The sequence below is a fragment of the Solirubrobacter ginsenosidimutans genome, from assembly GCF_027587205.1.
Genome location: NZ_JAPDOD010000003.1, coordinates 286,765 through 344,435, shown reverse-complemented (window position 1 = coordinate 344,435; position 57,671 = coordinate 286,765). Strand labels below are relative to the sequence as shown.

Sequence of the window (57,671 nt, the reverse complement as noted above, 5' to 3'; positions counted from 1 at the left end):
GCGCGCAGGCAGGTCGCGAAGGTGGCGAGCTCGTCCGACGGCGAGCCGTTGTCGGCGACCGCGGGGATGGTGATCGTCGCGGCGACCGCGGTGGCGGCGATGATGGTGAGGAATCGCTTCATGGCCCCGACTCCACCGCGTGGCGTTGACGCGCCGCGGTACCAAAGATGAACATCCGTGGAAAACGCGTCCCCTGAGGGCGTCCGGGGCGGCGATGACTGGCCGCGAGTCCAGGAGGACTCACGCCGTATCGCGATCACGCTTTCGCGACAACGTGCGCCTCCCAGCTCGCGCGAACTTGCGAGACCAGCCCGCAAGCCCCTCACGGACACCAACCCGAACGTCTACGTCGCCGACGCCACCCCGTAACCACTCGCTCCCCGGGGAGCGACGACCGCCCGATCCCCACCCTGGCCCCCGGCGCCATGCGCACAACGGTGCGGTGGCGGCGACCGCTCCCGGCCGCCCCGCGGCGCCCGTCGGGTCCGCCCGGGGCATGCTGACGCTGGGAGCGTTGGGCGTGGTGTTCGGTGACATCGGGACCAGCCCGCTGTACACGATGCAGGCCGTATTCGCCAGCGGCAGGGTGTCCGCGAGCGCCGCGGATGTCTACGGCGTGGTGTCGCTGGTCGTGTGGACGCTGACCCTGGTCGTCTCGCTGAAGTACGTGACGTTCGTGATGCGGGCGGACAGCGACGGCGAGGGCGGCATGATGGCGTTGATCGCGCGTGTCCATGGCCTCGGCCTGACGGGTCGGTGGTCTCGGGCCGTCCTCGTCGCAGCCGGGCTGTTCGGCGTCTCGCTGTTCCTGGGCGACGGAATGATCACGCCGGCCATCTCGGTGCTCTCAGCGGTCGAGGGCGTCGAGATCGCCGCGCCGGGACTCAAGTCGGCGGTGATGCCGATCGCGCTCGTGATCCTCACGGCGTTGTTCGCCGTCCAGCGGTTCGGGACGTCGATGCTGGGGCGCTGCTTCGGGCCGGTGATGGCCACGTGGTTCTCGGTGCTCGGCCTCCTCGGGGCGCTCCAGCTGGCCGCACACCCGGCGATCCTGCGGGCGGTCTCGCCGACCTATGCCCTGGAGTTCCTCGCCCGCCGTCCGGGCATCGCGTTCATCGCGCTCGGCGCGGTGGTGCTGGCCGTGACCGGCGCGGAGGCGCTGTATGCCGACATGGGCCACTTCGGCCGCCCGGCGATCCGCCGCGCCTGGTTCTGGCTGGTCTTTCCCGCCTTGTCGCTGAACTACCTGGGCCAGGGGTCACTGATCCTGCAGACGCCGGGGGCGGTTGCGAGCCCGTTCTACCTGTTGGCGCCGCACTGGGGCCGAACACCGCTGGTGGTGCTGGCCACGGCGGCGACGGTCATCGCGTCACAAGCGCTGATCTCCGGCACGTTCTCGCTGGCGCGTGAGGCCTACCACCTCGGGTATCTGCCGCGCTTGTCGATCGTGCACACCTCAGACGATCAGATCGGCCAGGTCTACGTACCCGCGATCAACACGCTGCTGTTCGTAGCGGTGGTCGGCATCGTGCTCGGCTTCGGCTCCGCTCAGCACCTCGCTTCGGCCTACGGCCTCGCCGTGACCGGGACGTTCGTCATCACCAGCGTCCTGTTCCTCGTGATCGCACGGCGCTCCTTGGGCTGGACGGCGAGACGAACCGCCGCGGTCGCCGCGGTGCTCCTGACCGTCGACGTCACGCTCTTTGCCGCCAACCTTCACAAGCTCATCGCCGGCGGGTGGCTGCCGCTGTCGATCGGTCTCGGAGCGTTCGCGGTCATGACGACCTGGCACCGCGGCGTGGCGATCCTGAACGCCAATCGCGCCCGCGACACCGGCCCGCTGCAGGCGTACGTGGACGCCTTGGCGACGCTGCAGCCACCGTTGCTGCGCCTGCGAGGCACGGCGGTCTTCCTGAGCGCCGACAAGGCCGCCGCGCCGCTGGCGTTCCGCGAGCACGTCGAACACCTCCACGCCCTCCACGAGGTGGTCGTCATCCTCGCGGTCGTCACCGAGCAGCGCGCACACGTGCCCATCGCCGAGCGCATCGTCGTCGACAGTCTCGGTCGCCCCGACGATCACATCGTGCGCCTCACGGCCCGCTACGGATTCAAGGATCGCGTCGACGTCCCGGCGTGCCTGTGCGTCGCCGCCGGTCACGGACTGGTCGACGACGTGGCCAACCCGCTGTACTTCGTGTCGAGAACGAGCCTGAAGCGCACGCCGGCTCCGGGAATGCGCCAATGGCGCAAGCGCCTCTTCGTGCTCACGGCCAGGAACGCCGCTGACCCGGTGGAGTACTTCGCACTCCCCGACGATCGCGTCGTCATCCTGGGCGCCCGTACAAGCGTCTGAGACCCCGCAGGACGACAGCCTTACCCTGTGGGCCGGGATCTCCCCCGGAACTTCATTGTGCTCGAGGATGTGGAGTGCGCTCTACCGACGTTGTGATCATCGGCGCAGGTGCCGCCGGTCTGATGTGTGCCCTGACCGCCGCCGCACGCGGACGCCAGGTGCTGCTCGTCGACCACGCCAACAAGGCGGGCAAGAAGATCCTCATGTCCGGCGGCGGCCGCTGCAACTTCACCAACATGTGGACGGACCCGGCGAACTTCGCCTCGCAGAACCCGCACTTCTGTAAGTCGGCCCTGGCGCGGTACACCCCGTGGGACTTCATCGCCATGGTCGACGAGCACGGCGTGCCCTACCACGAGAAGAAGCTGGGCCAGCTGTTCTGCGACAACAAGTCCAAGGACATCCTCAAGATGCTCTTGGAAGAGTGCGAGCTGGCCGGCGTCGACCTGCGCCTGGACACCGCGGTGCGGCAGATCGAAAAGACCGAGGCCGGATACCTGCTGAGCACGGATATCGGGCACGTCGCCACGTTGGCACTGGTGATCGCCACCGGCGGCCTGTCCGTTCCGACGCTGGGCGCCACCGGCTTCGGCTACGAGATCGCTCGCCAGTTCGGCCACAACGTGCTCTCCACCCGCGCCGGCCTGGTGCCGTTCACCAGCTCCGGCCAGCTCAAGGAGTTGTGCACCGAGCTGTCCGGCACGTCGGTGGACTGCGTGGTCAGCTGCAACGGCGAGAGCTTCCGCGAGAACATCCTGTTCACCCACCGCGGCCTCAGCGGCCCGGCCATCCTGCAGATCTCCTCGTTCTGGCACCCCGGGGATGCCGTGGAAATCAACCTGCTGCCCGACCGCAACGCCCTGGAGTGGCTGCAAAGCCAGCAGGCCGCGCGCCCCAACAGCGAGCTGAAGACCCTGCTCGGCGAGGTGTTCACCAAGAAGATGGCGGCCCTTCTGGCCGAACACTGGTTCGTTTCAAAGCCGATGAAGCAGTACACCCCGGCGGAGCTGCGCAACATCGCCGACACGCTCGGCGCCTGGCAAGTGGTGCCGGCCGGCACCGAGGGCTACCGCACCGCCGAGGTCACCCTCGGCGGCGTCGACACCCGCGAAGTGTCGTCCAAGACCATGGAGTCGCTGAAAAGCCGGGGCCTGTACTTCATCGGCGAGGTGCTGGACGTCAGCGGCCACTTGGGCGGTTTCAACTTCCAGTGGGCGTGGGCGTCGGGCTACGCGGCGGCGCAGTTCGTGTGAGTTCGGCAGGCCATCAGTAGCGGATCGGTCCCGTCACATTGACCCAGATGTCGTTCCAGTCGCGGTCGCCCTTGGCCGCGATGACGGTGTCCAGGAACCGCTGCGCGTTGTCCTTCGTGAGCAGCGTGGTGCCGAAGTAGAACTCGCGGTGCTCGCGCGGTAGCGACGCCACGTCGAGCTCGCCGGACTTCGCGTGCCAGGCGATCGCCAGGCCGCGGCCGCCCTGCTCGACGGCGTCGATACCGGCGGTGCCCACCATGTCGCCGGCGAGCACCGCGCGCACGGCCTGCTCGACCCCGGCGATGCCGACCACGCCGACCTTGTCGACCCGTCCCTTGGCCTTGACCGCCTCGAGGGCGCCGAGGGCCATGCCGTCGTCCGCCGCCCAGATCCCTTTGAGGTCGGGATGGGAGGCGAGCATCGACTCGGCGACCCTCTGCGCCTTCGCCGGTTCCCAGTCGGCGTTGTCCTGCTGGACCACCTCGACTCCCGGGTGGTCGTCGAGCACCTGCTTGAGCCCGCGCAGCCGGCCCTTCGAGGACGTGTTGCCGAGCAGGCCGAGGATGGCGCCGATCTTGCCGTGCCCGTCCATCCACTGCACAAGGGCCTCGGCGACCTGTTTGCCCATCTCCACGTCGTCGGCCGACATGTGCGAGACCCAGTATTTGAAGTTCCAGGGATGCAGGTTGTCGGCCTTGTTCCAGCTCGTGACGAAGTAGCACCGCGAGCTCTCGCACAAGCGCGCGATCGACAGGGCGTCGCTGGCCTCGTTGGGATCGACGTTGAAGATGACGTTGCCCTTCCCGGCGCGGGCGATGAGCGCGCGCATGTCCCGCAGTTGCTTGGCGCTGTCGCCCTCGCTGAGCAAGGTCTGGATCCGGTCGGCGGCGTCGACGGATGCCGCGAAGTCCTCGCCGCCCTGCTTCCACAGAGCGTGATACGGGTTCGAGAGGCTGCGGATCGACGTGCCGAGCAACACCTCCGCCATGGGGTCGGCGCCGATCTCGACCGCCGGCTGCGCTTCGCCGCCACATGCGGCGAGCACGGTCGGCATCGCCCCAGCCAGGCCAATGCCAAGTGCGCCGTGACCCAGGCGCTGCAGGAAGCCCCGGCGGTCGAGGCTGCACGACGAATCTCTCGGGCCGCCGATCTCACTCATCGCACTCCCTCTATGAACGCATCGCTGTCCGCCGGCGTCAAGTGCACGCCTTGCCGCCGGCTTTGCGACGGAGGAGAATCCAGCCGCATCAAGTCAGGTCTGGCCATGCAGCCGCGACACATCGCACGAGTAGCGCTGTTCCTCGCGCTGACCGTCGTGGGTTCCATCATCGCCCGCGTGCTCGCCGAGCGCGACGTGCGACGCGACTCCGACCGTCGCGCCGAGGTCGCCGCTGTGCAGATCCATGGCCGCATCGCCCAGGCCGCAGCCCTTACCGAGAGTCTGCGCCGGTTCATGCTGGATGCGAGGAGTACCGGCGTCACGAGCGACCAATTCGCGAGAAACGCACTGCGGTGGCTGGGCTCGGCGCGTCTCCCCGCCGCCGCGTGGGTCGAGCGGGTCCCCGATACGGAGCGTGCGGCGTACGAGCGACGGATCGGGCAGTCCATCGTGACGGCCGACGTGCGCTACGGCGTGGTGCCCGTCGGGTCGCGCTCCTCCTATCTGCCGGCGACGCTGGTCACGGGCTTTCCTCCGATGGCCCTGCCCGGGATCGATCTGAGCGGCGCGTCCGGGCTTGCCGCGGCACTCAGTCGGGCAACCCGCCTCAACGGCGTGGTCGCGACCCCGATGGCATCCTCGAGAACCGGCACCAGCGGGCTCTTTCTCGTCGCGCCGGCGCCCAATCTCGCCGGGAAGGTCCTCCGCCCGGGGTACGCCGTGACCTTCGTCTCGGCCTCCGGACTGCGTGCGGCAGCCACAGGCGTCCCGGCGGTGCAGGTCACGACCGCGGGCCAGGTCGAAGAGCACGGCGATACGTCCGCCAAGTCCTTTACGGCAGCAGGTCAGCGATTCACCGTCGTCGTGCCGCGGGAGGCGGTCCAGGGTGCTGCGGCGGTCCTGCCGTGGGTCATCCTCGCCGGCGGCCTGCTCGTCGTCGCCCTCGGCGGTGCGCTCGCGCTCAACGCGGCGCGACGAGCCAGAGCGCAGGAGGAGCTTGACCGGATCTTCACGATGTCACAGGATCTGATCGCGGTCGCCGACTTCGACGGACGGTTCACGCGTGTCAACCCGGCCGCCGAGGAGATTCTCGGCTACACGGAGGAAGAGCTCCTCGCGCGCCCGTACATCGACCTCGTCCATCCGGCCGATCGGGACAGCACCGCGACGGAAGCCGACACCATTGCTCAGGGCAAGCCGACGGCGTCGTTCGAGAACCGGTACGTCCGCAAGGACGGCTCGGTCAGGGTGCTCAACTGGACGACGACGCCAGATGTCGAGCAGCGCTTGATGTACACCGTCGCTCGCGACGTGACCGAGCGCCGCGAGGCCGAGGCAGAGGTCAAGCGACTCGCAGACGAGCAGGCGGCACTGCGCCGGGTGGCAACCCTCGTCGCACGCGAGGCGTCCCATGCCGAGCTCTTCACCGCGATCGCGGCGGAGTGCGCGCAGCTGTTCGGCACCGAGGACATCGGGATGGTGCGCTACGAGGGCGGCCGCCACCAGGTCGTGATGGCCAGCTCGGGGACGTTCAAGGTCGCCTTTCCGGCCGGCTCACGCCAGCCGCTGGGTGGCGACAATGCCGCCTCGCTCGTCTTCCGGACAGGGCGGTCGGCCCGGATCGACGACTACGCAAAGGCGACCGGCCCGATCGCGGACGCCATCCGCCCTGCCGGCCTCCGCTGTGCCGTGGCCGCGCCCATCATGGTGGAAGGCCGGCTCTGGGGGGCGATGATCACAGGGACGAGCGGGGAGGAGCCCTTGCCGTTGGAGACGGAATCCCGCATCGGCCAGTTCACCGAGCTGATGGCCACGGCGATCGCCAACGCCGAGGCCCGGGCCGAGGTGACGCGCTTGGTCGACGAGCAGGCGGCGCTGCGGCGCGTCGCCACGCTGGTCGCGCAGGGCGTCGCTCCGAACGCGGTCTTCGACGCCGTGACCGGGGAGGTCGCGGGGCTCTTGGGAGCCTCGGCGGTATCGCTGGCGCGGGATGACGGCGATCGGCTCACGGTCGTCGCTCAACACGGTGTCGCCCAGTCGACGCCGATGAGCACGGGACGAACCACGCGCCCGGTCGATCTCGCCGAGGCGAACGGCGACATCGCACGCCGAGCCGGCATGGAATCGGTGGTCGCGGCGCCCATCGTCGTGGACGGCCGTACGTGGGGCGCCCTGGTCGCGCTGTGGGCGGTTCGCGAGGCGGCACGCGACGACACCGAGGAGCGGCTGGCCAGGTTCGCCGAGCTGCTCGCCACCGCGATCGCCAACGCTGACAACCGCGACCAGCTCACCGCCTCGCGCGCCCGCGTGCTCACCGCGGGCGACGATGCACGCAGGCGCGTCGTGCGCGACCTGCACGACGGTGCCCAGCAGCGGCTCATCGAGACGGTGCTGACGCTGAAGCTCGCTCAGCAGGCGCTGCGCGAGACCCCGCGCGAGGCGGAGACGTACGTGGCGGACGCATTGAGCTCCGCGGAGCGCGCCACAGCCGAGCTGCGCGAACTGGCGCACGGGATCCTGCCCACGGTGCTGACCCGCGGCGGGCTGGACGCCGGCGTTCGCGCGTTCGTCTCGAGACTCGACCTCCCCGTCGATATCCACGTCTCGAGCGAGCGGCTGCCTCGGGAAATCGAGGCCAGCGCGTACTTCATCGTCGCCGAGGCGCTCACCAACGTGGTCAAGCACGCCCGCGCCAGCCACGCCGATGTCACGGTGTCCGTCGAGGGCGGGATGCTCCATGTCGCCGTTCGCGACGACGGCATCGGAGGCGCCGATCCAGGTGGTCACGGCCTGGTGGGGATCGCCGACCGAGTGACGGCGCTCGGGGGGCGGCTCGAGCTCGAGCGTCCGGCCGGCGGCGGCACGCTGCTCACAGCCGAGCTGCCACTGTCCACCGGATAGGACTCGATCGCTACTGCTTCAGGTCGAGCCAGGCCACGTGAGCTTCGGTCAGCTCGACCCCGAGCCCCTGCACCGAGGACCGGGTCTCAGCAATCGACCGCGGCCCGAAGAGCGGGAAGGTCGGGAAGGGCTGACTCAGGACGAAGGCCAGAGCGATCGCGGTGGCCGGCACCCCGAGCTCGGCCCCGAGCTTCTCCGCCCGGCGCAGTCGCTCGAAGTTTGCGTCGCTGTAGTAGCACCGGACCAGGTCCGGGTCGCTGCGGTCGTCCGGGTTGGCGGGGCGGGCGAAGAAGCCGCGGGCCTGCGACGACCATGGGAGCAGCGGAATCTGCGCCTCGGTCAGCCACTGCTTGGACGCCGCGTCGGTGACGTGCCGGCAGCCGGTCCACGGCACGTCGTACGCCTCGGCCAGGCCGAAGTGGTTGCTGAGCACGGCCAGCCCCTGTCTCCCGTTGGCCCGCGCGTAGGCGTTGGCCTCCTCGAAGCGCTCCCGGGTCCAGTTCGAGACGCCGATGACCTTGATCCGCCCGGCGCGATGCTGCTGATCGAGCACGTCGACGAACTCGCCGACCGGGATATCCGGGTTGTCCCGGTGCATCATGTAGATGTCGGCATACTCGGACTGCTGGCGTTCCAGCGATTCCATCAGCTGTGAGACCAGCGACTCGGGGTCGCAATGCGGCGTGTGGGCGCCCTTGACGATCACGACGACGTCCTCGCGAACGCCGCGGTTGGCCATCCATTGCCCGAACAGCCGTTCATATCGCCCGCCGCCGTAGACATAGCCGGTGTCGAACGCGTTCCCGCCCAGGCTGTAGAAGTGGTCGAAGATCGCCGAGGCGTGCGGCAGATCGGGCTGGTTGTCGCACCCCATCACCAGCCGGGACAGCTTCTTGTCCAGTCCGGCGATCGTGCCGTACAACATCGGTGGCGTCGCCGATCCAGGCTGGGACGTGTTGAACCTCAACGGCTCACCGGAAACCGTCGGAAGGTTCGCGTCGTCGGCCTCGAACGGATACACCAGGCCGATCTCAGCTCGCCACTTGTCCAGCGCGCGGGCATTGCCCAGGCTGTCGTCCAGACGCATCTCGTTCGGACCGGCCGCCGGGTTCTCGGCGCAGGCGCGGGCCAGGCCGTCGGCCTCAAGGGCGTACGGGAACGCACCGGGATAGCTCCGGACCTGCGGCTCCTGGCCGACCGAGGTGACGGTCACCTCCGGGTCGGAGGACAGCGTCCACGGGTCGGCGATGTGGATCATGCCCGCGCTGCCGTAGATGGTGACGGTGTTGGCGTCCTGCAGACGTACTCCGGCTCGAACTGAGGCCGTAACGCCGTCAGGGAACGTGAGCCGGCCGACGGTCCACTCGTCCACCCCGGTGGCGCCGATGACGCCGTCGGCGGAGACCTCGGTCGGCTCCACGAACGGCTTGCCCGCCGCTGCGCCCGCGATCGCGCGGGCGTAGGAGACCGGATAGCCGCCGACATCGAGGATGCCGCCGCCGGCGGTCTCAGGATCGAAGAGCCGCCCCTCGACGCTCCCGCTGTGGAACGCGAAGCTGGCATCGATGTGCACCAGGTCCCCGATCACGCGCTCGGCGACGAGTCTCAGCACGTCCCGTGTCTGCGGATGGAAGCGGTACATGTACGCCTCGACCAGGCAGCGACCCGCCTCGCGGGCGACGTCGACCATGGTCATCACCTGCCCGTGGTTGGGCGCCAACGGCTTCTCGCACAACACGTGCTTGCCCGCGCGCAGTGCACGGACGGTCAGGGCGGCGTGGGTCGTGTGCACGGTCGAGACGTAGACCGCATCGATGGCCGCGGAATCCAGAACGGCGTCATAGGTCCCGATCACCGCATCGGCACCCAGCCCGTACTCATTGGCGAAGGCGCGGGCGCGATCAGGATCCGAGCTGCCGACGCCTGCGAGCGTGCCGCTCTCGCTGTGCGGGAGCTGGGCGGCAAAGCGCCGGGCGATATTGCCCGGACCAAGCACGGCCCAGCGGACCGGACGGGTTACCGGCGAATCATCCATGCGGTCAGGCACCATGCGCAGCTCCTCGTGCGCGGCGCTCCGCCCTCAGCGGTCCTCGATCGCCTGGCGGAAGCCCGCACCGAGGAGCTCGAGCTTGGGGAAGAACCCGCTCGCTCCGGCGCTCTCCGCGACGGCGACGTTGGCAATGTCTGAGTCCGAGGACATCACGAGCACTCGGATCGGCCATTCCAGCGCGAGCAGCCGACGCGTCAGGTCGAATCCGTCCCCGTCGGGCAGGCCGATGTCGACGATCACAGTGTCAGGACGCACCTCATGCGCGCGGAGCATGGCCTCGCCGACGCCGCCTGCCTCGCCCACGACGTTGTGCCCCCAGGATTCGACGATCCTGATCGCTATGCGGCGGAACGAGGCGTCATCGTCAACCACGAGGACCGAGCAGCCCATACCCACATCATTCCAGCGTTGGCGGCATCCGGGCGCCATCCCCGAAATCGGCGCCTACATGAACGGCAGCGGAAGCGTGGCGATCAGGGCGGTTCCGCCGCCCCGCGGGCTCTTGAGCTCGAACCGCCCGCCCAGCGTCGTCACGCGGTCCTCGAGGCCGACGAGTCCGTGGCCGGACGCGTCGGCGCCGCCGATGCCGTCGTCGCGGACCTCGATCCGCAGAACGCCGCCCTCGGCCGCCACGCGGACCTCGGCACGGGACGCCCGCGCGTGCTTGGAGACGTTCGTGAGCGCCTCGACGACGATGAAGTACGCGCTCGCCTCGATCTCGGCGGGGTAGCGCGCAGCGGGCACATCGACGTCGACGGGGAGATCGAGCCGTGTCACCACCCCCGTGAGGCCCGCCTTCAGCCCGAAATTGGTCAGGACCCTGGGCAGGACGCCGTGCGCGAGCTCACGCAGCCCCTCGACCCCCTGCTGCAGCTGTTCGAGCGCATCCGCGACCAGCGAGTCCCGCTCGGGATCTGTGGAAGGCGCCCTGGCCCGGGCGAGCTCGAGCGTGAGGATGGCTTCGATGAGGCGCTGCTGCGCGCCGTCGTGCAGGTCGCGCACGACGCGGCGGCGGGCTTCGTCGGCGGCGATCAGCACGCGCGCCCGCGACGCGGTCAGCTGATCGTGGCTGTCGGCGTTGGCGATGGCGGTGTCGAGCAGCTCCGCGAACTGCGACAGCCGCGGCTCGGGATCGGCCTCCGGCGGCTGACCGCCGCGCCAATACGGGACGATCAGCCCCCAGGCCCTGCCGCCGATCGTGACGGGAGCTTCGACGGCGGCACGCGCACCCAGCAGCTCGGCGAAGCCGGGGACGCGGCCGATCCGGGAGCCGAGCGGCAGCTCGCCGGCCGCCGGGCCGTGGTGGGCCACCATCGTGATCTCATCGCCGTCCGCGTAGCGGCACAGCATCACCCCGTCGGCACCCAAGAGCGCCGCGGTCTCGGCCGTGACCGCATCGAAGACAGCGGCGGGTGCGGCGCCGTGGGCCACGAGCGTCGCCACTCGCCGCAGCGCCGCCTGCTCGTCCGCCAGCGTGCGAAGGTCATCGTGCATCTGCGCCTTTGAGATGGCGGTCGCGACCAGCTCGGTGAAGGCCGCCAACCGGCTCTCGACCTCGTGCGCCGAGGCGTCGGAGAGCACGAGCCGGCTGGTGAGGATGCCGGCGTGCGCGGGCCGCGCCTCGCGCGACGACCGCAGCGCGACGGCGATCATCCCCCACACGCGCCCGTCGACCATGATCGGCACGGCGACTTCGGCCGCGGCCGCGGAGGAGCGTTCGTTCTCGTCGCGCCGCGCCGGACGGCCGGTCTCGAAGACGGTCGCCGCGAGGCCGGGGCGGTCCAGCGACGCGCGGCTGCCCACCGGCAGGTCCGCGTCGTCGCGCGAGGCGACCACGATCGACGTCGTCCCGGATTCGAAGCGCACGACCCAGACGGCGGCCACGTCCAGGACACGCGCCACCTCATCGGCGACCGCCGAGAACAGCTCCGCGGGGCCGGCGCCCTCGGCGACCAGGGTCGCGACCCGCCGCAGCGCGGCCTGCTCCGCCGCCAGCCTGCGCGTGCGCCGGCGCGACTCCGCGTTGGCGATGGCGAGCCCGAGCAGGTCGGTGAAGTCCTGCAGCCGGTCCTCGGTGCCCGCGGGGAGGGGTCCGGTGCCGCGCATCGCCACGCAGCCGATGCCCCAGATCCGGCCGGCGGCCAGAATCGGCACACCGATGGCGGACCCGAGCCCCGACTCGCGTATCCCCACCGCCAACCGGCTCGACGGCTCGGAGTATTCGTCGATTCGCGTCGGCCGCCCCGTCTCATAGACCAGCGCGGACAGGTTCGGGCCGTCGTGCGGCCAGCGGCTGCCGACCGGGAAGCGCGGAGCGTCGACGGACGCGACCACGGTCATCGCGTCGCCCGCCTCGTAGCGACCGACGAACATCGCCGACGCCCCGAGCACACGCGTCGCCTCCGCCATGATCGCCGCCAGCAACTCGGCGGCCGGCAACTCCTCGGCCACCAGCGTCGCGATGCGGCTCAGCGAGGTCCGATGGTCGGCGAGCCTCGCCAGGCGATCCTGTGAGGCGGCGCCGGAGATCACGCCCGCGACGAGCTCGGTGAACGCGGCAAGGCGGTCCGGCGCCCGCACCGGCAGCAGCTCGCCCCCTTGCGGGCTGACCCCGATACCGCCCCAGATCCCGCCGTCGACGCGGATCGGGACGCCACACATTGAGAGCACGCCGAGCTCGCGTACCCGCCGCGCGATCGTGCTCTCGAGCCCGGAATGGTCGTCGACGCGCACCGGCCGCCCGATCTCGAGGATCGTCGCCGCCATGCTGGGTCCGTCCAGCGGCCAGCGGCTGCCCGCGGAGAACGGCGGGAAGTTCACCGAAGCGAGGACGGAGATCTCCGCGACCGGCTCATAGCGGAAGAGCCAGCCGCGTGGAAGCTCGAGCACGGTCGTGATCTCGCGCACCACCGCCCCGAACAGATCAGCGGCCGGCGCCTTCGCGGTCGCGAGCGCGGCGATCCGGCGGAGCGCGGCATGCTGGGCAGCCGGTAGGTCGCCGTTGGTCACCTTTCCGGCTCGCGTCGCGCCGGGGCCGGTCCGGTCGACTCGCGGACGATCAGGCGGGTCGGCAACTCGAGCTGCGGTCCCCTGGACTGCCGGCCACCCAGCTGGCGGACGATCAGGCCGACCCCCGCGCGGCCGATCTCCGCCATGGGCTGCCGGATGGTGGTCAGCGCGGGTGTGGTCGCGGCGGCCAACGGAAAATCGTCGAATCCGACGATCGAGACGTCCTCGGGAACGCGAAGCCCACGCTCGCGCGCCGCTCGCAGGGCGCCGCAGGCGATCGGATCGTTGCAGCCGAAGATGGCGGTCGGCGGGTCGGCGACGTCGAGCAACTGGGCCGCACCCGCCGCGCCGGGCCCGATCTCGAAATCCGCCTCGACCCACAGATCCGGGTCCAGCGTCAGCCCGGCGTCGGCCAGCGCCTCGCGGCAACCCGCGGCTCGTTCCACGGACGCCGCGTAGCCAGGCGGTCCGGAAATCACCCCGATCCGGCGGTGCCCGAGCGCCAGCAGATGCTCGATCGCGTGATACGCGCCCCGCCGATACGCGGCCGCCACCGAGGGAATCCGGTCGCCGACGGGCACCCGGGGATCGACGACCGCCAGCGGATACCCGTTCGGCACCGCGCGCTCGAGCTCTGCTCCCGATGCCTCCGGCAGGATCAGGATGGCGCCGTCGGTCGACGCAGCGAGCTCTTCGAGGAGCTCCAGCTCGCGGGCGTGCTCGTGCTGCGTCGAGGCGATCGAGAGCAGCAGCCCGTGCTCGTGGGCCGCATCGGTCACGCAGGCGAGCACGAGCCCGAAGTAGAGGTCGAAGGCAACCGGCACCAGCACCGCGACGACGCCGCTGCGTGAGGTCGGCGAGCCCATGCGTCGAGCTAGACCCGACCTCGAACCACGTGCGATACGACGCAGGGCACGCACAAAGATTATCCCTCTCATCAGGCGGCTCTAAAGAGCGGCCTTATCTGCCGATGACACGAGGAGCACCTGTCCGCACCCGCCTCACTCAAGGGACCCCATGCAGAGACTCCGTAATCTGCGACTGGCCGTTCGGCTCGGTATCGCCTTCGGCGCGCTCGCGCTGGGCCTGCTCGTCGTTTCCGTCGTCGCGTTCAAGTCAACCGACAACCTCGACGCGAAGGTTCATGCCCTCGCCGTCGATGTACCGCAGTACACGTCCGTCGTCGACGGCATCGCGGCGCGCATGCCGCAGGAGGGCCACCTGCTGGCCCAGCACCTCTACGTCTATGACGGCGATGTCGCCGCCCAGGACAAGGTCGCCAAGCAGTTCGCGGCGCTCGCCACGCAGGACAAGCAGGGCTTCGACGCCATGCTGGCGGCGCTGGGCAACGCGCAGGACCCGCAGACGCGGGCGGCGGCCGACGGGGTCAAGAAGCTGCGCGACGGGTACGTCGGGCTGCTGAACCTCTCGACCACGGCGATGGAGGCCTCCCGCAAGGAGACCGTCGCCAACGCCGAGGAGCGGACGACCTCGCGGACGCTCTACACCGAGCAGATCCTCAAGGCCGAGGCGCAGATCGGCGCCGGCGTGCAGGCCAGCTCCAAGGGCGCCGTCGCCTACGCCGCGGGCGAGGGGAAGAAGGCCTCCGACGCGATCTCCGCCACCAAGCGCTCGATCCTGATCGCCGCGATCCTGAGCGCGCTCGTCGCCCTCGTGCTGGCCATCATCGTCACGCGCTCGGTCACCCGCCCCGTGCACCAGCTGCAGCGGCGGCTGGAGTCGCTCAACACGGAGGATCTCGAGGCGCTGTCCGGCGGGCTCGAGGCTTGCGCCGATGGCGATCTGACGAAGACCGTGAGCACCAGCACGGCGCCCGTCGAGGTCTCCTCCGAGGATGAGCTCGGCCGCCTCAGCCACACCTTCAACGCGATGCTCTCCAACGCGGGCCGGTCGGTCGAGTCCTACAACGCCATGCGCCTCAAGCTCGGCGAGACGATCGGCCAGGTGTCGATCTCCGCGGGCACGGTGTCCGCCGCTTCGCAGCAGATGGCGCAGACGTCCGACGAGACGACGCGCGCGATCGAGGAGATCGCGTCCGCGGTCGGCGAGGTCGCGCAGGGTGCCGAGACGCAGGTTCGGGTCGTCGAGTCCGCTCGCCACTCGGCCGCCGAAGCCGCTCGCGCGGCCGGCGTCTCCGCCCAGACCGCCGAGGAGACGGCCAGGGCCGCGGATGAGGCGCTCGCCGTCGCCGGCCAGGGCGTCGAGGCCGCCAACTCGGCCACCGAGGCGATGCGTCAGGTCGCCGAGGCCTCCGGCGAGGTCTCCGCAGCGATTCAGGACCTGTCGGCCCGCTCGGAGAAGATCGGTGGCATCGTCGACACGATCACCGGTCTCGCCGAGCAGACCAACCTGCTGGCGCTCAACGCCGCCATCGAGGCCGCGCGCGCGGGCGAGCAGGGCAAGGGCTTCGCCGTCGTCGCCGAGGAAGTGCGCAAGCTCGCCGAGGGCTCGCAGGCCGCCGCCGCGGAGATCTCCGGCCTGATCGCGGAGATCCAGCGCGAGACCGGCCGGGCCGTCCAGGTCGTCGCCGACAGCGGCAAGCGCACGGACGAAGGCGTCAGCACCGTCGCCGAGGCCCGTGACGCGTTCCAGCGCATCGGGGCGTCGGTCGAGCACATGTCACAGCGCGTGGTGGAGATCGCCGCGTCGGTGCAGCAGATCTCGGCTGAGACCGAGCAGATGCAGGGTGACATCGTCCAGGTCGCCGACGTCGCGCAGTCCTCCTCGGCGTCCGCCGAGCAGGTGTCCGCCTCCACCGAGCAGACCAGCGCGTCGGCGCAGGAGATCTCGTCCTCCGCGCAGGAGCTCGCGACCACGGCCGAGGACCTGGAGCGCCTGGTCGGGCAGTTCAAGATCGCGGTCTGAGTGGATCAAGGGGCGGCCGCACGGCCGCCCCGCTCGGCACCGGCGTACCCGGGTTGGAGTAAATCGGGCAGGGGTGAACTTCCGTCAAGGGACGGGCGACGGAGCCTCCGCGGCGCGTATAGGGTTTCGCCGGTGGCCCAGCGGATCACGAGCCCGCGCCTGATCGGCCGCGAGTCCCAGCTCGAGCGCCTGCGCCTGCTCTGCGCCCGCGCCGTCGAGGGCACCTTCACCCTCGCCCTGGTCACAGGTGACGCGGGCATCGGCAAGTCCCGACTCGTGCGGGAGTTCGCGTCCTCCGACGTGGCGGCCGGCGCGCTGACCCTGCGCGGAAGCTGCTTTCCGATCGCCGGTGAGGAGGCGCCGTACGGGCCACTGGTCGCCGCGCTGCGCGACGTCCCCGCCAAGCGGCTCGAGGCCGCGGTGCGCGGGCTCCCGGATGCCTTGATCGCCGAGCTCGCGAGCCTGCTCCCGGCGCTCGGCCGCCAGGCGCCGGCCGGGCGCGACGGGTCACGCGGCGCGCAGGGCCGCCAGTACGAGTACCTGCTCGAGCTGCTCGCGCGACTGGCCGACGAGGCGCCGGTGGTCCTGATCATCGAGGACATCCAGTGGGCCGACCCCTCGACGCTGGACTTCCTGTCGTTCGTGGCGCGCAACGCGCGCCACGAACGGATCCTCCTCGTCGCGACCCACCGCCTGCACGACGGACGGGACCTGCAGGCGCTGGAGCGCTACGTCGACCAGCTCGAGCGCTGCCCGGCCGTCGAGACGATCGCGCTCGGCCCGCTCACGCTCGCGCAGGTCAGCGAGCAGATCGCGGCCATCCAGCTGCGCCCGGCGGACCCGGCCAGCACCCGCCGCATCACGGCACGCACGCAGGGCAACCCGTTCTACGTCGAGGAGCTGATCGCTCACGACGGCATGGCCGAGGCGCCGCTCCCGGCCAGCCACGCCGCCACGCTGCTCGAGCGCCTCAGCACCCTGAGCCCTGAGACCCAGCACGTCCTGCAGGTGCTCGCCGCGTTCGGCCGCGCGATCGAGCACGACCTGCTCGCCAAAGCCGTCGCGATCGAGGAACCAGCGCTGTCGAAGCTGTTGCGAACCGCCGTCGACGCGCACGTCATCGAAGCGGACGGCGTCACACTGACCTTCCGCCACGCCCTGACCCGCGAGGCGGTCTACGACGCGCTGCTCCCGGGCGAACGCCAGGGTCTGCACGCCGCGGTGGCCAAGGCGCTCTACGAACGTCCTGACCTGACCGACGCCGCCGAGCTGGCGGTCCAGTGGCGTGCCGCCGGCCAGCCCGCCGCGGCGCTCGCGGCGTCGCTCGAAGCCGCCCGCGCCGCTGCCGGCGTCTACGCCTACAGCGAGGCCGTCGAGCACTACACGGCCGCCGTCGCGCTCTGGAGCTCGGCCGACGCGACCGACCTCGACCACGCCGGCATGCTGCTCGACGCCGCCGACACGGCCTACCGGGCCGGCGCCGACGACCTGCCGATCCAGTGGTGCCAGCTCGGTCTGGCGGCGCTCGGCGAGGACCCGGACCCGCGCCGCGCGGCGACGTTCTTCGAGCGGCTCGGCCGCTACCAGGACCACCACCTCGACAAGTCGCTGTCCTACTACAACGAGGCGCTCCTGTGCCTCGACGAGACGCCGAGCGCCGAGCGCGCGCGCCTGCTCGGCGACGAGAGCCTCACGCTGACGCTGAGCGTCCGCTGGGACGAGGCGCGCGAACGCGCCGAGCGCGCGCTGGCGGTCGCGCAGCAGGCCGGCGCCGACGCCGAGGAGGGCTTCGCGCGCTCGGTCCTCGGGCTCGTGCTCGCGTACCTCGGCGAGTTCGATGCCGCCGAGGCGCAGCTCGAAGAGGCCCGGCGGATCGGCGAGGCGCTCGAGCGGCCCGAGGACGTCTCCCGGGCCTACGTGCACCTCGGCGAGGTCCTCCGCCTCCGCGGCGACCTGCCGGGCGCCCTGGCGGTCATGGCCGCCGGGCTGCGCGCGGCACGGCGACTCGGCGTCGAGGCGTCTTACGGCCGCTACTTCGCGCTCAACGCCGCCGAGGACGAATTCGAGCTCGGACACTGGGACGCGGCGCAGGACCGGATCGACCGGCTCGCCGGGGCGTCGCTGACCTGGAGCGAGACGCTGCTGCGGCTGACCGTCTCAGGCCAGCTCGCGGCGGGGCGCGGCGAGTTCGAACGCGCACGGGCCTGGCTCGACGAGGCCAGCGGGCATCTGCGCGAGTCGTCGGCGACGGAATGGACCGCGTACGTCGCGGCGTGCGTGATCGAGCTGTTACTCACGGCGGGCGAGCCCGAGCAGGCGCTCGCGACCGCCGCGGCCGAGCTGGCCCGGGTGAGCGGGCGTGAGGAGCAGCTCTACACGCCGGCCCTCGTCGCCGTGGCCGTCCGGGCGGCCGCGGACGTCGCGACCGCGGGAGGTGAAGCGTCGGTCGAGGCCCTGCACGACGCCGAGCGCCACACGAACTGGTTGTCGGCCTTCCTCGACGACGCCGCGCCGCCGACCGCCCGCGCGCAGCTGGCCGGGGCACGCGCGGAGTACGCCCGCGCCCGCGGTGCGTCGTCGGCCGAGCAGTGGGATCGCATCGCGTGCGAGTGGGACCGGCTGCAGCACCCGTACCGCGCCGCGTACGCTCGCGTCCGGGAGGCCGAGGCACGTCTCGAGGGCGACGGCGACCGCGATGCGGCGGCCCACGCGCTGTCGAAGGCGCTCACGGTCGCCGAGACCTTGGGCGCGACCCCGCTCGCGGAGTGGGCCAACGCCTTCGTCGCCCGCAAACGGCTGCGGCGCGCCGTCGTCCGCCGGTTCGAGTCCGCCGGCCCGGAGGAACGGCTGACGCGACGCGAGCGAGAGGTCCTCGAGCTCGTCGCGGAAGGACGGACGAATCGGCAGATCGGCGGCGCGCTGCACATCACCGAAGGGACCGCGGCGCTGCACGTCTCGCGGATCCTCGGCAAGCTCGACGTCAAGACGCGCGGTCAGGCGGCCGCGGTCGCTCGCCGGGCCGGGGTGGTCGACGGCTCCGACGACGGCTGAGCTGCGTCGCGACATATATATGCCGCCCACCCGCGACAGATATACATTTCCTGCGATGCCAGGCGTCCGCGGTTGGCTTAGCGTCGCCGGGTATGAGCCTGCCCGCCGCGATCGAGTGCGACGACGCCCTGATCGTCTTCGAAGGTCCGCGGCGGATCCGTCACCAGGGCGTCGCGAGCTTCGACCTCTGGCCTGATGCGCGGGAAGCGGAGGAGGTCCGGAACCGCATCGAGAGCGGGCGCCCGATCCTCGTGATCCTCAGCGGCCCGCAGGCGGAGGCGACGGTCCTGACCGAGCAGTTCGCCGGCGCGCCGCCCGCGTTCGCCGTGCTGGTCAACGCGATCGCGCGCGACCTGTCGCCGATCCCGGTCCCGGCGCTGGACTGGCTTCCGAACGACGTGCGCGAGCGCGGCCTGCGCTTCCTGCGGGCCAGCATGCTGCGCCTGCGCCGGACGCCGGCGCTCCTGTGTCCGGCACTCTGCCTCGACGAGCGCGACGCGGCATGCCCGCACGTGCGGTTCGCGCATCTGTCCCGAGTCGGCGGGCACACGGAGCGCGAGCTGTCACTGGTCGTGGCCTACGCGTTCGCGAACGTGACACCGCGGTACACGACTCATACGCGCACAGTACGCAATCAGCGCTCAGCCGAGGAAGAACGATGAGGATCGCGATCGTCGGAGCAGGACTGACCGGGCTCTCCGCCGCCCACCATCTGGGAGAGGATCCGCGCCACGCGACCTCCGTCTTCGAGACCCGCGCGCGGGTCGGCGGCGTGGTCGACTGCCTCTTCCGTCTCGGCGTCACGCTGCGCCGGAGCGCGCAGGTCGAGCGGCTCGCGGTCGACGAGAGTGGCACCGACCTCTGGATCAACGGGCTCGCCGAGCGCTTCGACCTGGCGCTCGTCGCGACCTCGCCGGCGCAGGCGCGAGCGCTGCTCGTCCGCTCCGGCATCGGACGACGACTCGGATCGATGGCACTCGGCAAGCGGGTGTACTTCGCCGAGCACGGCGCCGCCGACCCCGGCGAGGCCGCCCGCGCCGCGATCGCCCGGATCGCCGCCGACCACCCCACGGTGAGGACGCGACCGGTGCCCGCTCCGCCGCGCGGCGAGGGCGCGTGGCGTTCCCTGGCGCGACGCGCCGGCGGATTGACCGGCGCGCACGTCCACTACGTGGACCTCAGCGGCCACGCCTGGCCGCTTGGCGCTCCCGCGGTCTACATCGCCAACCAGCGCTGGATCCTCGACCTCGTGCCCCACCAGCTGATGATCCGAGGCCTCCGGACGCTGGAAGTGTCGGACGCGACCAACGCCGTGACCGGGCAACTGGAGGCCGGTGGCTCGGTGGCGTTCGTCGTCGAAGGCGCGACCGCCACTCCGCACGGATGCGGAGCGGCCCTCGCCGCGCTCGCGGTCAACGCCCCGATCGTGCCGCTCGCCGCGAAGGGCCGGCCCGAAAGGCGCCGGCGGGAGAGCGTGCGCGTCGTGATCGGCGAGCCGTTCTTTCCGGAGACGTCCTCGATCGACGAGCTCATGGACGACATGCGCATGGTCGTGCGGTATCTCGAACGGCTCGCGACATCGACATGAGGGCGACCACGCCGTCCCGCGTCGTGGGGCGCGATCGTCACACCGCACAAAGCTGCCTTACTTTTACCAGTCAGAACCTTGATATCTGAACACTTGTCGCAAAAGTCGTCGACTTTTGCTTGACAAGGCACCAAAGCCTACCTACAGTAGGTCGCGGTGCGAACGTTTTCCCACAGCGGGGCTCTGCCGGCGGCGGTCGACGCAGATGCGGAACCAGCCCCGAACGGGCTCTCGCCCCTGTTGCGCTCGCTGCAGGTTGCGGCGACGAAACTCGCTGGGCCGCTCTCTGTCAAGCAGATCGCGGAGGTCGCTGCCATCGAGGCCACGATGGCTGTCGCTGCGGGCGCCGCCTTGGTCGCTCTCGAGGCGGAGGACGGCAGCGGTCTGCAGCGCGTCCATGACATCGTTATTTCCAGCGAGGCACGCGAGCGGGTTTCGGCCCTCCGCGCTGGTGCCTCAGGGCTGATCGCCCGAGTGGCCGACACACAGGAACCGACGTTCCTACGCTCCGTCGCAGACGCGCTCTCGAATTCGCCCCGCGCGCCCGGCAGCTCAGACGCATTCGGGGGCGGAGCGCTCGCCGCACTCCCGCTGATCTATGCGGGCCGGAGGCTCGGGGTGATGATCCTTACCTGGTCGCGCGACCGCGGCTTCTCCGGGAACGACCGCACGTTTCTGACCGTGCTGGCCGGCCACTGCTCGCTGGCTCTCGCTCTCGCTTTCGGCCGGCGCGAAGCTCGCCTCGCCGACCCGTGGGTTCTGGGCGACATGGAGATCGACTCGGCAGGCAACCGGGTCCTCATCTCCGGACGCCCGGTTCACTTGACGCCGTCGGAGTTCCACCTGCTCGTGCTCCTCGCCGAAGACCCGGGGCGATGCCGGAGCCGCAACGAGATCCTGCGCCATCTGTGGCACACGGAGTACGTCGGCGACGAGCGAGCCTGCGACGCCCACCTCGCGAACCTGCGCAAGAAGATCGAGCGCGATCCGTCCCATCCCGAGCGGCTCCTGACGATCCGCGGCCGGGGCTACGCCTTGCGGGTGCCCGGCCTCACGGACGATCCGCGGCCTTAGCGCTTAGCGCGGCCGGGTGCCGCCCCGCGGCGACACCCGGATTGCGCTTCGTCCTATCCCTGGTTCGTAGGCGGAGCGGGAGGCGCGAGCCGCACCTCGGCGCTGCCCTGCTGCGGCGGCTCGCCGCCGCCCGGGTTGTCGGAGTACGTGGCGACGAACACCGCGCTGATGTTCGCTGCGCCGGCGTGGGCCTGGTCGATCGGGACCGAGATGTTGCCCTCGCATCCCGAGGTCGACGTCTGCGGATGCCCGTGCGACTCGTGGCCGAGGATGTAGGCGACGCTGACGCGCGCGCAGTCGACCGGCTGGTCGTCGGTCACGGTCACCGTGTAGTGCACGGTGTCGCCGAAGTTGAACGGCGGCGTGGTGCTCACGACGCTGAGCTGCACTCTCGGCGCCTGGTTGCCGACGGTCACGCGCACCTGCCAAGAGGCCGAGCGGCCGGTCTGATCCGTCACGCGGAGCGTGGCCTCATAGACGCCGCGCGCCGTGTAGGTGTACGTCGGGTTCGCGACGCGGGAGTCCACCGTTCCGTTGGAGTCGAAGTCCCACGTGTACGACAGCCGGTCCGCGTTGGCGTCCGACGTGCCGGCGCTCGAGAACTTGACCGTGAGCGGCGCTGCCGTTCCTGTGGCCGGGGTCGCCGAGCCACGCACGACCGGGGTGTACTGGCCGTTGCGCACGTAGTCGATGCGCGCCAACTGGGCCGCGGGCAGCTCCGCGAAGTAGCCCGTGCCGTACTCGAGCTCGTAGAGCGCGTTGTCCGGACCGAACTCCATGTCCATCGGGTTGTCCAGCACGACGTTGGGGGTCTGGCTCGCGGCACCGCCCAGCAGGTGGTGGATGTCCGCCAGCTGGTGGCCATTCGGGCGGTTGAGCTCGAAGACCTTCGCGTAGTCGCGCGTCCACTCGTAGAACAGCGGGTGCCCCGCGAACACGCGCGGCCACCGGAACGGCGAGATGATCTGCGAATCGAACTGCATCGCCGGGCCACCCATCGGCCCGATGCCGTTGCTGGCGGCGTTCTGGAAGAGCTCCGGGAACAGGTCCTGCCAGGTGTTGTACGAGTACCAGACGTCGGGCTGCGCGACCGGCGGGAGCTTCCGCAGGCCCGTGTTGTTGAGCGAGTCGTTGATCGGCCCGTTGCAGTTGAACTCCTCGCCGGACTGCTGGGCATCGGGCGTGAAATCGTGGTCGACGTAGGGCAGGCTCGGCGTGATGCAGAACGGCCAGCCGAAGTTGGCAGGCTCGCGGACGATCATCCAGCGGCCGATGCCCTCGGGGCCGCGCGCGGGATCCGCCACCTGCGCGTCGGGGGAGTAGTCGCCGACGTAGACGTCGCCGTTCTGCCGGTTGACGGAGAACCGGAACGGGTTGCGGAAGCCCATCGCGTAGATCTCGGGCCGCGTCTGCGCCTGGCCCGGCCGGAACAGGTTGCCCTGCGGGACGGTGTAGCCGCCGGTCTCCCCCACGCGAATGCGCAGGAGCTTGCCGCGGAGGTCGTTGGTGTTGCCGGCCGTGCGCCGCGAATCGAAGGCCGGGTTGCGGGTCGGGCGATCGTCGAGCGGCGCATAGCCCGCCGACTGGAACGGGTTGGTGTCATCGCCCGTCGACAGGAACAGGTTGCCGGCGCCGTCGAAGTCGATCTGGCCGCCGACGTGGCAGCAGATGCCGCGCGACATGTTCACGCGCAGGATCTCCTGCTCCGACGAGAACTCGAGCTTGTTGCTCTTGAACTGGAAGCGCGACAGCAGGCTGTAGCCGTTGAACTGCGTCAGCCGCTGCCGGTCGAAGTCCGTGTTGAGGTCCTCCGGGGCATCGCCCTCATTGATGCCGGTACCGAGCACGTCCGACGGCGTGTTGAGCTTCGGCGAGTAGTAGACGTAGACCCAGCGGTTGTCCTCGAACGCCGGGTCGATGGCGATGCCCTGGACGCCCTCCTCGTCGTGCTGATAGAGGCCCTGGGGGGCGTCCTTCATGTCGGTGACGATGTTGTTGGTCCCGTTACGCGGGTTGTGCAGGCGGATCTCCCCCGTGCGCGCGGCGTGCAGCACGCGCCCGTCCGGAAGCACCGCCAGGCTCATCGGCTCGCCGGGACGGTCGTTGAGGGTGACCTTCTGGAACTGCGACTGGTCACCGAACGGCGATTGCTGGGCACTCGCCGCTGACGGCAGCGCCACCGCGGCGGCAAGCGTGACGACGACCGCCGTCACGCGCGACATCGAGGTCATGTCGTCCTCCCGGCCCGCGCGGCGGACGCGGTGCCGCCGGCTTCCGTGGGCGTATATGGCTTGCGCCGGCGACTCCCCCGCAGGTCGCGGAGGTACTCGTAGCCGACGGCGGCCGTCCGCGCCGGGTCGACCTGGGTATCGCGCTCGACGAGGTAGTGGTGGTAGTGCTTGTTCTGGAGCTCGCGGAAGATCCGCGCGAAGTTGATGTTGCCCTCGCCCAGGTCGGCGAACTCCCCCGCAGCGGAGCGGTCCTTGACGTGGAACAGCGGCCACCGCGACTGGTCGTAGCGCGAGAGGTAGTCGAGCGGGTCGACGCCGGCCGTGACCGTCCAGTAGAGGTCCATCTCGAAGAAGACGAGGTCGGGATCCGTCCTGTCGAGGAGGATGTCGTAGAGCCGCGTCCCGCCGTCGCGGGCGAACTCGAAGTTGTGGTTGTGGTAGTAGAACCGCATCCCGCGGTCGGCGACCCGCTCCGCGTAGCGGTTGAACTCGCGCGCGAGCCCCTGATAGGTCGACCGCGTGGCGGGCGGGTTCGGGAAGATGCCGGGGACGCCGACGTACTGCATTCCCAGCGTCTCGGCCTCGTTGAGGACCGCGTCGAGCTCGTTGCGCCACCGGTCGATGCCGACGTGCGCCGCGAGCGCCCGGACGTTGGCACCCTCGAGGATGCCTCGCCAGGTCGCAGCCGTCTGGCCCTGCATGGTGAACAGCTCGACCTCGGGGTAGCCGATGCCACCCAGCAGATTGATCGTGTTCGGCACGCTGGCGGCCTGCATGTCGCGCAGTGAGTACAGCTGGATGCCGATGTTCTGCCGTGGCACCAGGTCCTCGGCGGGACGCCGGCGAAACTCCCGCGCCTCTTGGCCTCTCGCGGTGCCGGGAAGCGCCGCCGCGCCCGCGACCGCCACGGCACCGGCTCCCAAGCCGAGCGCCTGCCGCCGGCTCAAACCGTTCTCTCCCATGCGTCCTCCCTCGTCCTACTTCCGGGGTTACCGCACCCGGACTCCCGGCCACCGTACCGCCTCTCATGAGCTTCAAATGTGTAGATGTCTTCAAACTTCGCGTGCATCCGGGCAACCTGTGAAACGCTCGTGGAGATGCCAGGAGGAGTTCGTGTCGCCATCGCCGGTACCGGGTTCATCGGTGCCCTTCATGCGCGCTCCGCCCGGCTTGCCGGCGCCCGGCTGGTCGGCGTGGCGGCGTCTTCGCCGGAGAGCGCTGAGCGCGCCGCGAACGCCTTGGGAGCCGAGCGCGCGTTCGCCTCGGCCGAAGCGCTCGTCGACGCGCCAGACGTGGACGTCGTCCACATCTGCACGCCGAATCACCTGCACGTCCCGCTGGCCAAGGCGGCCTTGGACGCGGGCAAGCACGTGATCTGCGAGAAGCCGATCGCGCTCGATGCGTTCGGTGCCGCGGAGTTGGTCGAGGCGGCCGCCGAGTCGGGGCGGGTCGCGGCAGTGCCGTTCGTCTATCGCTACTACCCGACGCTGCGGGAGGCGCGCGAGCGCGTGCGTACCGGAGTGACCGGACCGGTGCGGCTCATCCATGGCACCTATCTCCAGGACTGGCTGCTGCGCGCCGAGGATGACGACTGGCGCGTCGACGAGCAGTTCGGCGGCGCGTCGCGGGCGTTCGCCGACATCGGATCGCACTGGTGCGACCTGGCGGAGTTCGCCTCCGGCCACCGCATCGTCCGCCTCTGCGCCCAGACGCTGACCGCCGCCACCGAACGCATGACCGAGGACGCCGCGATCGTGCAGTTCGAGACCGACTCCGGCGCGGTCGGCACGACGGTCGTCAGCCAGATCTCCGCGGGCCGCAAGAACCGCCTGTTCCTCGAGCTCGATGCCGATGAGGAGGCGCTGGCCTTCAACCAGGAAGAGCCGGAGTCGCTGTGGCTCGGTCGCCGTAACGCGGTGTCGTTGATCAGGCGCGACCCCGCGTTCCTCTCGCCGCCGGCGCGGCGCTACGCGACGCTGCCGGCCGGCCATCCGCAGGGCTACGCGGACTGTTTCGACGCGTTCGTGGCCGAGGTCTACGACGTCGTGAGCGGGCACGCTCCGATCGATGGCCTGCCGGTCTTCACCGATGGGCTGCGCGCCGCGCGGATCACCGACGCGGTGCTGACATCGGCGCGCGAGGAGCGTTGGGTGGACGTTGCGATCGAAGCTGAGGAGGTCACCGCGTGACCGATCACGAACCGCTGCTCGAGGTCCGCGGGATCACGAAGCACTATCCGGGGGTGCAGGCCCTCAAGGGCGTGGACTTCGACGTGCGCCGCGGCGAGGTTCACTGCCTGCTCGGCCCCAACGGCGCCGGGAAGTCGACGTTGATCAAGTGCGTTTCGGGCGTGGTCGCCCCCACCGACGGCGAGATCCGCGTCGAAGGCCAGGTGCTGCCCGTGGGTGAGCCGTCGGAGTCCATGGCACGCGGCGTGGGGACCATCTATCAGGAGCTCGACCTGGTCGAGGACCTGCGCGTCTGGGAGAGCATCTTCCTCGGCCACGAGTCGCGACGGTTCGGGTTGCTGGACCGCGGGCGCATGCGGCGCGAGACGAACGTGTTGCTCGAGCGCCTCCACCACGCCGACATCCACCCGGACATGTTCGTGCGGACGCTGCGCCCCGCGGGGCAACAGGTCGTGTCGATCGCGCGCGCGCTCTCGCGCAACGTCCGGCTGCTGATCATGGACGAGCCGTCGGCGATCCTCGACGACGGCGAGGTGGAGACCCTGTTCGAGGTCGTGCGCCGGCTGGCGGCCGACGGCGTGGGCGTGATCTACATCTCGCACCGCCTCGACGAGATCCCGAGGATCGGCGACCGCGTGACGGTGCTGTCCGACGGTCGCACGGTGGCCACCGGCCTGCCGGCCGACACGCCGCGCGCCGAACTGGTCGAGAAGATGGTGGGCCGCCGGGTCGAGCAGCTCTTCCCGGACCGCGCCCGAGGCACCTCCGACGATGTCGTCCTCGACGTGCGCGGCATCTCGGGCCGCCCGCGCGTGCGCGAGTGCAGCTTCCAGGTGCGCGCCGGAGAGGTGCTCGGGATCGGCGGGCTCGTCGGTGCCGGCCGCACCGAGCTCCTGCGGCTCGTCTACGGACTCGAGCGCCCGGACACGGGCGAGGTGTATCTCGACGGTGCCAAGCTGCCCGCCGGCCGCCCCGAGGTCGCGATCCGGCGCGGCATGGGCCTGGCGCCGGAGGACCGCAAGTCACAAGGGCTCCTGCTGGGCTGGAGTCTCGCGAAGAACGTGAGCGTGTCCGACCTCGGTCGCTTCACCCGCTTCGGGTTGATCGACCTGGGAGCGGAGCGCGATGCCACAGGAGCCAAGCTGCGCGAGCTGAACACGGTCCCGGACGACCCGGGCCGGATCACGCGCGAGCTCTCCGGCGGAAACCAGCAGAAGGTCGTGCTCGCGCGCTGGCTGCTGCGCCAGTGCCGCGTCCTTCTGCTCGACGAGCCCACCCGCGGCGTCGACGTCGGCGCCAAGGCCGAGATCTACCGCCTGATCTCCGAACTGTCGGCGACGGGCATCGGGGTCGTCGTCGTCTCGTCCGAGATGGAGGAGCTGATGGGTCTGAGCACCCGCATCCTGATCATGCGCGAGGGCGAGCTGGTCGCCGAGCTCGACGGCGAACGCGCGACCGAGGTGGAACTGCTGAGCCATGCGGTCGCGCACACCGACACCGACGTCGTCCTGGAGGAGACCTCATGACCGCAACCCCAGCTGCCCCGGCCGCAAAGCGCGGATCGTCGGGAGCAGGCTCCCGGCGGACGTTCGACGTCCAGGAGTACGCCCTGGTGGGCGTGATCGCCCTGCTGCTGATCGCCGGCGGGATCCTCGAGGGCAGCTCGTTCCTGTCCAAGGACAACATGTTCAACGTGCTGCGCCAGGGCAGCATCGTCGGCGTCCTCGCGATCGGCATGACGTTCGTCATCGCCACCGCGGGCATCGACCTGTCGGTCGGCTCGATGGTCGCCGCCTGCGGCGTCGCCGGCGGCCTGCTCGTGGACTCGGGCGACCTGATGTTCATCGTGGCCGCCTTGGCCTTCGGCATCGCCCTCGGCGCCATCAACGGCGCGGCGATCTCCTACGGCAAGGTCGTGCCGTTCATCGCGACGCTCGCGATGCTGCTGATCGCCCGAGGGCTCGCGCTCTGGATGAGCGACAAGACCCCGATTTCGCTGTTCAGCCTTGAATCCGTGCGGTGGTTCGGGACTGGGGAAGTCCTGACCATCCCGTCGTCGCTGATCGTGTTCCTCGTCGTGGCAGGGATCGGCTGGATGCTGTTGAATCGCACTCCCTACGGGCGTTACGTGGTCGCCATCGGAGGAAACACCGAAGCGGCACGGATCGCGGGTGTGAAGGTCCAGCGGATCCTGTTCAGCGTGTACGTGCTGAGCGGGCTCTGCGCGGGTATTGCCGCGGTCCTGCTGTGCGGCCGGCTGGCGAGCGCCTCGCCCGTCTCCGGCCAGCTTTACGAGCTCGACGCGATCGCCGCCGTGGTCATCGGCGGGACGAGCCTGGCCGGAGGTCGCGCGACGATCGTCGGCACGGTCCTCGGCGTGATCACGTTCGCGCTCGTGTTCAACCTGCTGACGCTGATGAATCTCGCGGTTGAGATCCAGCAGGTGACCAAGGGCCTGATCATCCTCGCCGCGGTCCTCCTGCAGCGTCGCAACAACTGACCCCGCCCCATTCGGCACGGTGCCTCATCAGCGGGCGCCGCGCCTGATGGTCAGCGTCCTGTGCGCCGAGACGCTCTTGCCCGTCGCGGGCTTGAACGTGATCGTCTCCGTCACGGTCAAGGCGGCGTGCTTGATCTTGGCGAGGGCCGACTTGCTCAGCGTCACTGACGTCGAGAGCGTGCCGGCCTTCAGGGCCGTCACCGTGCGCGTCCCGAGCGTGATCGTCTTCTTGCCCGCCTTCATCGTGAGCTTGACGGTCACCGAGCCCTTCTCGGACACGCGGAGCTTGAGCCTGACGGCGCCGCCGCTGTAGCTGCTCGACGAGACCTTCGGCGCGGCCGGCCGCGTCGTCGCCGGAGGTGCGGGGTTGACCGGAGCGGGCGATCCACTCGGGCCGGGGTCGCCGGCGAGGGCAGCGACCGTGACCTCGGGGGCCATCGCCGAGACCGGCGCGTACCAGTCGGGAGCCTCGGAGACCTCCACCGCGAGGCGCTGCCCGGCGTCGCCCGGCGCGACGGTGTAGGTCGCCGCGGTCGCGCCCGGGATCGGGAGGCCGTTCCGCAGCCACTGATACGTCGGAGTCACCAGGCCGGCCCAGCCCGCGAGCTCCGCCGTGAGCGTCCCGCCAACCGACGCGGTTCCGGCGATCGACACGGTCCCGGTCGGCTGCGAGGAGAGATAGAGCAGCACGGTCACCTTCACCGGCGCCGAATGGAAGCCGTACTCGTCAACACCGGTGACGGTCGCCGTGTAGGTCCCCGCCACGGTCCCGTTCACGCCGCTGGTGTCCGCGGAGAGCGTCCCCGCGACCGCGTTGCCGTGACCGTCGGTCAGGCTCGCGCCGGAGTTCGCGAGCAGCGTCGCGGCCGGGAGCGGGTGGTTGGCGTTGACCGGCAGATACACGGTCGTCAGTGGCAGCGTGACGACGGGCACCGGCACGACCCGGATCGAGGCGGTCACGGCGTCGGCCGCGTCATTCGCATCGTCGTCGCTGACGTGCACGGCGTAGCTCCCGGGGACGCTCCAGTCCACGCCCGCGGTGTCCACCACCGGCTGGCCGCCGCCCGTGCTGCCCGAGACGCTTGCCCCGAGCGCGCTCACCAGTGCCGCCTGCGACGGTGCCGACCCCGTGTCGGTGAACGTCGCGATGTCGTGCGCCACCGAGACCACGGCCGCCGACACGTCGACAGTGACCGTGACGGCCGCGGTCGTGAAGCCGTACAGGTCGACGCCGCTGAGCGTCGCCGAATACGTTCCGGCGCTGGCGCCGTGGACCTGCGAGACGTCCGCGCTCAGCGAGCCGGCGACGGTGTTGCCGCTTCCGTCGGTGAGCTTGGCATCGGTCCGGCTCAGCACATCGGCCGCGGTCGGCGGCTTGGCCGTGTTGAAGTACACCGTCGCGTTCGGGACGCTCACGACCGACACCGGCACGACCTCGATGGTCGCCGTCACCGGCGGCACGCCCTCGGACGTGTTGGTGTCGGATACGGTGACCAGGTACTCGCCAGGCGTCTGGAAGTCGCTCGCCGCGTACCCGCTGACGGTCGCCGTCCCGGTCGTGCCGGCCGGCATCACCGCGCCAAGGGCACTCAGGATCGCCTGTTCGCTGGGCGCGGTGTTCGTCACCTGGAACACCGGTGTGGCATCAGCGAGCAGGATGTTGCCGGCGGAGATCGCCACCGTGACCGTCACGGGCGCGCTGGAGAAGCCGTACCGGTCGGTCGCGATGATCGTCGCCGTGTACGCGCCCACGGCCGAGCCGACGCTCGAGATGTCGGCCGTCAGCGTGCCCGAGTCCCCCGCCGAGTAGGTCGCCGTGGGAGTCACCGCGTCAAGCACGTCCTGCGCAGTGACCGTCGTGCCGGAGCGGAAGCTGACCGTGGAGTGCGCGACCGTCACCGTCGGCGGAGCGACCACGCGGATCGTCGCCGTCGCCGGCTGCAGGCCGTCCGCGCCACCGGTGTCGGTCACCTTGACCGTGTAGCTGCCGGGTGTGTCCCAATCCGGCTCGCCGTTCGGATACTCGACACCCAGCGTCCCGCCATCCTCCTGCGGCAGCACGGCACCGAGCGCCGCGAGCACCTCGGCCGTGCTCGGCGCCGTGCTCGACGTCTCCAGCCCGCCTGTGGTCCTGGCGAGCGGCACGGTGTTGGAGACGATCACGATCGTCAGCGGCTTGGACGTCGAGAACCCGCCGTTGGCGGCCGTGACCGTCGCGGTGTACGTACCCGGCGTCGACCAGGCGACGCCACCGGTATCGATCGAGAGCGTCCCGTGGTTCGTCTTGGCACCGGCGAGCAGGGTCGGCGATGGCGGAGCGGGCCCGGAGAGGAACGCCAGGACACCGTTGTCCAGCGTGATCCTCGGCGCGACCGCGGGAACCGGCGCTCCGTCGGTCGAGGTTCCGGTCCAGGCCCAGCCGCTCGTCCCGGCGAAGTCCCAGTGAAGCTCGTCGTAGGTCGCGGCCGTCGCCGGATCGGTCAGACCCGTACCCGAGGCCGAATACGTCGACTCGGTCTTGAGCGTCGCGGGCGAGACCGAGGTGCCGTCGGCGTTCGGGAGCCCCGGCCCGGTCTCGTTCGTGTACTGGAGATCGGAGCTGACGAGGTTGTTCTCCGTCGCCCAGTTGCTCGCCGTCGGGCTGGTGCTCGTCGCGACGTGCCCGGCCACGGTGGCATAACCGACCGTGGCGGAGGCGAAGTTCACGCCGTTGTTGGACCGGTGCCCCGTCGCAGAGCCCTTGATGATCCCCCCGATCACATTGTCGGACATCGACACGCCGGCTGCCTGTGACCCCTCGGAGGTCGTGTAGGTCGTGCCCACCTCGCCGACCAGACCGCCGATGACGTAGTAGTACGTATTGACCTGGCCGCCGGTGCCGTCGACGGGGTGCGTGGGGTTGCTGAGCGTCGTGTTGACGGAGTTGTCGGCGACCGTCGTCGGCCCTGTGGCCATGCCGACGATCCCCCCGGTGCGATTGGCATCGGCGATCGATCCGCCGGACACCAGGTTGTCGCGAAAGCTGGTGCTCCCGCCGTCGGACACGGTCGCGGCGGAGTTGGCGTACCGGTTGGCGTAGGCGAGGGCGACGAGTCCGCCGACGTAGCTCGATCCGCCGCCCGGTGCGTCGAGAATGGTCGGATCGGCCAGCGTCGTCCCGGAGATGGTCGAGGCGAAGCTCCACACCGCGACGCCGCCGATCGACAGATTGGAAACAGCGGGGTTGTTCGCCCGCACGTTTCGCAGCGTCAGGTTCTCGACAGTGGCACCGTTCAGGACGCGGAAGAAGCCGAGGTGCAGGCCGGCCGTCGCGCCGCTGGACGGGAGGGTGGCCACGAGGCTGTCACTCGTGTAATTCAGGTTGCTGATCGCGTACCCGTCGCCGTCGAAGGTGCCCGAGAACCAGTCGATCCCGCTCCAGTTCTCGGTCGGTCCAGACGCGGTCGCCGGCCCTGCCGTGCCCGTCGAGTACGTCGTGGCATCGATGTCGGCGGTCAGCCGGTAGTCCTCGGTCGCGGCGCCGTTGCGGGCGGTGTCGGCGTTGATCGCGCTCATCGCCCCGTACAGCTCGGCAGCGCTGCCGATCAGGCACGGCGAGGCAGCAGTGCCATGGCCGCCGAGCCCGGACGGGCAGTCAGCCGCGGCAGTCGCGACGCTTGGGCCGATGGTCAAGGCGGCGAGCACGCAGACGACCAGCGCAGCCGCGCGTGAGCCCAACAGGGCAAGGGTTCTCATGTGCGGTTCTCCTGCGGAATGGGAAGTGTCAGGCCCGGACCGGGGCGGTCGCGGCGGAGGTCTTCACGAGGGTCTCGTAGCCATGCGCGCGGGCGGTGACCTCGACGGTGACGCGCTTGCCACGGTCCTGCCGGCGGACCTTGTAGCCGACGCCGGTCACGCCGCGCTGCTGCCGGCGCAGCTTGGAGGAGTCGGTCTCGGGCTGCACCGGACGGCCGTCGACGTACCAGCGGTAGCTGAACTCCGGCCTCGGCTCCCAGTCGCCGTGCATGACGTGCAGCAACGCTCCGACGCGCGCCTGGCCCGTGATCCGCGGGGCCGATGCCTTCAACTCGCCCGTGCGGACCGCGTGGGCGGCCGAGGTCAGCTCGCGCGTCACGTATCCGGTCCGCTCGGCGGTCACGCGGAGGCTGAGCGACTTGCCGTGGTACGCCGGGGTGACATCGAGAGTGGAGTGAGTCTTGCCCTTGATGGGCTTGCCGTCGAGCAGCCACTGATAGGCGAACGCCGGCTGCGGTGACCAATGCCCGGTGATCGCCACGAGGGTCTCGCCGACGGCGGCCTTGCCCCGGAACCCGGGGTGCGACGCCTGGAACTCCACCGCCTCGACGGTCACCGCCTCCGAGACGACCGACACCGATGGCGATGTGAGCCGGACCTGCAGTTGCCGGCGGGCGTCGGCCGGAACCGGCGTGTACGACGCGCCCGTGGCGCGATCGATCGGCGACCCGTCGAGTAGCCACTGGTAGGCGCCATCCGTCGGCGCGTCGACGGCCACGCTGCGCCCGACGGCCGGCGTCCCGGAGATCGCCGGGAGCGCCGGCGCCGCCGCCTGGCCGCGGGCGACGGTCACCGGCACGGACGTCACCGACGCCGGCGCGTAGCCGTTCGCGGTCCCCGTCACCTGCATCTCCAGCACCTGGCCGGCGTCCGAGGCGACCGGCCGGTACGAGATCCCCGTCGCCCCGCTGATCGGGGACCCGTTCAGGAGCCACTGATACGCCAGGCTCGCCGCCGGCATCCACGGGGTCGCGGCAGCCGTGACGGTCCCGCCGACCTGGACGTTGCCGCTGAGCGTCACCACAGCGGGCGAGAGCGTCCCGCCGGCGACCACGGCCGCAGCCGATGTCACGGTGGTCGTCTTGTAGCCCTCGGCCGCCGCGGTGACCCGTACCTGCAACTGCTTGCCGAGGCCGGAAGCCGCGATCGTGTAGGTCTCGGACGTCGCACCGCCGATCGGGGCGCCGTCGAGCAGCCACTGGTAGCTCAAGCTCGCCGACGGCAGCGACCACGTCCCCGCATCCGCCGTGACGGTTCGCCCGACGCTGACGGTGCCCTCGATCGCCGCGACGCCGGGGGTCATCTGCCCGGACATGCGCGCGAACACGAACTTCTCGAGCGGCGTGGTCGGCGTGGGCGAACCGGTGCTCGGCATCGAGAACCACTGGAACGTGATCGACGTCTGGCCCGGTCCGTCGCCCGGATCGACGTCGAAGACCGCGTAGCCGTACGCGTTCGCCGTGTCATAGAACCCCAGCCAAGGGGCGTCCTCCACGGCCTGGGCGTTGCTTGAGGCGTCCGCGAACGGGTGCGCCTGCACCAGCCCCGTCGCGGGGTCGATGGTCTCGCCGATGGTGGAGCCGGCGCCGCCACCACCCACGACGAGATGCACCGTTCCCCGCGAGGTGTCCCACGTCTGCTCGCCGTCGTGCATGATCGGCTCGGTCTGGGTCACGGTCGGGCGGCGGGTGTCGATCGTCGCGCCCGCCGCGTACGTACCGAACGGGTTGGCGAGCGCCTTGGTCGTCACCCCCGACGGCGGGTCATAGCCGCGGACCGGAAGGCTCCGGCAGTAGTTGTGGTTGTGCCCCGCCAGGACGAGGTCGACCTCGTACCGATCGAACAACGGTCCCCAGGCGGTGCGGGCGCCCATGTCGCAGCTGTTGCCCGTGTCCACGCTCGCCGCGGGGAAGTGCATCTGGACCACGATCATCTCGATCCCGGAGCCCTCCTCCCTGGCTGCCCGGAGCTGCTGCTCGAGCCATTGGGTCTGGAGGTTGGGCTTCCCGCCTGACTCGTCGGGCACGAGCGCCATGTTCGACGGGTCCGCCTTCAACGCGCCCGTGTACTGCGCGGGCTTGGTCTGGCTGAAGTCCGACGTCTGCCAGATGACGTCGTTGCCGGCCAGGCCGATGAACAGGACGGTGCCGATCTGGAAGCTGTAGAAGCTGCCCTGCAGGCTGTTGCCGTCCCAGTTGGTCAGACCGTTGTCGGGCAGCAAGAAGCGCGAGAAATAGCCGCCGCTGCCGTACGGGCCGTTGTAATAGCTGCCTGAGGTGCCGGTCGTCTGGGGTGTTCCGCTGAGGCTCGTGACGCCACGCTCGACCTCGTGGTTGCCGGGGACCGGCATCCAGGGGAAGCTCTTGGAGGCCGCGGAGACCATCGTCAGCCACTGACGCCACACCGGCGGCGGGTTGTTGCCGTCCGCGTACGCGAGATCGCCCACCATCAGGTGAAACAGCGGGGCGCCGTTGCCATCGCCCGGGTTCGCCACGCCGGCCGTCGTGTACGGCGACGGAGCGTTGTTCCCCTGATCGCCGAACGCCGTGAACCGGAAGGAGGCACGACCGGTCGGAGCCGTCTTGAAGGAGGCAGCGACGGTCGTCGGGTCCTCCCCGCCGTCCGTCACCGCGTAGTGGTAGGTCGTGTCCGGCTTCAGGCCGGTGAGCGGCACGTGGTAGTGCAACGTCGTCTGCCCGCTCTGACCGTCGGTGAAGCTCGTCACGCACGGCCCGGTCCGCGGCGCCTTGAGATCCAGCGGCTCCGGGTCCGGCAGGAACACCAGCGCACCCGGATTGGCTGCCGTGATCGGCGAGGTCGAGTAGGCCAGCATCGGCGCCGCCATCGGCACCGCGCCTCCCACGCTCCAGGAGACCGTGACCTCGGTCGCGGGATCGGCGCCCCACTCCAGGTGCAACTGCTCCGGAGCGGTCGTCGTCGTCGCGGCGAGCGCGGCGGGGGCGTTGAACCCCCGTCCCGCGCCCATCAGGCCACCGACCCCGAACGCCCCGCTGATCAGCGCGCCACGACGCGTGACACCCGGGTCGACGACATCGTCATCGTCTGACTTGACGTGTGTACCGCGTTTGGACAACTGGCTGACTCCTCGACGAACGACTCCCACGACGTCGCGGCATTCAATCCACCAGGCCCGCAGAACATGTGACTGTGACGTTACTGCTGTGGTTTGACCTCTACTCCCCCATCAAATTCTGAGTAACGCCTGTATTTGACATGAGTGTTTGCGCGCGGCTTAGAAGCCGAGCTTCAGGTACTTGGCGACGTTGTCCTTCGTCACCGCCGTCGCTTGCAACGTGATGCTGCTCGGGATCTCGGGCTCCGCCAGCTCGTCGAGGCCCTTCTGCTGGACGATCAGCTGTGCGAGGTGGACCGCCGAGGCCGCCATCGACGGGTTGTAGAGGAACGTCGCGCGCCAGAGGCCGCCCTTCTGGATCTCCTCCATGACCTGCTTGGAGCCACCCGCGCCGGTCATCCACATCTCCTTGTCGCGGTGGGCGTTCTGGATGGCTGCCGCAACGCCTTGCGCCATGTCGTCGTCCTGGGTGTAGACCGCGTCGATGTGCTTTTGCGCCTGGAGGATGTTCTCCATCACGCTGAGGCCCTTGTCGGGGAGGAAGTCCGCCGGCTGGTTGGCCACGATCTTGATGCCACCCTGGCAGCGCTGCTTGAGCGCGTCCGCGAAGCCCTTGGTGCGGTCCTGGGTCACCGAGATGCCGGCAAGCCCTTGGATCTCGACGACGTTGCCCTTGCAGTTGAGCTGGTCGGCGAAGTAGTTGCCTGCCTGCCACCCGATGCCGTAATTGTCCCCGCCGATCCAGAGGCGGTCCGCCGCCGGCGTCGTGAATGCGCGGTCGATGTTGATCACCGGGATCCCGGCCTTCGTGGCCTGCTCGGCGGCCGGCGTGAGGGCCTCCCCTTCGTTGGGGAGGACCACCAGCGCGTCCGGCTTCGACGCGATCAGCGTCTGGATCTGATCCGCCTGCTCCGCCGACGTGCTTGCGCTGTCCTGGACGTCCATCGTGATCCCGAGTTGCTTGGCCTCGGCCTTCGCGTCATCGGTCACCGCCTTCAGCCAGCCGTGGTCGGCGGCGGGCGCGCTGAACGCCAGGTGGACCGGCGGGCCGGTGTCGGCGGCCGGCGAGCTCGCCGGCGCGGTCTTGGTCGTCTGAATGCTCCCCGACGTGCTGTTGTCGTGGCTGCCACAGGCCGCGACGGTGCCGCCGAGCGCCAGCGCCATCGCCGCGACCGACAGTCCCCTCGTGATACGCACGGTGCTGCTCATGCTCTCTCCTTCACCACAAGACCCGACTCCACGGTGAGAAATGCGTAACCAACGCGCGCTCACATAAATGAGCGTCGTGCGTCAATCCCGCCTGGGTGGCCGCGACGCGGGCGCGTCGTGACATGACAACAAACGTAGTTCCGCTTCTAACGCTTGTCAAACAAAAGCGCAACTTGTTCTCATCTAGGCCGTGTAACTTGCGTCAGCGAGCTTGTGTAAGTTGCATCTCATACTTCACTGGCGTCTCACTTACTCTGTATGCCCTCACTGACGAGCGCAGGTTCGGTGTTCCGTCTCATCTGCGACGGCGAAGCGGTGACGCGTTCGGCGCTCGTCCGCCGAACTGGCATGGCGCGCTCCACGCTGGCCCTGCGCATCGATGCACTGCTGGCGCATGACCTGGTCTATGAGACCGCGACGACCGCGTCCACGGGCGGGCGGCCCCCGAGCCGGCTCGCCTTCAATCAGCAGGCCGGGACGATCCTCGTCGCCGACCTCGGGCCGTCGCACGCCCGCTTCGTGGCGAACGACCTGGCGGGAACGCGGCTGGCTGAAAGCGTCGACGAGCTCCCCATCTCCGCTGGCTCCGAGGTCGTCCTCCCCCGCGTCCAGCGAGGCTTCGAGGCGCTCCTCGTCGCACTCGGGCAGCCGCCTCAACGGGTTCGCGGCATCGGCATCGGCGTTCCCGGCGCGGTCGACTTCGCGTGCGGAGTGCCGGTCGCACCCGCGAGCATGCCCGGCTGGGAGAGCTCGATCCCCGACTGGTTCGCCGAGCGCTACGACGCTCCCGTGATCGTCGACAACGACGTCAACCTCATGGCGTTCGGCGAACACCGGGCCTATTGGCGCGTCCTCGAGCACATGCTCTATGTCAAGGTCGGCAGCGACATCGGCTGTGGCATCGTCGCCGGCGGCCGGATCTATCGCGGTACGCACGGCGCCGCCGGGGACATCGGCCACATCCGCATCTCGGGCCACGACGAGGCGCTCTGCAGCTGCGGCAACGTCGGGTGCCTGCAGGCCGTCGCGAGTGGGCGGGCACTCGCCCGCGCGCTCAGCGCCCAAGGACTCGCCGCACGTGACGCTCACGACGTCGTGGCACACGTGCGCGCCGGAGAGCCGCTCGCGATGCAGGCCGTGCGCGACGCCGGGCGCCACCTCGGCGAGGGGCTCGCGGGCGCGGTCAACTTCTTCAATCCCTCGGCGATCGTGATCGGCGGGGACATGGCCGACGCCCACCAGCAGTTCATCGCCGGCCTGCGCGAGGTCATCTTCCAGCGCTCTCTCCCCCTGGCCACGACCAACCTCCAGATCGCGCCCAGCCGCATCGGCGACAGTGCCGTGGCCTTCGGTGCGGCGACCATGGTGATCGACCGCATCCTGGCCCCGGACTCGATCGACCGCGCCATCGGAGCCGACGCCGTCAGCGCGTGATGCGGACCGTGCGGACGATCGGCTCCGATGCCAGCTGTGCGGCATCGGTCGCGACCACACGGACCTGGTAGCGACCGGCCTTGAGGTGGCGCGGGTCGGTCACCGTGAACCCGTGCACGCCCACGCCGAGCTTGACGGTCCGGGTCTTGAAGGTCCGCGCGCCGCGCAGGACGCGGATCGTCAGCGTGCCCGCCTGCGACGCCTTCACCCGGACGCGGACGCCATGGCGCATGGCCGTGAGCCGCAGACGGCTGAGACGAGGCGGCGGGGAGTTCCCGACCTCGAACACCGTCGGCGGCAGCGACGTATTGAAGGCGGGCGGCGGGCCGAGGGCTGCAGGCGGCGCGGGCCGGTCCGCCTCCGGCGCCGTCCACGGGGTGCCGGGATCGACCGGCGGCCCGGGGTCCTCGGTCCCCACGGTGATCGTCCCGTTCATGCCTCCGGGGGCGAGCCCTCCGTGGATCGAGCAGAAGAACTGATAGGTGCCGACCTGGTCGAGCGCCTTGTCGACCGTCGGTGTGGAGTCGCTCGCCCCCAACTCCACCGCGTCCGCCTCGGTTCCCCCTGGCGGGACGAGCCAGAGGTTGTGTGCGGCGGCGTGGGCGTTCCCGGGCTCCGTGAGCCGCCACTCGACCGTGTCCCCCTGCTGCGCACCGATCGCCGCCGGCGTCCAGTACTTCTGCAGCGTGACCGGATCATCGACCGCCTGGATCGGGCGAGTGACGGCCGCGTGCGCCGGCGAGGCCGCGGCCATCGTCGCGAAGCACGCGGTCGCGATGCTGCGGCCGCGCCTCACTCCTCGACCTCCATCTGCCCCATCATGTTGTTGTCGCCGTGCTCGGCCGTGTGGCAATGGAACGGGAACACGCCCGTGTAGTAGTCGAAGTAGGGGCGCACGACCACCGTGGAGCCGGGCTGCACGGCGACCACGTCCTTCCACGACGCATCGGCGGGCCCGGGCGGTCGGCCGTCGACGGACCGGATCAGGAAATGTGCGAGGTGCAGGTGCATGGGATGCGGGTGCGGCGAGTTGTTCACGAACGTCCAGAGCTCGGTGGTCCCCAGCCGCGGACGGCAATCGATGCGGTTCATGTCATAGCCCTGCCCGTTGATCTGCCACATCGCCGTCCCGGCCGACTGGAACGAGAGGACGAACTTGCGGGCGGCGTTGACCGGCGGCAGCGTCTCGAGCTCTGAGAGCAGCTTCGGCACCTGCGCCTCCTCGGCACCGCCCTTGACCACGTCGAAGCGCATCACGGCCTGTGTCGTCGCCTCGCCGCTCGGGTTGTGCAGGATCACCTCGGTGCCGGCGCCGAACTGGCGGAAGTCGACGACGACGTCGATGCGCTCCGCCGGGTTGAGCGGAATCAGCGTCCGTTTGACCGGGCGGGGCAGGAGCCCGCCGTCCGCGGCGATCTGGAGCGTCTCGCGCCGATCGCCCAGGACGAGGCCGTAGACGCGCGCGTTGGACGCGTTCAACAAGCGCAGGCGATACAGCCGTCGCTCGACCTTCATCCGCGGCGCGATCGCGCCGTTGACGAGGATCGTGTCTCCGTGGAACCCCATGTCGAGGTCCAGCTGGTAGCGGAAGGACCCGTCGGCGTTGAAGCTCCGGTCCTGGATCATCAGCGGCACGTCGTACTCGCCGCGCGGGAGCTCGAGCGCGTCCTCGTAGGGATCATTGACGATGTAGAAGCCGGCCAGCCCCGCGTACAGCGTCTGCGCGACCTCGCCATGCGAGTGGTCGTGGTACCAGAGCGTGGCGCCGCGCTGGACGTTGGCGTAGCGGTACACGCGCTGCGTGCCGGCTCCGACGATGTCCATCGGGTGCCCGTCGGACGCGTGCTCGGTCACGCCGCCGTGGAGGTGCACGACGAGGTTCCGGCCGGCCTGGTTGCTCTGGGTGACCTGCACCTCGCGCCCCCGGGTGGCATGGATCGTCGGACCCGGGAAGCGGCCGTCGTATCCGAGGATCGGCGTCGGTTGACCGGCGAGGATGTCCGCCGTCCCGGGGCGCATCGTGATCTGGTACTGCTCGAGCGTCTTCGTCGCCTTCACCGGCTGGGCGACCGGCATCGTCGTCAGCTCGGCTTGAAACGGGTCGAAGGGCGCCGAGGCCTTCGCGCGGGCTCCTGCGCTGGTGCGAGCGGTCGGGCGGGAGCGTTTGTCCGCCGGGAACGAGCAGACCAGCGCGATGCCACCGAATCCGCGTGCCAAGGCTTCACGCCGCGTGATCGGCCGCATCACGCCGTCACCCGGAGGCTGAGGCGCCGCCTGGCCATCGCCTTCCCCTTCGCGCTCGACAGCTTGAGCGTCGCTGTCACCGCGAGCGTCTTGCGGTAGTGCTGTAGCGCGCGCTTGGCCGCGGCGCCGGCCCTCAACGTCACCGTGAAGTGGTCGGACCCGTTGCAGTGCGCGGTGGCGGTGGCGACGGTCGTCGACTTGAGCTTGAGCTTGCGGGCCGTCGCCTTGGAGACCGTGAGCATAACCTTGCCGGAATCGACCGACGTGCAACGGCCGGTCAAGCGCAGCTGTCGACGCAAGAGTGCCGCGATGCGCGTCAGTGCCCGGGGCGGCGCGTCGATCGCCGCCCACGCCCTCGGCACGCTCGCCGCCGCGGCCGGTGGCGCCGGCGGCGGCTTCGTGTCCCCCACGGGTGGCGGTGCGGGAGTGGCCGTGGCGTCCGCGGCCACCACCACCGTCCCGGTCATGTCGGGATGCACGCCGCACACGAACGTGTACGTCCCGGTCGAGTCGAAGCGGCATTCTCCCTGCCAGCCGGCCGTCTCGAAGATCTTCGGCAACGGCGGCGCGTCGAGGATCACGCCGTTCGGACTCGCCGTCTGGACGCACGCCGCAGGCTGCGCGCCGCCGAACACGACGTTGTGCGTGCTGCTCCCCGCCGGGTAGCCGAACTTGACCCACTCGCCGGGATGGATCGAGACGCTGTTGTCCGTGGCGGCCGCCTGAGCCGCGTCCTGGAAGAAGAAGTCGTGTGCCTCGACGCTCGCCGAAGGCGGCCCCGGCGCCGGCGTGGGCGACGGTGACGCCGTCGGAGTCGGAGTCGGAGTCGGCGTCGGTGTCGGCGTGCTCGTGGGCGTCGGCGTGCCGGTGGCGGCGTCGACGATGATCGTGCCGGTCATCGGCGTGGCACTGCCCGGCGGATGCGCCTGGCAGAAGAACGTGTACGTACCGGGTGTGTCGAACGTGCAACTGCCCGTCCACCCGGGTCCTTGGGTGTACTGCGGGACGGGTGGCACCGGCAGGCCGTCGATCGGCGCCGGGTGGGTCTGAACGCACGCTGACGGCGTCGAACCCGCGTCGAACTGGACGTCATGCACGCTCGAGCCGGTGGGGTAGCTGAAGCTGACGGTGTCACCGGCCGAGATCTCGACGGTGCTGCTGTTCGGATCGTCGGCATTGGCGAACTTGAAGTCCGAGGCGACGATGCTCGCCGGCCCCGAGCGGGAAGTGACCCGCGCGCCGGGCGCGTGAGCGTCACTGCGCGCGAGCGCGGGGAAGGCGATCGCCGCGACAGCCGCGCATGCGATCCAGGGCAGGTACTTCCGAACGAGCATTACACCGCTCCTGTCAGTTCCGGTGTCCGCAGTGGACGGTGCCGCACACGCGGCCACCAGTTGTGCTCGCCCAGCAGCAGCGCGACCGACGGAACCAGCAGGGTCCTGACGATGAACGCGTCGACGAGCAGGCCCAGGGTCACGATGAACCCGACCTGAAACAGCGACTCGAGGTCGAGCGCCATCAACGACGCGAAGGTCCCGGCCAGGATCAGCCCGGCCGAGGTGATCACGCCGCCGGTGCGCCGGAGCCCGGTGAGCACCGCGTCGCGTGTGCTCAGTCCCGCGGCGCGCTCCTCCCGGATGCGCGTCATCAGGAAGATGTTGTCGTCGACGCCGAGCGCCACCAGGAAGATGAACGCGAAGATCGCTTCGTTGGGATCGGAGTCGGGCTTCCCGAACAGATACGTGAAGGCCAGCGACGACACGCCGAGCGCAAAGGCGAACGACAGCACCACGGTCGCGACCACGTACAGCGGGGCGATCACGCAGCGCAGGAGCACGATCAGCACCAGCAGGACGAGCAGGAGCACCAGCGGCACGATGAGCTCGGTGTCGCGCCGCAGCGCCTGGAGGTTGTCCTGCTGCTCGGCGGTGACTCCGCCGACCAGTGCGAGCTCGTGCGGCCCTGCCGCCTGGCGAGCGACCGAACGCAAGCGCGCGATCGAGTCCATCGCGGTCTGTGAGAGCGGATCGACCGACAGCATGACCTCGCTGGAGACGAGCTTGCCGTCCAGCGACTGCGAGTCGGTGTTCGCCTCGGCGACGCCTTTGGCGTGCCGCAGCGCGTCGCGGACCGGAAGGCTCGCCCGCGACGTCGTGACGACGTCCACGGGGACCGCGCGACCTGGCGGATAGCGCTTCGCGATCAGCTCCTGACCCTGCACCGACTCGGGCGGCGTGCGGTATTGCTCCGTCAGGTCGAGGTAGCCACGCCCGTGCAGATTCCCGAGCGCGCCCGCGGCCAGAACGGCCACCGAGACCCCCGCCAGCAGGCGGGGCCGCCGGCTGACGAGATCTGCCACGCGGCTCCAGCCGGTGCCGGTCTCGCCACCCCTCGAGCGCTGCCGCGGGAACGCGGGCCAGAACGCGGCTTGGCCGAGCTCCACGAGTACCGCCGGCAACAGCGTCAACCCGCACAGCACCATGACCGCGATGCCCAGCGCCAGGATCGGGCCCATCTCGCGCGTCGCGTTGAAGTCCGCGACGATCAGGACGAGCATCGCCGCGACGACGATGCCACCGGAGGCGAGGATCGCCGGTCCGGTGCGCTGCGCGGCGTCGGCCATCGCCCGCTGAGGGTCGGAGCCGGCGCGCAGCTCGTCGCGGTAGCGCGACACGATCAGCAGCGCGTAGTCGGTGCCCGCGCCGAACATCAGCACGATCAGGATCGCCGCGGATTGGCCGCTGACCGTTGTGGCACCGGCCGCGACCAGCAGGTACACCAGCCCCGTGGCGATCAGATAGGCCAGCATCACGACCAGCAGCATCAGCGCCGCGATCAACGGCGAGCGATAGATCAGCAGCATGAGCACCAGCACGAGTGCACCGGTGATCGCCAGCAGCGTTGCATCGATGCCGGACACGGCCGCGCTGCGGTCCGCGTCGAACGCCGCTTCCCCGGTGACGTAGCTGCGCAGCGGCCCGCCCTTCGGACCGGGCAGGACCTTGCGGATCGCGTCGACGTACTTGACGACCGATTCCGTGTCGTCCTTGGCGTTGACGACCGACAACAGCACCGTCGACGGCGGTGTGTCATTGGAGAACGCCGAGGGAGGCGTTTCAGGACCGAGGTGATGTCCCAGATCGCCGCAGGCCACGCCGTCGGCTCCGCCGACGCCGACGACGTCGGGGACCGCGTCCGAGTTGCAGATGCGGTCCAGGTCCTGCGAGATGGCGGGCTCCTGGGTCTCGATCGAGCCCTTGTCGAACTCGTAGGCGAGCACCGACGTCGCCTGACGGCCTTCGGCGAACCGCCGATCCAGCAGATCGTGCACCTGGGTCGATTCCGCCCCGCGCGTCCTGAACGTGCGGCTCTCGTCCTGCGCGCGCTGCTGGAGCCGCGGCTGCAATGTGCCGAGGCCGACGGCGAGCAGCAGCCAGACGACGATGACGATCCGGCGCGTCCTACGTCCGGTGGCGATGGCGGTGATGCGGCTCAACATCGGAGCGGTTGGTCTCCCCTTCTAAGTGCACGGCCGGCGGCGTTGTCCGCCGCCGGCCGTAGTGCGTCTCGCCCTAGGGCGTCGTCGTCGACAGCGTGAACGTCAACGTCTTGGCGTAGGCGCCGGTGCGCAAGGCGTCACTGGCATCGATCGCCTGCTGGAACTGCACACTGACCGCGTCGTTGCTCGCCGGAGCCGAGTACGTCAGCAGGTTCAGCGGAGTGCCCGACAGGGCCGCGAACGCGGTGTTCGTGTGCGCGGCGTCGGTGGCTTTCGCCTGCAGGGCCGACGGCAGCGAGAACGTGCCGTTCAACAGGTGCCCGGGTGCGAGCGTCGCGGGATCCACCACGCTGAGCGTGGCATCGCCGGCGGTCGAGACGACGTTCGCGGTGAGGTTCGCCGCGTACGTCTTCGTGGCGCCCGGAGTGAAGGCGCCGAACGCGGCGGGTGACCCGAGCGACAGCGCGAGGGTCGCGGGCACGTTGCCCCCGACGGTCGTCGAAGCCGACGGCGCCACGGCGAACGAGACGTCCTTGCTGTCCGTCGCGCCGTCCGCGTAGGTCACGGTCAGCGTCGCGGTGTGGGGCCCGCCGGTCAGGAACGCATGGGTGGCGTCGGCGCCGGTGGCGGTGCCACCGTCGTCGAACTTCCATGCGTAGGAGACGCCGCCGGACGCACCGACGCCGAACGTCACGACCGCCGAGTTCGCGGCCGGCGTGGCCTTCGGGTCCGCTCCCGGCGTGTCGGCGCCGCCCGTGTAGGACACACGCCACAGCGCGTCATTGGCGTTGCTGATCGTGAAGTTCGACCCGCTGTAGGTCAGGACGTACAGATCGCCGTCCGGGCCCCAGTCCATGTGGATGATGCGGTTCCCGCCCCACAGGCTGGCCGGCATGATGCCGTACAGCGAGTCGGCCGAGACGGGCTGGCCGCCCTTGTACTCGGTGGCCGGGTCCATCAGCAGCGCGTGGCGCATGTTGTTCGCGCCGGCGAAGTCCACGAGGAACCACCGGCCGTCCCAATAGCTCGGCCAGGCGGTCGGATGGTCACCCGCGGGTTTGCGATAGATGCCACCGTCGATCGGTGCCTGGCTGCCACCGTTCGCCCACGGGCACGCGCGCGTGATCTGCGGGGAGGGCGCGGTGTTGGTGTCGGGCGAGATCGGCACGCCGTTGGCGTTGACCTTGTAGCCGTAGCACCCGCCCTGCGGGCCGTAGTAGACGTTCGTCGGCTGCGGCTTCGGGATCATCTTCAGGCCCGTGTTGTACGGCGAGTCGTTCTCGAGGTCCTGGCTGCAGTCCCAGTAGGCACCGGTCTGCCCGTCGACGCCGCCGCCGACGGTTCCCGGCACGGCTCCGACCGGCGCCGCGATGCCAGGCGCCGTGCCCGGCAGCTTGGCCCGGTAGTCCCACCGGCCGGCCTGGCAGAACGGCCAACCGAAGTTGCCCGCCTTGTTGAACATGACCGCGTTCTCGGTCTTGGCCGGGCCCCAGATGCTCGAGTCGGTGCCCTGGTCCGGGCCGACCCAGGCCGTCGTGATCGCATCGGTCTTCGGATCGATGTGGATCGTGTAGTCGTTGCGGACGCCCATCGCGAAGACCTCGGGCTTGGCCTTGCCGGAGAGCACGGCGTCGCTGTCCGGCGCGAACAGGTTGCCGCCGTTGGGCGCATTCGCGCCCGGGATCGTGTACGTCGTTCCGACGCCTGGCGTATCCCCAGGATCGTCGAGCGGGTGGATCCGGATGATCTTGCCTTCGTAGACGTTCGTGTTCCCCGATGTCTGTCTGGCATCGGCGAAGCTGGTGCCGGGATGGTCGGTGGTGCCGCACGAGGTCAGCGGAGCCGCGCCGGGGCACGGGATCGTGTACTGCTCGTCGGAGTTGGTGTAGCCGCCGTCGGTGCTGTTCGGGTTGTTGCCCGTGTTGTCGCCGTTGGTCACGTACAGGTTGCCGGCGGAGTCCCAGGCCATCGAAGCGCCCACGTGGCAGCAGGAGTACACCTGCGTCCGCCAGCTCATGATGACCTTCTCGGACCCCGGCACGATCGAGTGCGTGGCGCTGTCGTACGTGAAGCGCGAGATCCGGCGCTCGGCCGTGTAGCTGTTGCGGTCGAAGCCGCCGCCGAGCTGGCGCCCGCCCTGCACGCCCTCTTCGCCGCCGTAGTAGGGGAAGTACTGGATGTAGAAGTACGGGCGGCCTTCGCTGAACTTCGGATCGAGCGAGAACGCCAGCAGGCCCTGCTCGTCCTTGGCCGACACGCCGGTCTCGTTGCCCGTCTTGGCACCGAAGACCGTGAGGGACGCGACCTTCTGGACCTTCATCGGATCCTGGTCGTCGTTGCCCTGCGTGCCCTTGCTGCGATCCCACACGTAGATCGTGCCGCAACCGAGGCCGACGTTCGGCAGCGTCCAGTTGCTCTGCTGCGCGTAGCCGGAGTAGCAGACGGCGCGGCCGGTGTAGAACACGCGCCCGTCAGCGGCGATCGCGCCGTTCGTGAGCTCGCCGGCGTACGGCGCGTCGGTCGTCGTCGGGTTCGGCGGCGACAGCCGGGTGATCGAGTAGTTGGAGTTGATGGTCGCCTTGCAGTTTCCGCGCACGAGGCCCGCGGCCCAGCTGATCGCGCCCGAGAGCTGCTTCTGGAGGTTCCCGTCCGCGTAGGCGTCGGCCGTGCGGCCGAGATCGGTGTAGAACGACCGGCCCTGCTGGATGTCGCGGCACCAGGACACCGGGACCTCGCCCTGGGGCTCGTTCTGCGCGGTGACGCCGGTGAAGCGCGAGACCGCGTCGTTGGTGACCGACGAGCCGTCGGGCAGCGGGATGTTCGACAGGCGCGCACGGGCGACGGTGTGCACTGTGCCCGTCGGGTTGTTGGTCCACGTGTAGTAGTCGTCCGAGTGCGCCTTGAGCAGGATCGGCAGGCCCTTGGAGGCCGGATGCACGCGGTCGAGGAACTCGAGGTCGGTCGCGCTCGAGGTCGAGCCGCTGGTGCGGCTGGCGCCGGTCAGGCCGAGCAGCGTGTCGAAGAACGTGTTGCCCTGCTCGAGCAGCGCGGTCTCACCGATGCCGACGAAGCCACCCCCGCCCTGCACGTAGCTCTGCAGATCGGCTTCCTGGGCGGCGTTGAGCACGTCGCCGGACGAGTTCACGAACACGACGGCGCGATAGCCGGCGAGCTTCGCCGTGTTGATGCTCGTGGCATCGCTTGTGGCGTCGGCCGTGAGACCGTTCGCTGCAGCGACCGCGTTGATCGCGCTGACGGCGGCCGAGTCGGCGGCGTTCGGACTTCCCGCGGTCCCCGTGAACACGAGCACCTTGCCGCTGTCTGCGAACGCGGCCGACGAGCCGAGAACCGCGACCGCTATGAGCGTGGCGATCGCGATGAGACCTACCCGGAGCATGCCGTGTCTCCGGGCAGGGTTTGACGGCCGAGCCGTCAAGCACAACTCCATCCCTCTCCTCCTTCGAGCAGTGAACTTTGCACTGAATGTGCAGGAACGGTGGTGATCGGCCGCGGGCGACGTGCAGTCGCCCGCGGCCGATGCTGTTGACTACGGGGTCGTCGTCGAAAGGGTGAAAGTCAGCGTCTTGCCGTAGCTGCCGGTGCGCAGCGGCTCATCGCCCGCGATCGACTGCTTGAAGCTGATCGTCACCTGGTCGTTGCTCACCGGCGCTGAGTAGGTGAGCAGCGTCAGCGGGTTGTCACCGATCGGCTGGAAGGCCGTGCTCGGCGTCGCGGCGTTCATCGCACGCGCCTGGACCGGCTGGGCGAGAGCGAACGCGCCATTCACCAGATGCCCGCGGCTCGTGGCGCCTGGGTCCGACACGCTGAGCGTCGCATCGCCCGCCGAGCTGTTGACCGTCGCCGCAACGCTCGCCGTGTAGTCCCTGGCGATCCCCGCGCTGAAGGTGCCGAGGTCCGCGAGTTGCCCGATCGAGAGCGAGAGGACGCTCCCGACCGTCCCGGAGACCTGGCTCGAGACGCTGGTCGATCCGACGGGCGTCGGCGTGGGAGTCGGGGTCGGCGTGGGAGTCGGGGTCGGCGTCGGGGTCGGCGTGGGAGTCGGCGTCGGCGTGGGAGTCGGGGTCGGCGTCGGCGTGGGAGTCGGCGTCGGCGTGGGAGTCGGCGTCGGCGTGGGAGTCGGGGTCGGCGTGGGAGTAGCCGTCGGCGTGGGAGTCGGGGTCGGGGTCGGCGTGGGAGTCGGGGTCGGCGTCGGCGTGGGAGTCGGCGTCGGGGTCGGCGTGGGAGTCGGCGTCGGGGTCGGCGTGGGAGTCGGCGTCGGCGTGGGAGTCGGCGTCGGCGTGGCAGTCGGCGTCGGCGTGGGAGTCGCCGTCGGCGTCGGGGTCGGCGTCGGCGTGGGAGTCGGCGTCGGCGTCGCTGCCCCGGTGACGATGATCGTGCCGGTCATCTCGGCCTCGTGCGCTTCGCAGTAGAACGTGTAGGTCCCGGGCTGGGTGAACGTGCATTCACCGGACCAGCCCGCCGGCTGCGTGAACTGTGGGATCGGGGGGATCGGCAGGCCCGGGATGGACTGTCCGGTCTGCAGGGTGCAGGACGCCGGCTGCGGCGACGTGTCGCCGAAGCGAACGTCGTGCACGGTGTCGCCCTGCGGATAGCTGAAGCTGACCGTGCTGCCCGCCGCAACAGTGACCGTGTTATCGGACTGATCCGCGCTCGAACCGTCCTGGAAATAGTCGTCGTGCGCAACGATCGAAGCGGCCGCGGCGGCGTTTGGTGACGCCCCACCCGACTGCCCGAGGGCAATCGCTGGAATCCCAATTACTGCCACTGCGGCGCAAATCAACCACAGCACATACCTCTTACCCAGACCCAAGGCAGTCTCCTCCGACGACAAGGCTCATTCCGGGGGCGCAAGCCTCCCCGGTTTCCGATCTAAGTGAATCACTTTTGCGGTCTCAACGCGACGAAGTTCGGCCACTTGTTCGTCGTCTGACGCCCGTTGTGAGCGTTGTATTACCGCGCGTCACCTAGCGCATGAGAAACACTTCACTCATAATGAGTGTCCGCTTTCTCTGTTCATAATTCGGCTCCAAGTCACGCGCGCTCTGCCCGGTGGCTGTCGCGTAAAGGTCGGGTTCGTTTCGCGACTGTCTGAGCCAAGTCGAATATCGTGGCGCCGAATGACGACGGTGAAGATCTGCATCGACGTGGCCGACCTCGACGAGGCCGGCGCGTTCTACTGCCAGGCGCTCGAGTGCACCGAGGTTGGGCGGAACTCGCGGACGGTGAGGCTGACTGCGGGTGACAACGAGCTCTACCTGATCCTGCGGCCTGAGGGCTCGATGCCGTTCCTCGCGGCGACCGAGGGGCGTTCATTCGCCAGGCACTGGACGCCTGTTCACCTCGATTTTTCCGTTGAGGACGTCGGGCGGTCCACATCGGAGATCACCAGGCTCGGCGGAATCGTCGAGGGCCAGGAGTCGGGCGACTGGGGCAGCCTGACGCGCTGCGCAGATCCCTTTGGCAACGGCTTCTGCCTGGTCACGACGTAGGAACCACCCGGGGAGGAGCGCTGCGGCGGGATGGCGGTGCCCGGCGTGTAGCCAGCGGCCCTGCCGCATTGGACCGAGCACGATATGAAACGGCGGCGCGATGGCCGCCGCCGCGTGAGCGGCGGCGGCCATAACGGTTCGACCTAGGGCTGCGTGGTGGACAGCGTGAAGGTCAGCGTCTGGCTGTAGCTGCCGGTGCGCAGGGCGGCGCTCGCACCGACGTGCTGCGTGAAGCCGATCGTCACCGGGTCGTTGGACACCGGAGCCGACCAGCTGCTCTTGGAGAGCGAGACCTGCAGCGGCTCAGGCAGGCTGAACGCGCCGTTCGTCAGCGAGCCGGGCGTGGAGAAGCTCAGCGCCGCGTCGCCCGCCGAGCTGACGACGTTGGCCGTGGTGGACGCCGTGTACGTCTTGTCGATGCCCGGCGTGAACGGACCGAACAAGGCGGGCGCGCCGAGCGTGAGCGCCAGCGTCGCCGGCGTCGTTCCGGACACCGTGCCCGGAGTGCTCGTCGACCCCAACGGCACGGTGATCGCGACCGGCGTCGAGGCCGCCGACGGATTGCCCGTCTGGTCGGCCTGGGTGGCGGTCAGGCTCGCCGCGCCGCCCGGGAGGGCAAGCGACGGGGTGCACGACCAGGTGCCGTCCGTGGCGACGGTGGCGGTGCAGACCACCGTGGTGCCGTTCGAGACCGTCACCGTGTCACCCGGCGTGCCGGTTCCCGAGATGGGCGGCGTCGTGCTCGTGGGCGTCGTCCCGCCGGCCGGGGACGTGATCGCCGGCGCCTGCGCCAGCACGTCGCCCACGATGAGCTGGCGGAACTCCTTGCCGCTCGTCGTGAGGTTGAGCTCGGTGTCGATCTCCCACGTGCCCGCCACCGGGTTGGGGACATGGAACGTGGCCGCCAGCATCGGCGTCCCGTTGATCGTCTGCACGGTCAGGCTGGTCTGCGTGACACGCACGCCGGACGGGTTGACCAGGAACAGACGCATCGGGTTATCGGTGCTCGTGTCCGGGGTCCGGACGGTGACGCCGAGGTCCGCACGGCCGGCCGGCACGTTGATGTTGAACGTGCTGACCTGGCCGGTGCCACGGCCGACCGAGGCGATGATGTTCGTGTCGAACTCGCCGCCGTTGGTCGGGATGAGCGTGCGGCGGGCGAGCGCGAGCTGGCTCTTGGCGCCGTTGGCGGCAACGAACTGCACCGTCGCGGGGTGATCGCCCGGAGCGTTCGGGAACGCGACCTGCAACGGGATCGTCACCCACGTGCGCGCCGCCAGCGTGGTGGTCGGCGCGGCCGCCGACGTGATCCAGTTCTCGCCCGTGGCGCGGAGGCTCACGGTGCCGCGGTAGGTGCCCGGGACGTTCGGCAGCGACTGCAGATGGGCGCGGCCGTTGGCCCACTTGATGTGCGCCGTCCAGGTACCCGCCTCAGGGTTCGCGACCTCCGTGTGCCCGATGTCCGGGACGGTGCCGATCTGGCCCGCCTTCGTCGGAGCGGTCCCGTAGTCGTACGAGATCTGCCGCAGCCGGCCCGTCGGGTCGGTGAGGGTGTAGCTGAGGATCGCGCCGTTGACCGCGTCCGGCCAGATCATGTCGACGTTCATCCGGTCGAGGCCCGCAGGCACGTTGAACGTGACGTCCGGGGCCGCCTGCGCGCCGTCCGCGGGGACGGGGAGGGCGGGATCCGGCGCGGTGACGTTCTCGGTGACCGGGTCGCCGATCGGCTTCTCCGGCCCGAGCTCGCGGAACGTGCCGGTCACGGTCGTCGACGTGCGGCTGGTGTTGAACAGCCGCACGCTCTGCGGGACCGTCGAGCCACCGTTGCCGCTGATGTCCAGCTGCGTCTGGCTCAGGAGCAGACCGTTGACGGTCGGAGCGGTCGTCACCGTGGTGTTCGTGTACTGCTGCGCGGCCTGCACCGCGGCGCCGATATCGACCTGACCGGCACCGCCCTGGTCAGCCGGCGCGGAGATGTCGCGCGCCGTGCTGACGAGGAACTGCTTGACCAGCGCGGGCGACGGGCTGTCGCCGTTGTGCGAGTCGCGGTAGGCCTGGATGACGTCCGCGGCCGCGCCCGCGACGAGCGGGGACGACTCGCTGGTGCCACCGAACGCCTCGGTCTGGGTGTTCGTCGGGCAGTCGCTGCCGTGCGGGTTGCAGGCAGCCTCGCCGCCGTAGCCCGGGGCGGTGAGGTCGACCACCTTGTTGTCCGGGGTCGTGCCGCCGGAGGAGAGCGGCGTGATGTCGTCGTTCACCCAGCCGGCGAAGCCGCTGGCCATCGCGTTGAGGCGGAGCGTGTTGGTCGCTGCGGCGGCGATGATCTTCGGGTCCGAGGCCGGCGAGGACACTGTGCCCTGCATGCCGCTGTCGCCGGAGGAGGCCACGACGACCACACCGGCGTCCACGGCCGCGTCGTTGGCCGCGTAGCGGGCGATGTAGCTGCCCGGGGAGAGGCCGTAGCCGTAGGACTCGTTGATGACGTCGGCGTGGAACTTGGTCACCGCGGCGTCGACGGACTTGATCGCCTCGGACTCGCTCATCATCGAGCCATCGCCGGCGGCGCTCTCCGGCGTGTCGATGCCGCGCGTGTCGACCATCGAGGCGCCGGGCGCGTCACCGACGAGCTTGAAGTAGCACGTGTCGGGCATGCCGGAGTACGGCAGTTCCTTGGAGTACTGGTACAGAACCGTGCCCTGCGCGTCGATCGACGAAGCGTCGCCGTAGTACTCGCCGTCGGTGCTGTCAGTGGTGTCGCCGGCCGTCGCGCCGACGACGACACTGCCGCCGCCGTCCGCCGCCGGGCGCACGAAGTTCGGGTTGCCCACGAGGTCACCGGTCGGGGCGGTGCTGATCCCGTCGTTGGCGACGACCACGCCGTGGCCAGGCTCGGTGAGCAGGCCGGCGTTCGTCATCGCGGGCGCGTTGATCGTCTGCAGCGCCTCGGGCTCGATCAGCGGGTTGTCGATCGTGCCGCAGCTGGCCGTCGGGAACGGGTTCCCGGCGTCGGGCGCCGCGGACTTCGACTTGCCGCTCTGGGCGGCTGCGTCGTGGGTGATCTTGGTGGCCTTGCTGACCGCCGGGCCGGTGGGCGCGGGATCGCCGATCGGGATCTGCTCGTCGGGCAGGACCTCCTTCACCGAAGGCAGCCCGCGCACCGCCTCCACGCCCTCGGCCGACACGTGCGCGGCCACAGCGTTGATGCTGACGAGCGACACGATGTCGGTGCCGCCGGCGGCCTTGATGGCGGCGACGACCGGCTTCTGGTCGTTTTGAGCGGCCGCGATACGGGCTCCGGCGGCGCTGCGCAGGTTGAGGTCGTTGTGATCGTTCTTCAGCCAGACGATCACGGCTCCGCCCTGATCGGCGCTGTCGAGCGCCGGCGCCAGCGCGGGGGTCGCCGCCGACGCGTTGGCGAATACGGCGACGCCGGCCGCGGTCAGCGCGGCCGCAGAAAACGCGGCGGCGGTCAGGCGACGGCGAGACAGTCGCCCGGATTCTCCGGGTTCATCGTTGAACAAGAGGTCCCCTCCGAGGGATATGGAGTTCAGCCGCAACGCACCGCTGCGACTCGCGGATTAGACCTCCGGCCCGTGAGGTCAAGCTGAGGCCGCCCCTCGCTCTACACTCGCCGCCAACAATGAGGAACTTCAAAGCGCTCGCGGGGCTCGTGCTCATCGCGTTGCTCAGCACACCCACCGTCGCGCACGCGGGCGCGAGTTCGATCACCGTCGGCACGACCGATCAGGTGGTCTCGCTCGATCCCGCGGGGTCCTATGACCTCGGCTCGCAGCAGCTGATCGGCAACCTCTACCAGAACCTCTTGACGATCCCGGCGGGCGGCAACCAGCCCAAGCCGGACGCCGCCAAACGCTGTGCGTTCAAGAACGCGAAGACGTACGTATGCACGCTGCGCGGCGGGCTGACGTTCTCAAACGGCGACCGGCTCACCGCCGCCGACGTGAAGTTCTCGCTCGATCGGGTGCTCAGGATCGCCGACCCCTCGGGTCCCTCGTCGCTGCTCGCCAATCTCGCCCGCGTCGACGCGACCTCTGCGAAGACGGTGACGATGCACCTCCGGCGCGCGGACGCGACGTGGCCGTCCATCCTCACCCACACCGCCGCCGCGATCGTCCCGAAGCGGGTCTTTCCGGCCCGTCGCCTGCTCGCCGACGAGAAGGTGATCGGCTCCGGGCCCTACAAGCTCAACAGATACGTCCCGAATCAGCAGGCCCTGCTGTCGCGCAACACGCGGTACTCGGGGTCAAAGGCGAAGACCAAGCAGATCTTCGTGGTCTACTTCGTAACCAGCGCGACCTTGAAGCTCGCGATCGAGCACGGCATCGTCGACGTGGCCTTCCGCGGCTTCTCGCCGGCCGAGATCGCGCAGCTGCGCACCGAGTCGGCGGCGGGCGTGCAGGTGCTCGAGGGTCCTGGTTCCGAGATCCACTACCTCGTGTTCGACGTCCGCAACGCTCCGGTCAGCAACGTCGCCGTGCGCCAGGCGATCGCGCAGGTGATCGATCGCGCGGCGCTCGCGAGGACGGTGTACGCCGACACGGTGACACCGCTCTATTCGCTGCTGCCGGCGGCGCTCTACGGGGCCAAGCCGGTGTTCCAGACGACGTACGGGGCGCCGAGCGTCGCGAACGCGCAGGCGACCCTCGCGGCCGCCGGGATCACGACGCCGGTGGCGCTCGACGCCTGGTACACACCCACCCACTACGGCCCCGAAGAAGCGGCCGACCTGGGCGAGATCCGCCGTCAGCTCGAAGCGAGCGGGCTGTTCACGGTGAAGCTCGGCGCGCAGGACTGGGAGGCCTACAAGGAGGCCGCCATCAGCCGGCACAAGTACCCGCTGTACGGTCTCGGCTGGTTCGACGACTACCCCGACGGCGACAATTTCCTCGCACCGTTCCTGCGCGACGGGGGCTTCATGCAGCACGGCTACGAGAACGCCACGGCCGACCAGCTGCTCGACCGGGAGCTGGCGTCGACGAAGCCGGCCGAGCGCGCCGCGATCTTCGGACAGCTCCAGGACGTCGTCACTCGCGACGTCCCACTCCTCCCGCTGTGGGAGCGCAAGCAGAGCGTCGCGGTCCGGACGGGCGTCGAGGGCGTCGAGAAGAGCTTCGACCCGGCGCTCCAGATGCGCTTCTGGCTCGTGTCGAAGCGACATTAGGGACGAACGTCAACTGCGCCAGTGAGGGAGGGAGCGCGTTTGACGGACGGATCGCGGGTTTCGATCAGGTTCGCACTGTTCGATCTGGCGCGTTGATGGGGGTGCTGCACAAAGTGCCCTCCCCCCGGAAGGTTCGTGGATCACCCCCTGCGGACCCCGGCATTCGGGGTGATCGGCGCGCGTGAGAACGAGCGCGAGTGGTACAAGAGGGCATGGCGACGGTCGCCGAGGTCGCTCCCGGGATCCATCGCATCGAGTCAGATCTCGGGCCGCGCTTGATGGCGCAGTACGTGCTGATCGGCAGCGAGCGCACGGTGCTGATCGACACCGGGCTCGCCTCGACACCGGAGCCCGTGTTGTTCCCCGCGCTGACCGAACTGGGGCTCGTCGACGGACCCGATCTCGTGGTCATCAGCCACGCCGACGTCGACCACTCGGGCGGCAACGCCGCGCTTCGCGACCGCTATCCGCACGCCCGCTTCGCCTGCCACGCCGCGGACCGCGCGTGGGTGGAGAGCGCGGACGCGATGCTCGAAGGGAACTATCTCTGGTACGACGCGTACGGGTTCGGCCCGAGCGCGGAGGATCGGGCCTTCCTCGCCGCGGAGTTGGGCGCGGACGCGCCCATCGACGAGACGCTCGCCGGCGGGGATGTCCTCGACCTCGGCGACGGGTGGAGACTCGACGTCCTGCACCTGCCGGGACACACGCCCGGGCACATCGGGCTCTGGGACCCGCGCTCGGGCTCTGCGCTGGTGATCGACGCGATCCTCGACCGCGGCGTCCGCGATCGCGCGGGCACGTTGCTCATCCCGCCGCGCGTCTACGACACGGCGGGCTACGCGGCCACGATCGCCCGGGTCGCGGCGCTCGCGCCCGAGCGGCTGCTCACCGCGCACTTCGACGTGCTGGAGGGCGACGCCGTCGGTGCCTTCCTCGAGCGCTCGCTCGCGCAGGACGAGGGCGTGGCCGCCGCGGTGCGCGACGGGCTCGCCGGCGGTGAGCGCGACCTGTGGGCGTTGACGGACTCCGCCGACCGCCGGCTCGGGCCGTATCCCGAGTTCACGATCGAGCTCGCCGCCGCCGTGCGCGACCACGCTCGCCGCCAGGGTGTGGAGCTGTAGTCGTGGCATCGCTCCAGGACCTGCTGATCGTCGACGCCGACGTGCACGTCCATGAAAGTCCCGGGGGACTTGCGCCGTATTGCGATCCGCCGTGGGACGTCGCACTGCGCAACGTGGCCGGCGTCCCGGAGCGATACCTCGACATCCCGGGGTTCTCACCCGGCGGCGACGGGACCCTCACGGCGCGCTTTCCCAGCTCCCACGAGGCGACCCGCATGGTCCACACGCCCGAGCAGATGGTCGCCGAGCTCGCCGAGATCCACGTCGACCTCGCGGTGCTCTTCCCCGATCACCTGCTCAAGCTGGCGGTCCTCCCCCAGGCCGACTACGCGGCGGCGCTCGCACGCGCCTACAACGCCTGGCTCGTCGATCGATGGACCTCGCGGCACCCGCAGCTGCTCGGCGCGATCGTCGCCTGCCCGCAGGATCCGGCGGACGCGGCGCACGAGATCGAGCGCTACGCCGACGAGCCCTCGATCGTCGCCGTCTACCTCCCTTGCGCAGGGCTCGACCCGCTGTGGGGCCATCGCTCCTACGACCCGATCTTCGACGCCGCCCAGAACGCCCGCCTGCCCGTGATGCTGCACGCCGTGACCGTCACCTCGCCGGTCTTCCCGTTCAACAACCACGGCTTCGACACCGAGTTCGCGCGCCATGCCACGAGCCACTCCTTCTCGATCATGGCGAACATCATCAGCATGGTCTCGACGGGGGTCGTGGTGCGCTTCCCCGACCTGCGGATCGGTGTCACCGAGGCGGGGATCTCGTGGATGCCGTTCGTCTGCAACCGTCTCGACAAGGAGTATCTGGAGCGCCGGCGCGAGGTGCCGTTTCTGAAGGAGCGTCCAAGCCACTACGTCAAGCGCGTCTACGTGGCCACCCAGCCGATCGAGGAACCCGCGCGCCTGCGTGACATCGTCACGCTGATGGAGCTCTACGACGGCGAGGACACGACGATCTACGCGTCCGACTGGCCGCATCACGACTTCGACCACCCGATGAAGCTCAACCAGGTGCCGTTCTCCGAGGCCCAGCGCCGCAAGGTGTTCGGCGAGAACGCGCTCGAGCTCTTCCGGATCGACTCGAGCGGGCGCCGGCGATGACCACCGCCGTCGTGGGCCGGCTCGCCGACTTCCCCGAAGGAAGTCACAAGGTGGTCCGCATCGGCCGTCGCGAGATCGGCGTCTTCAACATCGCCGGACGCTTCTACGGGCTGCCGAACCGCTGCCCGCACCAGTCCGGTCCGCTGTGCGAGGGTCGCCGAGCAACCGGCACGCTCGTCGCCGACGTGGAGAGCGACTGGCGCCCGCGCTGGGACATGGAGGGCGAGGTCATCGCGTGTCCGTGGCACGGGATGGAGTACCACGTCCCGACCGGGCGATGTCTCGCCCACCCCGAGATCACCCTACGCCGCTACGAGGTCACCCTGGACGGCGAAGACGTCGTGGTGCATGTGGGCAGCGCGCCGCGGCGATGAGCGCGCTCAGTTGCGCATCCAGCCGCCATCGACCAGCAGCGTCTGGCCGGTGACGAACCGGCTGTCATCGCCGGCGAAGAACGCGATCGCCCGCGCGACGTCGGACACCTCACCGCGTCGCTTGATCGACTGGGCCGCGAGCACGTCCCGCCACAGCTTGTCCTGATCGGCGTGGATCGCCGTCGCGGCGGTCGGGAACGCGCCGGGTGCGACCGCGTTGACACGGATCCCCTCCGGCCCCGCCTCCCGTGCCAGTGAGCGCGTGAAGCCCACGACGGCGCCCTTGGACGCGACGTACGAGAGCAACTCGACCTCGCCCCAGAAGAACGTGACGGACGCGACGTTCACGATCGATCCGCCGCCGCGCTCGATCATCTGCGGGCGCAGCGCCTGGGCGAGCAGGAAGTACGCCCGGACATTCGTCGCGAAGACGGCGTCCCATTCGGCGGCGTTCGCCTCGTGCCACGGACCGATGGGATAGATCGCCGCGTTGTTGACGAGCACGTCGGCGCCGCCGAACGCCTCGCGCGTCGCCGCGGCCACCATCCCCGCGGCGCGGGTGTCCGACAGGTCGGCGTCCACGGCGATCGCCGCACCGCCCGACGACACGATCCCCGCCACGGTCTCCTGTAGGTGCTCCGGCTGCAGCCCGACGGCGACGACGCGGGCGCCGCGCTCGGCGAGCAGCTCAGCGGTCGCCCGGCCGATCCCGGTCGCCGCGCCCGTGACGACGGCGGTCTTCCCTTCGACGGACACGTACCGATCCTATTGCGACGCGTGCCCGCGGATCGCGCACACGTCGCTGGTGGCGACCTCGGTCATGGCGACGCCGTCGATCGACACCCGCCCTGCCTCCACG

37 protein-coding genes (2 of these 37 only partly in view) are annotated in these 57,671 nt (G+C 70.0%); 17 read left to right on the top strand and 20 right to left on the bottom strand.

Annotated elements, in window-relative coordinates; genetic code table 11:
• On the bottom strand, positions 1-122 hold the 5' portion of the coding sequence (locus OM076_RS06275) for a hypothetical protein (protein ID WP_270038631.1). The gene continues 394 nt to the left of window position 1, outside the view; 122 of the gene's 516 nt are visible here — the first part of the coding sequence; its start codon is at positions 120-122; its stop codon lies beyond the left edge, outside the window.
• Positions 123-496: 374 nt separating this feature from the next.
• Between OM076_RS06275 and OM076_RS06270 the strand changes: the two genes are divergently transcribed.
• Together OM076_RS06270 and OM076_RS06265 are read left to right on the top strand one after the other, a co-directional pair.
• A complete protein-coding gene (locus tag OM076_RS06270; protein WP_270038630.1) occupies positions 497-2,353 on the top strand; it encodes a potassium transporter Kup in 1,857 nt (618 codons plus the stop codon).
• Between the two features lie 74 nt (positions 2,354-2,427).
• The gene (locus OM076_RS06265) at positions 2,428-3,606 is read left to right on the top strand and encodes a BaiN/RdsA family NAD(P)/FAD-dependent oxidoreductase (RefSeq protein ID WP_270038629.1); all 1,179 of its coding nucleotides are present in this window, start codon (positions 2,428-2,430) and stop codon (positions 3,604-3,606) included.
• Between the two features lie 13 nt (positions 3,607-3,619).
• Here the strand turns inward: OM076_RS06265 and OM076_RS06260 are convergent, their stop codons facing one another.
• Positions 3,620-4,765 carry a sugar ABC transporter substrate-binding protein gene (locus OM076_RS06260; protein WP_270038628.1) on the bottom strand — a complete coding sequence of 382 codons (1,146 nt, stop codon included), beginning with the start codon at positions 4,763-4,765 and terminating at the stop codon, positions 3,620-3,622.
• A gap of 105 nt (positions 4,766-4,870) precedes the next feature.
• On the opposite strand from OM076_RS06260, the gene OM076_RS06255 reads away from it, so the two are divergent.
• Positions 4,871-7,666 carry a PAS domain S-box protein gene (locus OM076_RS06255; RefSeq protein ID WP_270038627.1) on the top strand — a complete coding sequence of 932 codons (2,796 nt, stop codon included), beginning with the start codon at positions 4,871-4,873 and terminating at the stop codon, positions 7,664-7,666.
• A 10-nt stretch (positions 7,667-7,676) separates the two neighbouring features.
• Here the strand turns inward: OM076_RS06255 and OM076_RS06250 are convergent, their stop codons facing one another.
• Genes OM076_RS06250 through OM076_RS06235 form a run of 4 tightly spaced genes read right to left on the bottom strand, consistent with a single transcriptional unit; the run spans position 7,677 to position 13,591 of the window.
• Positions 7,677-9,701: an aldo/keto reductase gene (locus OM076_RS06250; RefSeq protein WP_270038626.1), complete on the bottom strand. Its 2,025-nt coding sequence runs from the start codon at positions 9,699-9,701 to the stop codon at positions 7,677-7,679.
• 45 nt (positions 9,702-9,746) lie between these two features.
• Positions 9,747-10,106: a response regulator gene (locus OM076_RS06245; RefSeq protein WP_270038625.1), complete on the bottom strand. Its 360-nt coding sequence runs from the start codon at positions 10,104-10,106 to the stop codon at positions 9,747-9,749.
• A gap of 54 nt (positions 10,107-10,160) precedes the next feature.
• On the bottom strand, positions 10,161-12,725 hold the full coding sequence (locus OM076_RS06240) for a sensor histidine kinase (RefSeq protein ID WP_270038624.1): 2,565 nt from the start codon (positions 12,723-12,725) through the stop codon (positions 10,161-10,163).
• Entirely contained in the window at positions 12,722-13,591 is an 870-nt protein-coding gene (locus OM076_RS06235; RefSeq protein ID WP_270038623.1) for a LacI family DNA-binding transcriptional regulator, read from the bottom strand. Before OM076_RS06235 ends, OM076_RS06240 begins: the two co-directional genes overlap by 4 nt.
• Before the next feature lie 151 nt (positions 13,592-13,742).
• Between OM076_RS06235 and OM076_RS06230 the strand changes: the two genes are divergently transcribed.
• The 5 genes from OM076_RS06230 to OM076_RS06210 all read left to right on the top strand — a co-directional run bounded on the left by OM076_RS06230 (position 13,743) and on the right by OM076_RS06210 (position 21,324).
• Positions 13,743-15,611: a methyl-accepting chemotaxis protein gene (locus tag OM076_RS06230; RefSeq protein WP_270038622.1), complete on the top strand. Its 1,869-nt coding sequence runs from the start codon at positions 13,743-13,745 to the stop codon at positions 15,609-15,611.
• 132 nt (positions 15,612-15,743) lie between these two features.
• On the top strand, positions 15,744-18,662 hold the full coding sequence (locus tag OM076_RS06225; RefSeq protein WP_270038621.1) for a helix-turn-helix transcriptional regulator: 2,919 nt from the start codon (positions 15,744-15,746) through the stop codon (positions 18,660-18,662).
• A gap of 92 nt (positions 18,663-18,754) precedes the next feature.
• On the top strand, positions 18,755-19,324 hold the full coding sequence (locus OM076_RS06220; RefSeq protein ID WP_270038620.1) for a hypothetical protein: 570 nt from the start codon (positions 18,755-18,757) through the stop codon (positions 19,322-19,324).
• Positions 19,321-20,250, top strand: a complete 930-nt coding sequence (locus OM076_RS06215; RefSeq protein ID WP_270038619.1) for an NAD(P)-binding protein — start codon at positions 19,321-19,323, stop codon at positions 20,248-20,250. The genes OM076_RS06220 and OM076_RS06215 overlap by 4 nt, the downstream gene beginning before the upstream one ends.
• Before the next feature lie 240 nt (positions 20,251-20,490).
• Positions 20,491-21,324, top strand: coding sequence for a winged helix-turn-helix domain-containing protein (locus OM076_RS06210; protein WP_270038618.1), 834 nt, complete (start codon positions 20,491-20,493; stop codon positions 21,322-21,324).
• Positions 21,325-21,377: 53 nt separating this feature from the next.
• On the opposite strand, the gene OM076_RS06205 is transcribed toward OM076_RS06210, so the two are convergent.
• Both OM076_RS06205 and OM076_RS06200 read right to left on the bottom strand, forming a co-directional pair.
• A complete protein-coding gene (locus OM076_RS06205; protein ID WP_270038617.1) occupies positions 21,378-23,555 on the bottom strand; it encodes a PQQ-dependent sugar dehydrogenase in 2,178 nt (725 codons plus the stop codon).
• A complete protein-coding gene (locus OM076_RS06200; protein ID WP_270038616.1) occupies positions 23,552-24,517 on the bottom strand; it encodes a sugar phosphate isomerase/epimerase family protein in 966 nt (321 codons plus the stop codon). The genes OM076_RS06205 and OM076_RS06200 overlap by 4 nt, the downstream gene beginning before the upstream one ends.
• A 135-nt stretch (positions 24,518-24,652) precedes the next feature.
• Here OM076_RS06200 and OM076_RS06195 point away from each other — a divergent pair, with 135 nt between their 5' ends.
• The 3 genes from OM076_RS06195 to OM076_RS06185 are packed head-to-tail and all read left to right on the top strand — an operon-like array spanning position 24,653 to position 28,244.
• A complete protein-coding gene (locus OM076_RS06195) occupies positions 24,653-25,744 on the top strand; it encodes a Gfo/Idh/MocA family protein (RefSeq protein ID WP_270038615.1) in 1,092 nt (363 codons plus the stop codon).
• On the top strand, positions 25,741-27,270 hold the full coding sequence (locus OM076_RS06190; protein WP_270038614.1) for a sugar ABC transporter ATP-binding protein: 1,530 nt from the start codon (positions 25,741-25,743) through the stop codon (positions 27,268-27,270). Before OM076_RS06195 ends, OM076_RS06190 begins: the two co-directional genes overlap by 4 nt.
• Positions 27,267-28,244, top strand: coding sequence for an ABC transporter permease (locus tag OM076_RS06185; RefSeq protein WP_270038613.1), 978 nt, complete (start codon positions 27,267-27,269; stop codon positions 28,242-28,244). Before OM076_RS06190 ends, OM076_RS06185 begins: the two co-directional genes overlap by 4 nt.
• Positions 28,245-28,271: 27 nt before the next feature.
• Here OM076_RS06185 and OM076_RS06180 read toward each other — a convergent pair whose 3' ends face one another.
• From OM076_RS06180 to OM076_RS06170, 3 genes are all read right to left on the bottom strand, one after another.
• On the bottom strand, positions 28,272-31,979 hold the full coding sequence (locus OM076_RS06180; RefSeq protein ID WP_270038612.1) for a beta strand repeat-containing protein: 3,708 nt from the start codon (positions 31,977-31,979) through the stop codon (positions 28,272-28,274).
• A 28-nt stretch (positions 31,980-32,007) separates the two neighbouring features.
• Positions 32,008-35,133, bottom strand: coding sequence for a fibronectin type III domain-containing protein (locus OM076_RS06175; RefSeq protein WP_270038611.1), 3,126 nt, complete (start codon positions 35,131-35,133; stop codon positions 32,008-32,010).
• 159 nt (positions 35,134-35,292) lie between these two features.
• Positions 35,293-36,330 carry a substrate-binding domain-containing protein gene (locus OM076_RS06170; protein WP_270038610.1) on the bottom strand — a complete coding sequence of 346 codons (1,038 nt, stop codon included), beginning with the start codon at positions 36,328-36,330 and terminating at the stop codon, positions 35,293-35,295.
• Positions 36,331-36,627: 297 nt separating this feature from the next.
• Here OM076_RS06170 and OM076_RS06165 point away from each other — a divergent pair, with 297 nt between their 5' ends.
• Positions 36,628-37,776 (top strand): ROK family protein, encoded by a 1,149-nt coding sequence (locus tag OM076_RS06165; RefSeq protein ID WP_270038609.1) that lies wholly within the window; start codon positions 36,628-36,630, stop codon positions 37,774-37,776.
• Here OM076_RS06165 and OM076_RS06160 read toward each other — a convergent pair.
• The 6 genes from OM076_RS06160 to OM076_RS06135 form a co-directional block, all read right to left on the bottom strand.
• Positions 37,766-38,572, bottom strand: a complete 807-nt coding sequence (locus OM076_RS06160; protein WP_270038608.1) for a cupredoxin domain-containing protein — start codon at positions 38,570-38,572, stop codon at positions 37,766-37,768. The genes OM076_RS06165 and OM076_RS06160 overlap by 11 nt on opposite strands.
• Entirely contained in the window at positions 38,569-39,993 is a 1,425-nt protein-coding gene (locus tag OM076_RS06155; protein ID WP_270038607.1) for a multicopper oxidase family protein, read from the bottom strand. Before OM076_RS06155 ends, OM076_RS06160 begins: the two co-directional genes overlap by 4 nt.
• A 26-nt stretch (positions 39,994-40,019) precedes the next feature.
• Complete coding sequence (locus OM076_RS06150) at positions 40,020-41,354, bottom strand: cupredoxin domain-containing protein (protein ID WP_270038606.1); 1,335 nt, start codon at positions 41,352-41,354, stop codon at positions 40,020-40,022.
• A complete protein-coding gene (locus OM076_RS06145; RefSeq protein ID WP_270038605.1) occupies positions 41,354-43,519 on the bottom strand; it encodes an MMPL family transporter in 2,166 nt (721 codons plus the stop codon). Before OM076_RS06145 ends, OM076_RS06150 begins: the two co-directional genes overlap by 1 nt.
• Positions 43,520-43,592: 73 nt before the next feature.
• Positions 43,593-46,916 (bottom strand): ThuA domain-containing protein, encoded by a 3,324-nt coding sequence (locus tag OM076_RS06140; protein ID WP_270038604.1) that lies wholly within the window; start codon positions 46,914-46,916, stop codon positions 43,593-43,595.
• Positions 46,917-47,066: 150 nt separating this feature from the next.
• On the bottom strand, positions 47,067-48,305 hold the full coding sequence (locus tag OM076_RS06135; protein ID WP_270038603.1) for a cupredoxin domain-containing protein: 1,239 nt from the start codon (positions 48,303-48,305) through the stop codon (positions 47,067-47,069).
• Positions 48,306-48,657: 352 nt separating this feature from the next.
• Here OM076_RS06135 and OM076_RS06130 point away from each other — a divergent pair, with 352 nt between their 5' ends.
• On the top strand, positions 48,658-49,029 hold the full coding sequence (locus tag OM076_RS06130) for a VOC family protein (RefSeq protein WP_270038602.1): 372 nt from the start codon (positions 48,658-48,660) through the stop codon (positions 49,027-49,029).
• A gap of 143 nt (positions 49,030-49,172) precedes the next feature.
• Here OM076_RS06130 and OM076_RS06125 read toward each other — a convergent pair whose 3' ends face one another.
• Positions 49,173-52,550: a S8 family serine peptidase gene (locus tag OM076_RS06125; protein ID WP_270038601.1), complete on the bottom strand. Its 3,378-nt coding sequence runs from the start codon at positions 52,548-52,550 to the stop codon at positions 49,173-49,175.
• A 119-nt stretch (positions 52,551-52,669) separates the two neighbouring features.
• On the opposite strand from OM076_RS06125, the gene OM076_RS06120 reads away from it, so the two are divergent.
• The 4 genes from OM076_RS06120 (at position 52,670) to OM076_RS06105 (ending at position 56,812) form a co-directional block, all read left to right on the top strand.
• Positions 52,670-54,211 (top strand): ABC transporter substrate-binding protein, encoded by a 1,542-nt coding sequence (locus OM076_RS06120; protein ID WP_270038600.1) that lies wholly within the window; start codon positions 52,670-52,672, stop codon positions 54,209-54,211.
• A gap of 212 nt (positions 54,212-54,423) precedes the next feature.
• The gene (locus OM076_RS06115) at positions 54,424-55,335 is read left to right on the top strand and encodes an MBL fold metallo-hydrolase (protein WP_270038599.1); all 912 of its coding nucleotides are present in this window, start codon (positions 54,424-54,426) and stop codon (positions 55,333-55,335) included.
• A gap of 2 nt (positions 55,336-55,337) precedes the next feature.
• A complete protein-coding gene (locus OM076_RS06110; protein ID WP_270038598.1) occupies positions 55,338-56,438 on the top strand; it encodes an amidohydrolase family protein in 1,101 nt (366 codons plus the stop codon).
• The gene (locus tag OM076_RS06105; protein ID WP_270038597.1) at positions 56,435-56,812 is read left to right on the top strand and encodes a Rieske (2Fe-2S) protein; all 378 of its coding nucleotides are present in this window, start codon (positions 56,435-56,437) and stop codon (positions 56,810-56,812) included. The genes OM076_RS06110 and OM076_RS06105 overlap by 4 nt, the downstream gene beginning before the upstream one ends.
• Before the next feature lie 6 nt (positions 56,813-56,818).
• Here OM076_RS06105 and OM076_RS06100 read toward each other — a convergent pair whose 3' ends face one another.
• Entirely contained in the window at positions 56,819-57,568 is a 750-nt protein-coding gene (locus OM076_RS06100; RefSeq protein ID WP_270038596.1) for an SDR family NAD(P)-dependent oxidoreductase, read from the bottom strand.
• Between the two features lie 9 nt (positions 57,569-57,577).
• Positions 57,578-57,671: the end of a hypothetical protein gene (locus OM076_RS06095; RefSeq protein ID WP_270038595.1), read on the bottom strand. The gene runs 725 nt beyond the window's last position; 94 of the gene's 819 nt are visible here — the last part of the coding sequence; its start codon lies beyond the right edge, outside the window — the gene reads right to left on this strand; its stop codon occupies positions 57,578-57,580.

What these genes read in the sequence shown, in the direction of transcription:
- OM076_RS06180 (WP_270038612.1), bottom strand. Translation starts at nt 31,979, where the DNA reads ATGAGAACCCTTGCCCTGTTGGGCTCACGCGCGGCTGCGCTGGTCGTC.
- OM076_RS06145 (WP_270038605.1), bottom strand. Translation starts at nt 43,519, where the DNA reads ATGTTGAGCCGCATCACCGCCATCGCCACCGGACGTAGGACGCGCCGG.
- OM076_RS06270 (WP_270038630.1), top strand. Translation starts at nt 497, where the DNA reads ATGCTGACGCTGGGAGCGTTGGGCGTGGTGTTCGGTGACATCGGGACC.
- OM076_RS06195 (WP_270038615.1), top strand. Translation starts at nt 24,653, where the DNA reads ATGCCAGGAGGAGTTCGTGTCGCCATCGCCGGTACCGGGTTCATCGGT.
- OM076_RS06230 (WP_270038622.1), top strand. Translation starts at nt 13,743, where the DNA reads ATGCAGAGACTCCGTAATCTGCGACTGGCCGTTCGGCTCGGTATCGCC.
- OM076_RS06220 (WP_270038620.1), top strand. Translation starts at nt 18,755, where the DNA reads ATGAGCCTGCCCGCCGCGATCGAGTGCGACGACGCCCTGATCGTCTTC.
- OM076_RS06115 (WP_270038599.1), top strand. Translation starts at nt 54,424, where the DNA reads ATGGCGACGGTCGCCGAGGTCGCTCCCGGGATCCATCGCATCGAGTCA.
- OM076_RS06245 (WP_270038625.1), bottom strand. Translation starts at nt 10,106, where the DNA reads ATGGGCTGCTCGGTCCTCGTGGTTGACGATGACGCCTCGTTCCGCCGC.
- OM076_RS06215 (WP_270038619.1), top strand. Translation starts at nt 19,321, where the DNA reads ATGAGGATCGCGATCGTCGGAGCAGGACTGACCGGGCTCTCCGCCGCC.
- OM076_RS06235 (WP_270038623.1), bottom strand. Translation starts at nt 13,591, where the DNA reads ATGGGCTCGCCGACCTCACGCAGCGGCGTCGTCGCGGTGCTGGTGCCG.
- OM076_RS06150 (WP_270038606.1), bottom strand. Translation starts at nt 41,354, where the DNA reads ATGCTCGTTCGGAAGTACCTGCCCTGGATCGCATGCGCGGCTGTCGCG.
- OM076_RS06200 (WP_270038616.1), bottom strand. Translation starts at nt 24,517, where the DNA reads ATGGGAGAGAACGGTTTGAGCCGGCGGCAGGCGCTCGGCTTGGGAGCC.
- OM076_RS06120 (WP_270038600.1), top strand. Translation starts at nt 52,670, where the DNA reads ATGAGGAACTTCAAAGCGCTCGCGGGGCTCGTGCTCATCGCGTTGCTC.
- OM076_RS06260 (WP_270038628.1), bottom strand. Translation starts at nt 4,765, where the DNA reads ATGAGTGAGATCGGCGGCCCGAGAGATTCGTCGTGCAGCCTCGACCGC.
- OM076_RS06250 (WP_270038626.1), bottom strand. Translation starts at nt 9,701, where the DNA reads ATGGATGATTCGCCGGTAACCCGTCCGGTCCGCTGGGCCGTGCTTGGT.
- OM076_RS06205 (WP_270038617.1), bottom strand. Translation starts at nt 23,555, where the DNA reads ATGACCTCGATGTCGCGCGTGACGGCGGTCGTCGTCACGCTTGCCGCC.
- OM076_RS06185 (WP_270038613.1), top strand. Translation starts at nt 27,267, where the DNA reads ATGACCGCAACCCCAGCTGCCCCGGCCGCAAAGCGCGGATCGTCGGGA.
- OM076_RS06140 (WP_270038604.1), bottom strand. Translation starts at nt 46,916, where the DNA reads ATGCTCCGGGTAGGTCTCATCGCGATCGCCACGCTCATAGCGGTCGCG.
- OM076_RS06255 (WP_270038627.1), top strand. Translation starts at nt 4,871, where the DNA reads ATGCAGCCGCGACACATCGCACGAGTAGCGCTGTTCCTCGCGCTGACC.
- OM076_RS06130 (WP_270038602.1), top strand. Translation starts at nt 48,658, where the DNA reads ATGACGACGGTGAAGATCTGCATCGACGTGGCCGACCTCGACGAGGCC.
- OM076_RS06105 (WP_270038597.1), top strand. Translation starts at nt 56,435, where the DNA reads ATGACCACCGCCGTCGTGGGCCGGCTCGCCGACTTCCCCGAAGGAAGT.